This is a genomic window from Chitinophaga sp. RCC_12 (genome assembly GCF_041360695.1).
In the GTDB taxonomy this organism is placed as follows: Bacteria; Bacteroidota; Bacteroidia; order Chitinophagales; family Chitinophagaceae; genus Chitinophaga.
Window position 1 is genome coordinate 634,387 of sequence record NZ_JBFUPS010000004.1, and the last position, 57,671, is coordinate 692,057.

42 protein-coding genes (2 of these 42 only partly in view) are annotated in these 57,671 nt (G+C 47.2%); 24 read left to right on the forward strand and 18 right to left on the reverse strand.

Going from position 1 to position 57,671, the window contains the following annotated elements; genetic code table 11:
- Nucleotides 1–109: the end of a PKD domain-containing protein gene (locus AB6805_RS15660; protein ID WP_370910365.1), read on the forward strand. Its footprint begins 4,523 nt before the window's first position; only the last 109 of its 4,632 coding nucleotides appear in the window; its start codon lies off the left edge, out of view; its stop codon occupies nucleotides 107–109.
- On the opposite strand, the gene AB6805_RS15665 is transcribed toward AB6805_RS15660, so the two are convergent.
- Nucleotides 106–720 carry a DapH/DapD/GlmU-related protein gene (locus AB6805_RS15665; RefSeq protein ID WP_370910366.1) on the reverse strand — a complete coding sequence of 205 codons (615 nt, stop codon included), beginning with the start codon at nucleotides 718–720 and terminating at the stop codon, nucleotides 106–108. The genes AB6805_RS15660 and AB6805_RS15665 overlap by 4 nt on opposite strands.
- Before the next feature lie 2 nt (nucleotides 721–722).
- Nucleotides 723–1,928, reverse strand: coding sequence for a glycosyltransferase (locus AB6805_RS15670; protein WP_370910367.1), 1,206 nt, complete (start codon nucleotides 1,926–1,928; stop codon nucleotides 723–725).
- Nucleotides 1,929–2,102: 174 nt separating this feature from the next.
- On the opposite strand from AB6805_RS15670, the gene AB6805_RS15675 reads away from it, so the two are divergent.
- The 4 genes from AB6805_RS15675 (at nucleotide 2,103) to AB6805_RS15690 (ending at nucleotide 5,756) form a co-directional block, all read left to right on the forward strand.
- Nucleotides 2,103–3,626, forward strand: coding sequence for a GNAT family N-acetyltransferase (locus AB6805_RS15675; protein WP_370910368.1), 1,524 nt, complete (start codon nucleotides 2,103–2,105; stop codon nucleotides 3,624–3,626).
- A gap of 137 nt (nucleotides 3,627–3,763) precedes the next feature.
- Complete coding sequence (locus tag AB6805_RS15680) at nucleotides 3,764–4,561, forward strand: FkbM family methyltransferase (protein WP_370910369.1); 798 nt, start codon at nucleotides 3,764–3,766, stop codon at nucleotides 4,559–4,561.
- Between the two features lie 351 nt (nucleotides 4,562–4,912).
- The gene (locus AB6805_RS15685; RefSeq protein ID WP_370910370.1) at nucleotides 4,913–5,212 is read left to right on the forward strand and encodes an MTH1187 family thiamine-binding protein; all 300 of its coding nucleotides are present in this window, start codon (nucleotides 4,913–4,915) and stop codon (nucleotides 5,210–5,212) included.
- A 46-nt stretch (nucleotides 5,213–5,258) separates the two neighbouring features.
- Nucleotides 5,259–5,756, forward strand: coding sequence for a PH domain-containing protein (locus tag AB6805_RS15690; RefSeq protein WP_370910371.1), 498 nt, complete (start codon nucleotides 5,259–5,261; stop codon nucleotides 5,754–5,756).
- Nucleotides 5,757–5,822: 66 nt separating this feature from the next.
- Here AB6805_RS15690 and AB6805_RS15695 read toward each other — a convergent pair whose 3' ends face one another.
- Complete coding sequence (locus AB6805_RS15695; RefSeq protein ID WP_370910372.1) at nucleotides 5,823–7,055, reverse strand: nucleoside recognition domain-containing protein; 1,233 nt, start codon at nucleotides 7,053–7,055, stop codon at nucleotides 5,823–5,825.
- A 67-nt stretch (nucleotides 7,056–7,122) separates the two neighbouring features.
- On the opposite strand from AB6805_RS15695, the gene ychF reads away from it, so the two are divergent.
- The 4 genes from ychF (at nucleotide 7,123) to AB6805_RS15715 (ending at nucleotide 15,341) form a co-directional block, all read left to right on the forward strand.
- Entirely contained in the window at nucleotides 7,123–8,226 is a 1,104-nt protein-coding gene (gene ychF, locus AB6805_RS15700; protein WP_370910373.1) for a redox-regulated ATPase YchF, read from the forward strand.
- A 168-nt stretch (nucleotides 8,227–8,394) separates the two neighbouring features.
- Complete coding sequence (locus AB6805_RS15705; protein WP_370910374.1) at nucleotides 8,395–11,709, forward strand: HEAT repeat domain-containing protein; 3,315 nt, start codon at nucleotides 8,395–8,397, stop codon at nucleotides 11,707–11,709.
- A 14-nt stretch (nucleotides 11,710–11,723) separates the two neighbouring features.
- The gene (locus tag AB6805_RS15710; protein ID WP_370910375.1) at nucleotides 11,724–13,376 is read left to right on the forward strand and encodes an SWIM zinc finger family protein; all 1,653 of its coding nucleotides are present in this window, start codon (nucleotides 11,724–11,726) and stop codon (nucleotides 13,374–13,376) included.
- A 447-nt stretch (nucleotides 13,377–13,823) separates the two neighbouring features.
- Nucleotides 13,824–15,341 (forward strand): reverse transcriptase domain-containing protein, encoded by a 1,518-nt coding sequence (locus tag AB6805_RS15715; protein WP_370910376.1) that lies wholly within the window; start codon nucleotides 13,824–13,826, stop codon nucleotides 15,339–15,341.
- Between the two features lie 72 nt (nucleotides 15,342–15,413).
- On the opposite strand, the gene AB6805_RS15720 is transcribed toward AB6805_RS15715, so the two are convergent.
- Both AB6805_RS15720 and metX read right to left on the reverse strand, forming a co-directional pair.
- Complete coding sequence (locus tag AB6805_RS15720; protein WP_370910377.1) at nucleotides 15,414–18,275, reverse strand: TonB-dependent receptor domain-containing protein; 2,862 nt, start codon at nucleotides 18,273–18,275, stop codon at nucleotides 15,414–15,416.
- A gap of 158 nt (nucleotides 18,276–18,433) precedes the next feature.
- Nucleotides 18,434–19,471 carry a homoserine O-acetyltransferase gene (gene metX, locus AB6805_RS15725; RefSeq protein ID WP_370910378.1) on the reverse strand — a complete coding sequence of 346 codons (1,038 nt, stop codon included), beginning with the start codon at nucleotides 19,469–19,471 and terminating at the stop codon, nucleotides 18,434–18,436.
- Nucleotides 19,472–19,595: 124 nt separating this feature from the next.
- Here metX and AB6805_RS15730 point away from each other — a divergent pair, with 124 nt between their 5' ends.
- The 7 genes from AB6805_RS15730 to AB6805_RS15760 all read left to right on the forward strand — a co-directional run bounded on the left by AB6805_RS15730 (nucleotide 19,596) and on the right by AB6805_RS15760 (nucleotide 26,887).
- Complete coding sequence (locus tag AB6805_RS15730) at nucleotides 19,596–20,015, forward strand: OsmC family protein (RefSeq protein WP_370910379.1); 420 nt, start codon at nucleotides 19,596–19,598, stop codon at nucleotides 20,013–20,015.
- A gap of 20 nt (nucleotides 20,016–20,035) precedes the next feature.
- Complete coding sequence (locus tag AB6805_RS15735) at nucleotides 20,036–21,226, forward strand: O-succinylhomoserine sulfhydrylase (RefSeq protein ID WP_370910380.1); 1,191 nt, start codon at nucleotides 20,036–20,038, stop codon at nucleotides 21,224–21,226.
- Nucleotides 21,227–21,452: 226 nt separating this feature from the next.
- On the forward strand, nucleotides 21,453–22,094 hold the full coding sequence (locus AB6805_RS15740) for a hypothetical protein (RefSeq protein WP_370910381.1): 642 nt from the start codon (nucleotides 21,453–21,455) through the stop codon (nucleotides 22,092–22,094).
- Nucleotides 22,095–22,133: 39 nt separating this feature from the next.
- Nucleotides 22,134–22,487 carry a hypothetical protein gene (locus AB6805_RS15745; RefSeq protein WP_370910382.1) on the forward strand — a complete coding sequence of 118 codons (354 nt, stop codon included), beginning with the start codon at nucleotides 22,134–22,136 and terminating at the stop codon, nucleotides 22,485–22,487.
- An 80-nt stretch (nucleotides 22,488–22,567) separates the two neighbouring features.
- Nucleotides 22,568–25,087 carry a DUF5686 and carboxypeptidase regulatory-like domain-containing protein gene (locus tag AB6805_RS15750; RefSeq protein WP_370910383.1) on the forward strand — a complete coding sequence of 840 codons (2,520 nt, stop codon included), beginning with the start codon at nucleotides 22,568–22,570 and terminating at the stop codon, nucleotides 25,085–25,087.
- Between the two features lie 463 nt (nucleotides 25,088–25,550).
- Nucleotides 25,551–25,757 (forward strand): hypothetical protein, encoded by a 207-nt coding sequence (locus AB6805_RS15755; RefSeq protein WP_370910384.1) that lies wholly within the window; start codon nucleotides 25,551–25,553, stop codon nucleotides 25,755–25,757.
- 113 nt (nucleotides 25,758–25,870) lie between these two features.
- Nucleotides 25,871–26,887 carry a rhodanese-related sulfurtransferase gene (locus tag AB6805_RS15760; RefSeq protein WP_370910385.1) on the forward strand — a complete coding sequence of 339 codons (1,017 nt, stop codon included), beginning with the start codon at nucleotides 25,871–25,873 and terminating at the stop codon, nucleotides 26,885–26,887.
- Nucleotides 26,888–27,075: 188 nt separating this feature from the next.
- On the opposite strand, the gene AB6805_RS15765 is transcribed toward AB6805_RS15760, so the two are convergent.
- The 7 genes from AB6805_RS15765 to AB6805_RS15795 all read right to left on the reverse strand — a co-directional run bounded on the left by AB6805_RS15765 (nucleotide 27,076) and on the right by AB6805_RS15795 (nucleotide 38,056).
- Nucleotides 27,076–30,174 (reverse strand): efflux RND transporter permease subunit, encoded by a 3,099-nt coding sequence (locus AB6805_RS15765; protein WP_370910386.1) that lies wholly within the window; start codon nucleotides 30,172–30,174, stop codon nucleotides 27,076–27,078.
- Between the two features lie 12 nt (nucleotides 30,175–30,186).
- Entirely contained in the window at nucleotides 30,187–31,500 is a 1,314-nt protein-coding gene (locus tag AB6805_RS15770; protein ID WP_370910387.1) for a carbohydrate porin, read from the reverse strand.
- A 7-nt stretch (nucleotides 31,501–31,507) separates the two neighbouring features.
- Nucleotides 31,508–32,599 carry an efflux RND transporter periplasmic adaptor subunit gene (locus AB6805_RS15775; protein ID WP_370910388.1) on the reverse strand — a complete coding sequence of 364 codons (1,092 nt, stop codon included), beginning with the start codon at nucleotides 32,597–32,599 and terminating at the stop codon, nucleotides 31,508–31,510.
- A 4-nt stretch (nucleotides 32,600–32,603) separates the two neighbouring features.
- Entirely contained in the window at nucleotides 32,604–33,881 is a 1,278-nt protein-coding gene (locus tag AB6805_RS15780) for a TolC family protein (RefSeq protein ID WP_370910389.1), read from the reverse strand.
- A gap of 82 nt (nucleotides 33,882–33,963) precedes the next feature.
- Nucleotides 33,964–35,334: an ATP-binding protein gene (locus AB6805_RS15785; RefSeq protein WP_370910390.1), complete on the reverse strand. Its 1,371-nt coding sequence runs from the start codon at nucleotides 35,332–35,334 to the stop codon at nucleotides 33,964–33,966.
- Between the two features lie 8 nt (nucleotides 35,335–35,342).
- Nucleotides 35,343–36,029, reverse strand: a complete 687-nt coding sequence (locus tag AB6805_RS15790; RefSeq protein ID WP_370910391.1) for a response regulator — start codon at nucleotides 36,027–36,029, stop codon at nucleotides 35,343–35,345.
- Between the two features lie 59 nt (nucleotides 36,030–36,088).
- Nucleotides 36,089–38,056 carry an ABC-F family ATP-binding cassette domain-containing protein gene (locus tag AB6805_RS15795; RefSeq protein WP_370910392.1) on the reverse strand — a complete coding sequence of 656 codons (1,968 nt, stop codon included), beginning with the start codon at nucleotides 38,054–38,056 and terminating at the stop codon, nucleotides 36,089–36,091.
- Between the two features lie 129 nt (nucleotides 38,057–38,185).
- Here AB6805_RS15795 and AB6805_RS15800 point away from each other — a divergent pair, with 129 nt between their 5' ends.
- Both AB6805_RS15800 and AB6805_RS15805 read left to right on the forward strand, forming a co-directional pair.
- Nucleotides 38,186–38,776, forward strand: coding sequence for a DUF3347 domain-containing protein (locus tag AB6805_RS15800; protein WP_370910393.1), 591 nt, complete (start codon nucleotides 38,186–38,188; stop codon nucleotides 38,774–38,776).
- A gap of 108 nt (nucleotides 38,777–38,884) precedes the next feature.
- On the forward strand, nucleotides 38,885–41,209 hold the full coding sequence (locus AB6805_RS15805) for a TonB-dependent receptor domain-containing protein (protein WP_370910394.1): 2,325 nt from the start codon (nucleotides 38,885–38,887) through the stop codon (nucleotides 41,207–41,209).
- Nucleotides 41,210–41,286: 77 nt separating this feature from the next.
- Here the strand turns inward: AB6805_RS15805 and AB6805_RS15810 are convergent, their stop codons facing one another.
- Nucleotides 41,287–41,730 (reverse strand): hypothetical protein, encoded by a 444-nt coding sequence (locus AB6805_RS15810; RefSeq protein ID WP_370910395.1) that lies wholly within the window; start codon nucleotides 41,728–41,730, stop codon nucleotides 41,287–41,289.
- A 615-nt stretch (nucleotides 41,731–42,345) separates the two neighbouring features.
- On the opposite strand from AB6805_RS15810, the gene thrS reads away from it, so the two are divergent.
- On the forward strand, nucleotides 42,346–44,286 hold the full coding sequence (gene thrS / locus AB6805_RS15815; protein WP_370910396.1) for a threonine--tRNA ligase: 1,941 nt from the start codon (nucleotides 42,346–42,348) through the stop codon (nucleotides 44,284–44,286).
- A gap of 170 nt (nucleotides 44,287–44,456) precedes the next feature.
- Complete coding sequence (gene infC, locus AB6805_RS15820; protein WP_370910397.1) at nucleotides 44,457–45,164, forward strand: translation initiation factor IF-3; 708 nt, start codon at nucleotides 44,457–44,459, stop codon at nucleotides 45,162–45,164.
- A gap of 83 nt (nucleotides 45,165–45,247) precedes the next feature.
- On the opposite strand, the gene AB6805_RS15825 is transcribed toward infC, so the two are convergent.
- Nucleotides 45,248–45,763: a hypothetical protein gene (locus AB6805_RS15825; protein WP_370910398.1), complete on the reverse strand. Its 516-nt coding sequence runs from the start codon at nucleotides 45,761–45,763 to the stop codon at nucleotides 45,248–45,250.
- Nucleotides 45,764–45,788: 25 nt separating this feature from the next.
- A complete protein-coding gene (locus AB6805_RS15830; protein WP_370910399.1) occupies nucleotides 45,789–46,379 on the reverse strand; it encodes an HD domain-containing protein in 591 nt (196 codons plus the stop codon).
- Between the two features lie 182 nt (nucleotides 46,380–46,561).
- Here AB6805_RS15830 and AB6805_RS15835 point away from each other — a divergent pair, with 182 nt between their 5' ends.
- Complete coding sequence (locus AB6805_RS15835) at nucleotides 46,562–47,539, forward strand: cation diffusion facilitator family transporter (protein ID WP_370910400.1); 978 nt, start codon at nucleotides 46,562–46,564, stop codon at nucleotides 47,537–47,539.
- Between the two features lie 78 nt (nucleotides 47,540–47,617).
- Here AB6805_RS15835 and AB6805_RS15840 read toward each other — a convergent pair whose 3' ends face one another.
- Entirely contained in the window at nucleotides 47,618–48,829 is a 1,212-nt protein-coding gene (locus tag AB6805_RS15840; protein WP_370910401.1) for a serine hydrolase domain-containing protein, read from the reverse strand.
- A 315-nt stretch (nucleotides 48,830–49,144) separates the two neighbouring features.
- Here AB6805_RS15840 and serA point away from each other — a divergent pair, with 315 nt between their 5' ends.
- The 3 genes from serA (at nucleotide 49,145) to AB6805_RS15855 (ending at nucleotide 52,921) form a co-directional block, all read left to right on the forward strand.
- Nucleotides 49,145–50,380 (forward strand): phosphoglycerate dehydrogenase, encoded by a 1,236-nt coding sequence (serA, locus tag AB6805_RS15845; protein ID WP_370910402.1) that lies wholly within the window; start codon nucleotides 49,145–49,147, stop codon nucleotides 50,378–50,380.
- A 169-nt stretch (nucleotides 50,381–50,549) separates the two neighbouring features.
- Nucleotides 50,550–51,314: a hypothetical protein gene (locus AB6805_RS15850; protein ID WP_370910403.1), complete on the forward strand. Its 765-nt coding sequence runs from the start codon at nucleotides 50,550–50,552 to the stop codon at nucleotides 51,312–51,314.
- A gap of 32 nt (nucleotides 51,315–51,346) precedes the next feature.
- Complete coding sequence (locus tag AB6805_RS15855; RefSeq protein WP_370910404.1) at nucleotides 51,347–52,921, forward strand: S41 family peptidase; 1,575 nt, start codon at nucleotides 51,347–51,349, stop codon at nucleotides 52,919–52,921.
- A gap of 132 nt (nucleotides 52,922–53,053) precedes the next feature.
- On the opposite strand, the gene AB6805_RS15860 is transcribed toward AB6805_RS15855, so the two are convergent.
- Together AB6805_RS15860 and AB6805_RS15865 are read right to left on the reverse strand one after the other, a co-directional pair.
- Nucleotides 53,054–53,347: a phosphoribosylpyrophosphate synthetase gene (locus tag AB6805_RS15860; protein ID WP_370910405.1), complete on the reverse strand. Its 294-nt coding sequence runs from the start codon at nucleotides 53,345–53,347 to the stop codon at nucleotides 53,054–53,056.
- A gap of 138 nt (nucleotides 53,348–53,485) precedes the next feature.
- Nucleotides 53,486–57,671 carry part of the coding region annotated (locus tag AB6805_RS15865) for a gliding motility-associated C-terminal domain-containing protein (protein WP_370910406.1) on the reverse strand (this coding region is incomplete at its 5' end). 2,911 nt of the annotated region lie beyond the right edge of the window, so 4,186 of the 7,097 annotated nt are shown.

The following is a 57,671-nucleotide window of genomic DNA, read 5'->3' on the forward strand; positions in this document are numbered from 1 at the left end:
GACAGAAGTAAACATTAGCAATTTATCAAACGGACATTTCATTATAGATGTGAAGTCGGAAGACAGCAGCTACAATAAGAAAGGCCGTTTTATAAAAGTAAGCAACTAGATTTTTTCCCAGGTACCACTGGATAACTGATATTGACGGATAGGGCGGGCAGGGTTGCCCGCCACTATTGTAAAAGGAGGAACGTCTTTGGTAACCACACTGCCACCTGCCACTACAGAATGGCGGCCGATGGTTACGCCTGCGGTAATAACGCTGTTGGCGCCAATCCAGCAATCTGCTTCTACAACAATTTCTCCAACGGTGCAGGGCTGCAACGCAATAGGAACATCGGGATCTTTGTACCCATGATTCAAACCTGATAATACAATGTTTTGCGCCAGTATAACATTGTCGCCTATACGAACCGGGCCAATCAGCACATTGCCTATCCCGATCCTTACATGGTCGCCAATAATTACGGCGCCCATTCCATTATTTACGGTGGCAAAATCTTCTATGGTGGAATAGTTTCCGAGGGTAAAAGTATTAAATGGCAACACATCCATCCGTGTCCGCCTTCTTATCAGGGAGCCTTTTCCTTTTTTATGGAGAAAGGGATTGATAAACAGCCGTACCCACAGGCGTGGACGTGCCTGATGTTTTGGCATCAGCAGGTATAAAGCCAGTTTCTTCAGCCCCGGGTGTTGTTTCAGTTTGTCTTTTATACTCATAATCAATTACCGCTGGAATTTAAGATCGCCTGGTAAATGGCCGCAACGGAATTCTCCCAGGTATGTGTGCCCGCAAAGCGGATACGCTCAGCAGCCAACGCCGGATCTGCGTTATCTGATAAAGCTTTTTCAATCAATGGAACATAATCGTCCGGTGAAGGCGCCAGGTAAACATAATCCCTGAACAGTTCCATGGTTTTAGTGGCGGTTGCTACCACCGGCTTACCCATGGCAAGATATTCGTCGATTTTCAACGGGTAATTACCTGCCGTCACTTCATTAATAACTTGTGGATTAAGACACACATCAAAGGACTGCACATAGGCAGGAAGCTGCGATAAGTCCTTATGCCCCGTAAAATAAACGTTGGGTAGCTGATGAAGCGCTGACGCTTTGAAGTCATCATCTTCCGGGCCAACCAGCACCAGCTTCCATTCCGGCTGTTCGCTGGCTATCTTTACCAAAACGGAAATATCCAGTCGCAGTGATTTAAGCGCCCCCACATAACCAATAACCGGTCCCTGTCCTGTTGGCACATCATCCGGAACCGGATGTTTATCTGCCGCATTGAACAGCCGGAGGTCACATCCCTGTCCCACATAATAGCTGGAAGGGTTGTACTGCTGCAGCATTTCCTTGAGGTATAATGAATTGGCTACCGCGGCATCAGCCTTGGCAATATGCTGCGGTTCAAGCCGCAGCCCGTGCTTTTTCCAGTAAGGCACGCCCAGCAGGTAGTCCCTGCTATAATATACATAGCTGGAAGGCTGCAGCATTTCCTTGAGGTAGAAGCCGCGGAATATATCATTATCATTAAATAGAATGATGTCTTTGAAATTCATTTCCCTGACAGCCTCCATAATACTGTCTGCAAACTTTCTGTTATTCCGCTTGTTAAACCAGGAGAACAACGGCGTGAAAGGCAGCCAGTTAATAGACTCCAGGATGGCAGAAGGGTAGTAGTTCCAGAGGTTGTCGCTGATGGGAACAATGGCAGGTACCTTTTTCTGAATAGCATTCAGCTGGTATTGCACATGCGGATCTTCTTTTCCGGTCATAAGGGTATTCCTGTCCAGCGGTGCGTTAATATATAATACCCTGTTATGCCGGGCAAATTCCCGCGCAATATTTTTACAGTTGCTTCCAATAGTAGTGTACCATTGTTGCAGCCCTATTACAACGATATCTCTGTTTTGAATTAAAGGCACAGTAGCAAAAGTGTAGATGATGTATATCGGTTTATTGAATTAATATGTGCAGGTCTGCCGTTGGGGATGGTTAAATATTGAACTTCTTAGCTCTAAATGCAAAGTAAATAAAAAAAATCGATATTATTGGAGTATTAGAATAAGAATCGTTCTTTAAAAACAGAAAAAGAGGCTATGTCAGAAACAGTAGAAATAAGAACATTGACCGTTGAGGATTACCTGGATCTTAAAGAATCCATGGTGTCTGCCTATGCCGATATGGCCGGCAGTTATTGGCGGGAGCCAACCATACGGCGACTGATCACACTTTTCCCGGAAGGGCAGATCGCAGTGACGGTAAATGACAAGGTAGTGGGGTGCGCACTGGCCATTATAGTGGACTATGAGAAATTTGGTGATAGTCATACTTATGAACAGATCACCGGTTACTATACGTTTAATACGCATAATCCAAAAGGGGATACGCTTTATGGGATCGAGGTGTTCGTACATCCCGATTATCGCGGTAAGCGACTGGCCCGCCGCTTATATGACGCCCGTAAAAATCTCTGCGAACAACTGAACCTGCAGGGGATCGTGGCCGGCGGACGTATACCTAATTTTGAAAAGTTCTCCGACCGGATGTCGCCCAGGGAGTATATCGAGAAAGTGCAGGACCGGGAAATTTATGATCCCACCCTCACATTCCAGTTTTCAAATGATTTCACGGTAAAGAAGATCCTTAAAAACTACCTGCCTAACGATGAGGCATCGAAAGGCTTTGCGACCCTGCTGCAGTGGTTTAATATCTACTACGAAAAGGACCTGGATACCATCCGCTATAACAAATCAACGGTACGCATAGGACTGGTGCAGTGGCAGATGCGGGATTACGGCAGTCTGGAAGGTTTCCTGCAACAGGTAGAGTATTTTATTGATGCGGTAAGTGACTATGGATCCGACTTTGTTGTTTTCCCGGAACTCTTTAACTCTCCGTTGATGAAAGAGTTCAACCAGATGGACCCGGCGGGAGCTATCAGGGGAGTAGCCCAATACACGCAGCAGTTAAGGGAAATATTCCAGCAGCATGCGGTAGCTTATAATGTCAATATCATCTCAGGCAGTATGCCGATAGTGATTGATGAGGTACTGTATAATATCTCCTACCTCTGTCGCCGGGATGGTACCTACGAGCAGTATATTAAGATCCATCCCACACCCGGCGAAGTAGCTGCCTGGGGAATTAAGGGAGGAAGCGATATTAAAGTGTTTGATACAGATTGTGGTAAAATCGGCATCCAGATCTGCTATGACGTGGAATTCCCCGAACCATCCCGTATCCTGGCAGAACAGGGGATGCAGATCCTGTTTGTGCCTTTCATGACAGATACGCAGCATGCCTATAACCGGGTACGGTTCTGCGCGCAGGCAAGAGCCGTTGAAAACGAGTGCTATGTGGCCATCGCCGGCTGTATCGGGAATTTGCCGAAGGTAAATAATATGGACCTGCAATATGCGCAATCCTGTGTATTTACCCCATCAGATTTTGCTTTTCCGGTAACGGGCATCAAGGCAGAATCAACGCCAAACACCGAAATGGTGGTTATCGCGGATGTGGACCTGGTATTATTGAAAGAATTACATGCTTTTGGAAGCGTTCAAACTAAAAAAGATATCCGGCGGGATCTGTATGAAGTAAACTATAAAAAGAAGGGGTAATTGTACATATAGATAAGGAGGATTTTCGAATTATAAACAGATGTAATTTGATGCCTGAAAATAAATAGGGTAACGGCTTGCGGAGGCTTGCTGTTATCCTTTTTTAGTTTTAAATTCAGTGTAAATCCCCCAAAGTTATGAAAGATCAAGCCTATTATCCTTCCTGGAGGAATTTATCCAAGTACAGGCAGTATCTTGCCTATTTTAGTGAATATATCAGGTATAACGACTGGAAATCCCTGCAAGCTTCCCTTAAACTCGTTTTATTAAACAAACCCTCTCTGAACGAATGGAACGCAAAATCAGCCATGGGACTTTTCCGGATCCGCGGAGGCACAACCGACTTCCAGTTTATTAATTATGCATACGAGAAGCGGGTACGCGACTTCCTAAAGGAGCAGGTAGAAAACAGGAACATTGACGGTTTTATTGACATTGGCGCCTGTATCGGGGAATATGATGTGTGGCTGGGAGGAAAAGGAATCCCCTGTGTTGCTTTTGAACCCGTGAATTACAAAGCCGTGCAGGAAAATATCACCCTCAATCATGTGGAAGATAAAGTGAAACTTTACGCCTGCGGTCTTGGTAGCAGGCAGGAGAAGGTGAACTTCAATATTATGAGTACTGTTACCGGGTCAAGTTATATCGACCGGGATAACGATAAAGAAGGCAATATTCCTATTGAAAAACTGGATGACCTGATTCCTGAAATAGGATTTGACCTGCGCAGTAAAATCGTTATGAAGCTGGATGTGGAAGGAATGGAGACAGAAGTGCTGGAAGGTGCGCGTAATTTTATCGGCAAAGCCGATCATCTGCGTATCATTTTTGAACGCTATGAAGGTGACAATACTGTAAACGATAAGTTGAGCTCATTAGCTAATTTTACTTTCGACAGGATAGACCAGTTTAACTATCTCGCTACAAAAATATAATCCAGCTCTTTATGATGATAAAGGCAATACATGTTCATTTGTGTGTTGCCTTTCGTAGTTTTACCACCCAGCCGGCTGAATAAACCAGTCAAACGGATGGTTTTTATTTGTTATGTATAATGAAACATTCAGCGATTTTAAATAGTGGGAAATTATAAAATTATATTTTGGTTAGTAATTGATAATTAATAATTTGAGAGATTTAATTAAAGTGATGATATAAGATAAACAAGCTGTTTTCCATTATAAGGAACAAATTGGCTGCTAAAAATGATCATTTCATTTAAATCATTACTGTAAGCATTTTGTTTTAATAGGTTGATAACCATAAAATTAAAAATAAGCATAAAGATGAGCAATAAGATCAATTTAGCCCTTCAAATCATTCCTTCAGTGCCTTCAGAGCAGGTTTACGCGGTAGTAGACGAAGCAATTGCGGTGATTAAAGATTCCGGCGTAAAATACAGGGTATGCCCTTTTGAAACGGTGATGGAAGGCACCTACGAGGAGCTGATGGAAGTGGTACGTAAAACCCAGGAAGTATGTTTTAAGGCAGGTGCATCCCAGTTATTGGTATATATAAAAATGCAGATAAGAAAAGACGGGGATGTTACCATTGAAGAAAAAACAGGGAAGTATGATAGCATATAACCAATTTTTTTTATCTTACTCACCGAACTAAAGGAGAGCCATATATATGAGATACGCTGCCCCGTTGGATGATAACTCGAAGATTGTAACGAACCTGGTCATCATTATTACGCTTGTGTTTTTATGCAGACAGATGACGGATGTTTCGCATGATGCAGTTACCACTACCATGTTTTTGTTTATCCTGGTGCCAGCCATCCTGGTAGCCTGGTGTCTGAGCCCCCGGTATTACATTCTAACGGCTACGACTATACTTATCAAGCGCCCGCTGCATAGCATTACCATTCAGCTGGAAGATGTGGTAAGACTGAGAAGCATCACGGAAGAAGACCTGGGCACAAGCTCCCGCTTACTGGGATTAGGAGGCATTTTCGGGTACCTCGGTACCTACCGTTCCAGTGAAATAGGCAAGTACCAGCGCTGGTGTACCAGCCGGGAAAACCTGGTGCTGATAGAATCACTCAACAGGAAATGGCTGATCAGCCCCACCGGTGCAGATGATTTTGTGAAACGGGTGAATGCCACGATTAATGTACCAGCTTAATAGCTATAAATGAAAAAAGGAAGGCTGAATGCCTTCCTTTTTTCATTTATAGCATACTCCGGTGATTTAATGAAAGAAGAGATAGCCGAGTAATATTGCGCAGAGCATACCAAAGAAGTCGGCAATCAGTCCGGCTGCCAGGGCATACCGTGTGAGCTTGATATTCACCGAGCCAAAATACACCGCCAGCACGTAAAAGGTGGTTTCCGTGGTGCCCTGTATAATGCTGGCCAGTTTACCCACAAAAGAATCCGGTCCGTGCGTTTTCAGAATATCCACCATCAGGGCACGGGCGCCTCCGCCACTCAGCGGTTTCATAAAGGCCACCGGCAGGGCAGGAACAAAATCCGTATTGAACCCCATCGCCGCAAACAGGAGTCCGATGCCGTTGGTGATATAGTCGAGGCAACCGGTGGTCCGGAACACGCTGATCGCTACCAACATACCCACCAGGTAAGGAATAATTCTTACAGATACCTGGAAACCTTCTTTCGCCCCCTCAATAAAGGCATCGTATACGTTGATCTTTTTTATCATCCCTGCCACCAGGAAAATGATAACAATGCTGAAAATGATCGCGCCACCGAGGGAAGCTGTTTTCGGGCCTATCTCCGCAGGAGGTAAACTACGTACCCAAAACCATAAGGCAGCCATAATCCCGGCAAACAGGGTCAGGAATACCAGGACAGGGAGTTTAAAAAGGTTGATCTTCTGATAGATGGAAACCACAAACATCCCCATGATAAAGGCCATGAACGTGGATATCAGGGTAGGGATGAAGATATCCGCCGGGTTAGCCGCGCCTGCGGCCAGCCGTATGGCAATCACAGAAGTGGGGATCAGCACCACGCCGGCTGTATTCAACACCAGGAACATGATCTGCGGATTACTCGCTTCCTCCGGCCGGGGATTGATCTCCTGCAATTCCTTCATCGCCTTCAGCCCCATCGGCGTGGCGGCATTATCCAGTCCCAGCATGGTGGCAGAGAAGTTCATCATCATAGACCCCATGGCCGGATGCCCCTTCGGCACTTCCGGGAACAGCTTGGAAAAGAAAGGATTTACCAGCCTGGAAAACCGGTTGATCATACCGGCCACCTCGCCGATCCGCATGATGCCCAGCCATAAAGTCATGATGCCGGCCAGCCCCAGGGAGATCTCCGCACCGGTTTTGGCGCTGGCAAACATGCCGTTCATGATCTCCCCGAAAATAGACGCATCATGTAAAACTACTGACTTGAAAAGTGCTACAACAAATGCAATAAGAAAAAATCCCAGCCATACGTAGTTTAATGCCATTAGATTATTGGTTTATTCAATCAACAAATAAACTAAAATAAACCTATCTTTGCGCAAATTTTAAAAAATGGCTTTGCAAGTTGGAATTGTAGGATTGCCGAATGTAGGAAAATCGACTTTATTTAATGCGGTGAGCAACAGCGCTAAGGCGCAGGCCAGTAACTACCGCTTCTGTACTATAGAACCTAACGTTGGCCAGGTGGACGTACCGGACGAACGTATGCATAAACTGGCAGAGCTGGTAAAGCCTGACCGCGTGGTGCCTACTACCATCGAGTTTGTGGACATTGCCGGCCTGGTAAAAGGCGCCAGCAAAGGGGAAGGTCTGGGAAACAAGTTCCTGGCCAATATCCGTGAGGTAGATGCGATCGTTCACGTGATCCGCTGCTTTGAAGATGAAAACATCCTCCGCGAAGAAGGAGAGATCAACCCTGTCAGCGATAAGGAAATCATTGACACCGAATTACAGCTGAAAGACCTCGACAGCGTGGAGCGTAAAGTTGCCCGTACCGAGAAAATGGCTAAAACCGGTGGCGATCCAAAAGCAAAGATTGAATTCGAAATACTGAAAAGATGCCAGGAACACCTGGAGAAAGGCCGTAACATCCGTGAACTGGGTCTCAGTAAAGAAGAAAGGGTAGCCATTGCCGACCTGTTCCTGCTTACCGAAAAACCAGTACTGTACGTAGCCAACGTGGATGAAGCATCACTTCATACCGGTAACAAGTTTTCCGAGGCCCTCCAGGAATCTGTGAAAGCAGAAAATGCCCAGGTAATTATCATGAACAACTCCATCGAAGCCCAGATCTCCGAAATGGAAGAGCCGGCCGATAAAGAATTGTTCCTGGGAGAATATGGCCTGACTGAACCCGGCCTGAACCGCTTAATCCGTTCTGCCTATAACCTGTTGGAACTGATCACCTACTTCACTGCCGGCGTGCAGGAAGTACGTGCCTGGACCATCCATAAAGGCTGGAAAGCTCCCCAGGCTGCCAGCGTAATCCACACCGATTTTGAGAAAGGCTTCATTAAAGCAGAAGTAATTGCTTACGAAGATTACGTAAAATACGGATCTGAAGCAGCTGCCCGTGACAACGGCCGCCTCCGCATTGAAGGTAAAGAATACATCGTTGCCGACGGAGATGTTATGCACTTCCGCTTCAACGTTTAAAAATACTTCTGGATAAGATCCATGAAGGTTACAACAAAAAGACGGGCCGGCCATCCGGCCCGTTGCTATGTTACCCCTAACGTATATGCATATATTAATTATATACCCCCCATATGCCAAATTCAAAATTCTTTTATTAGCTTAGCCACCTATTTTTAATGTTAGCTCATGCGTATTGTCAGGAACGTAAAACTCTTTTTCCGGGAAGGAAACTCGGATAAGACCTATGAAATTGATCTTTGTGAGGTTGGCCCGGAACAGTATATTGTTAACTTCAGATATGGTAAACGCTTCGGTACCCTGAAAGACGGTACCAAAACTGTAAGCCCCGTAGCATTATCTGCCGCCACCACTATATTCGATGGTCTTGAAAAAGAAAAAAGAAGTAAAGGTTATCTGGGAGAACAGGAAGCTGTTCAGGATCTGTCGTTTACCCCGGTAGATACTACCCTCGTGGAAAACGTGAAACACCGCGCCATCCTGAAACGTTTACAGGATGCGGTAGAAGGGAAAAGCAGCTTTAAAACTGCCTGGAGCACTTCCCGCGTAATATGGCGGGCCGGTGAAGAAAAGATAAAGGAAGCCGTTCCTTACCTGATCAAGCTCGTGGAAAAAGGCGATGGACTGCAACGCTATGCAGCCCTCTGGGCGCTGGGCAAATCAGGCGACCCCGCCGCCATCCCGGTTCTCCGCTCTTATGCCGATAACAGCTCACGCCCCCTGAATATCAGGATGCTGGCCGCCAATGGCCTGCTACTGCTATTGCCACCGGAAGAACGTACCGCACATGTCCGTTCCTACCTCCAGCGGCTACCCGAAGTTTTCCAGCAGGCGGTTGCCAAAGGAAGTACAGAAGAATTGCTCACACTGTTGCAGCAACGGGTCATCACGCAACAGGAGCAAAGCTACCCGTTACTGGAAGACTTATACATCGTAGCTTTTGAGCATTCCGCCGTGAGAATTGCCATCGGCAACTTCCTCATGCACCTGCCTTTCAGGCCATCCTGGTTCCAGCATATCCGCCATATCTTCAAACAGGCGGAACTGCGCGGCGACCAGGGAATCGTAGCCATCCTGGCGGCACGCTTCGAAAGGGAAGCCCCTATGTTTAAGAACCCGGGTACAAGTATAGATTATAACGATAAGCCGTTTGTACCAAACACTTATATACCGGAACTGAAAGAATCTGTACAGGCAGATAAAGAACTGAAAAGGCCCACCAGTAAAGTAGCATTTTCAGACAGGACTCGCAATTACCTTCATTACCGCGTATTCCGTAACCTGCGCCAGTTTGGTGAACAAAATGACGATCATTATGTTCGCCTCGCCACCGCCCTGTTGCTGCAATACGAAGAAAGCAGGGACGCGGCCAAAGAATACCAGACCCGCGAACATACCTGGGTGAATGGCCGCTATGAAAGCTTCTACCGCCAGTTTCCGGCAAACTCAAAGCTGGTATACCTCAACTATATCCTCCGCGGAAACGCCGCTAACCTGCAATTAACGCCCGATCATAAGGAATGGGTTTTCAAAGATGAGGGAGCGCCTAACGCACAGGGACGAACGAAACTGACAGCAGGTAGCAACCCCGACGCCGCGAAAGACAAAGGCGGCCTGCTGAAAAAACTCTTCGGCTGGCTGGGTGGTGAAAAGAACACAATCGCATCGGCCGTACCGCCTGAATATAAAGCCTCACCGGCACAACCGGTGAGCGATGTGCCATTCCTGCACCTGTGGCAAAAGTTACCGCAGGCGTTCATCCAGCTGCTCATATCCGCACGCATGGAAGCGATCCACATCTTTGCCATGGAGCAACTGAAAGCCCACCCGGATTACAACGCCCTGAAAGATAAAATGGATGAAGGCGTGATTGCAGGGCTGCTCGCCAACGCATTTTCCATTCCATCCATGTTCGGGTTGGAACTGGCCAAAGAAAGATACGATCCCGCCAACCCGTCGTTGCGGTTATTATACATACTGGTGATGAGCCCACTGGATCTGGCCCGTTTACAGGGACTGCAGTGGATCAGCGAAAATGAGCCGGTTTGCTTTGCGGACATGGACTTCCTCATGCAGCTGATATTTTCGCCCTATAAGGAAGTGCGCGACTTTGCCCGTAAACAACTTAAACCGGCGTACCTGCCACTGGATAAGGCGAGGATACTCTGTGCAAAGGCAGTTACTTCGTTGCTGGCATTGAAAACATCCACGCCGGCAGGTAATGAAAACCTGAATGATGGCTGTAACATCCTGGAGCAACACTGCCGGGAGGCACTAACGGAAACCGGTATGCCGGATATAGAAGCGTTGCTGCAAAGCCCGGTGGCGGCTAATCAGGCATTCGCAGCACGCCTGCTGCTCCTGAAACAAGGAGCGTTTAACTTCAGCGAAGTATCCGACGCCATGTTGAAACAGCTGATCAGCAATGAATTCCAGCCGGTAAGAGCTGCCGGCGTGGAAGTGCTGGAAGCAATGGGCGTCGATGAATTATTGAAAAGACCAGAACTGGTACTCCATATATTATTAAGTACGTACACGGATGTACGTAATGCGGTACGCCCGCTAATCAGCCGGCTGGTACAGCAGGATAAACGCATGGCCGTTTACCTGGTAAATGAACTGGTGCCGCTGCTCATGCGCAAGGAAACCGGGGAAGGTATGCATGCCGATATTGAGGCTACCCTCAGCAACGAGCTGGTTGACTACCTACAGGATATCGACACAGCTACCGCTTTACGCCTGCTGTACGCCAATTACAGGTCGGCACAGCAATTCGGACTGCTGGTACTTGATAAATATATTCCTGCATCGGCGCTGTCCGTGAAACAGGTAATTGCTGCCGGTAATCATGAACTGCTGAAAGTAAGGGAGTGGAGCTGGCATTTTTACTATAACAACGTCGCGCGTATCCGTTTTGAAAGAGACGCCGCTATTGGCCTGCTCGATGCGAAATGGGACGACACCCGGCAGGAAGCCATGGAATTTTTCAGAACGCAGTTTACGGATAACGACTGGTCGCCGGAAACACTGGTGGCGGTGGCCGACAGCGTACGGCCCGATATCCAGGCCTTTGGCCGGGAATTGCTGCTGCGCTTCTTCCGTGAACAGGACGGACAAACCTACCTGCTGAAATTAAGCCAGCATCCAAGTGAAAGCATGCAGTTATTTGCAACTAACTACCTGCAACAATATGCTGCCGGCAACCTGGTGTTTCTGCAACAGCTGGAACATTATTTCCGGGTGGTACTGAGCAGGGTAAACAAAGCCCGCGCTGCCAAGGAACGGATCTTCGTATTCCTGGAAAAAGAAGCTATGAAGTCGGAAGAAGCAGCTGTTTATATCGGTTATATTATTGCGCATATATCCGCCACTGTAGCCATTGGCGACAAAGCCCGCTGCATTGCCATTATGCGTAGTATCCAGGAACGGTATGCAGTAGAACTACCCATTGAAATAGTGCCAACAGCGATTAGAGTATCTTAAAAAGTAATCCATTTATGTTATTCAATTACAGATACAGCGGAAACTCCAACGTGTTCAGCAATGCCACCGCTGCGGGCATTTCCTTTGCACCGGATACCCGCCGTGACCCTACCTTTTTTGTGGGTAAGCTGCATAAAAAAATAGCTTTCCGGGAAGCCATCTCCGCCCTGCATGATGTAGTGGTATCTGATCTGCGCTTTAAACCGAAAGATAAAACAGCCTATAAGGAATGGGCTGCCCAGCAGGAAACAGTGTGGCTGGCGGAGTTCATGAACGGCTATGATGCGCAGGCGGCCGATCAGCGGATAGACGCGCTGAGAGGGGAACTCAATGGTATTTACCAGGAGAAGGAAAAAGTGATGGCCCCTTTTTATAAAGCCCGTAAAAGTTATTTTGATTATTTATACCAGAAAGACCGCGACGCCTGGTTTGTACTGGACCCGGTGATCAGCGTACATCCGGATGAACTGTTCTTTGAATGTTTCAGCCAGGACGAATCCACCTACGGAAAGCTGAGTGCGAGTTATAATGTTTTCAAAGAAGTGAACGAGTTTGAATGCGGCACTACCAATATTGATTATTCCGCATCGCTTTATAACGAATTCCAGAAGATCCGTGATTATAAGGAAACAGATTTTAAGATTGATCCGGCAGGCTTCCAGGTGCAAACCTCGCAGGAGGAACTGTATCATGAAGTAAAGATCGATTTGCCCGATAGCTGGGTGAGGGGATTTCTGCAGGTTAGTTCTGCGATGACACTGCCCGCCGCAACGTTTGACCTGCATCCGATGGATGTATATAATTTCTGTTCCTGGCTGCGGCGCTTCAAAGAAAAACACGGTCCACGATCGATCCGTTTTATACTGGAACCCGGTAAACCAGTACGTGCAGTATTTGAGCCATGGAACCAGGAAATCGTATGTGCAAGATCGTTATACACCGGCCCGCAAAGCAGGGAGATCAGGATATGGGGGAGAAGACGGTTGCTGATCCTGGAAAGGCTGATTCCAATTGCGAAGAAGTTCACCGTGCATCTTACCGGCAACGGGCTGCCATCCTTTTATGTAGCGGATCTTGGCGATATGCAGTTTACGCTGGGGCTCAGCGGATGGACCGCCAACGACTGGTCGCGCGCCGGGCAGTTTGACCTTATGGCGCCAAGAGCAGACGTGAGCGACGTAGCAAAGCTCACCGTTTTTGAAGACCTGAAAACCAGGTGGATGGCTAAACCGGAAACGATTGTAGCCGCCACCGGCCTGGATAAGGCCACCGTATTGGGGGCACTGGGAATTTATACCCAGGCAGGCAAAGTAATTTACGATTTGCACACCGGCTTTTACCGCCTCCGCGAACTGAGTCGTGAGCCACTGCCACTGGACCAGCTGCGCTTTGCCAATCCGCAGGAAGGGGAAGCCACTAAACTGGTGCAGGCCGGAAAAGTGGAACTGACGGCTACCGATATCCCGGGAGTAGGCTTGCAGTTGAAAGGAAATGTAAAGGGTGTGCAACGTATATACCATCCCGTTATTACCATTGATGCGGATGAAAGATTAAGCAATGCACACTGCGACTGTAATTTTTATAGTACGAATAAATTATACAAGGGGCCGTGCGAACACATGCTGGCACTGCGTATAGCGCATTCGGAAAATAAAGCGGTAAAATAATTTAAGGAGGTGTTTTTATTTCCGGAGATTATTTTCTACCTTGCTGACTCGTTAATAACAAAGATCTTTGTAAAGAGGAATTGATTGCACTTGCGCCCGAAAAGGGACGAATGATGTTTCGTCATTCAGGTATTCTGACTATACATGCTTCACTAAATGCAATCTTTACTTTGGGAGGGGGCTACGGTACGCATATTTCCAGTAGAAGCCCCCTGGGCTGAAATATGCGTACCGTAGCCCCCTCCCTGGAGTTGATTGATTTAGTCAATGGTTTGCACGAAGGCCTTTTCCTCTTTACAGAATTTTGTTTCCCCCTTCTCAGCAGGGCTGTATCACCGCCCATTTTCCACCCTTTTACTGGTATTTTATTTTAGACGACCGGATTTTTATTACGGATAGGCTCCGTTGTCAAAGTCATGAAACAGCATAAATACAAACATATTTATCATGTCCTTAACCCGTCAACAACTGTACGATAAGATACGTGCATCCTCTAAAGAGGAATATATATTACAGGAAATGACACGCCTGGGTTTCTGGGCCGAAAATGTTGCGCAGCCTTCACCTGCGGCTACCCTCATCCAGAAGGAAAATGAGGTGCGCCGGCAGTTGAACGACCTGATGAACGAACGGCAGCGATACCGCAACAAGCGGGCAATGCTGGAAGATATGCGTAAGGCCCGCATGGCAAAAGCCAAACTGAAGAGGGAAGAAACAAAACAACGCCGCGAAACCGCAAGAAAAGAAAGAGCCGCCGCATGGGCCATCACCAAAGATCAGCAGATCGTATATCTTGGTGAGGAAGTATCTGCCGGCTTAAATAAAGTGGTGCCGGATGTAGCGCAACTCCAAAAGTTCGGACTGCCCGTATGGGCCGACGCTACAGCGTTAGCCAACGCTATGGGCATCACCATCGGAAAACTGAGGTATTTATCTTTTAACCGGAAAGTCGGGCATCATACCCACTATCAACGTTTTCAGATTCCTAAAAAATCCGGCGGCGCCCGCACCATTTCTGCGCCAATGCCACAGCTGAAGGCCGCACAACACTGGATCCTGGAGAATATTCTCTATAAAATAAAAAATGATGAATCGGCCCACGGCTTCGTACCAGGCAGATCTATCGTTACCAACGCAGCGCCACATACCGGTCAGGATATCGTGATCAACATTGATCTGCGCGACTTCTTCCCGTCTATTGAATACAAAAGGGTAAAAGGATTATTCTGTAAACTCGGATACGCTGAACAGGTGGCTACCATACTGGCGCTTATTTGTACAGAACCGGAAGTAGATGAAGTACTGCTCGATGGCCGCAAATACTATGTGGCTAAAACAGCCCGGCATCTCCCGCAGGGAGCCCCTACCAGCCCCGCTATTACCAACCTGATCTGTTATAAGCTGGACAGGCGTTTTGCAGGATTGGCGGCAAAATACGGATACGCCTATACGAGATATGCAGACGACATGACATTTTCTGCCAAAGGCCCGGCTGCAGATAAAGCAGGACAATTGCTGCGTGCCGTGAAAATGTTTGTAAAAGAAGAAGGTTTTACCATCCACCCGGATAAACTAAAGGTGATGCGTAAAGGAGATAAGCATGAAGTAACGGGCATCGTGGTAAATGAAAAGCTGAGCCTGGACCGTACCACCCTGCGTAAATTCCGCGCCTTGCTACACCAGGTAGAGAAAACCGGTTTAGCCAATAAAAGTTGGGGCAAAGGAAAAAATATTATCAGCAGCATGGAAGGTTACGCCAACTTTGTATACATGGTGAAACCGGAACTGGGTGCAAAGCTGAAAGCCACACTGGGCGCATTGCTGCAAAGGGAAGATATTAAAGCAGAAGCCCGCAGCCTGTGGATAGGAGAAAGCACGGCTAAAAAAATTACGCCACAGGTCAATGCCATACCACTCAACAATCCAACCACCTCGTCAGACAAACCCTGGTGGGACGTAGTATAACAATCGACAAACAAACATAAAAAGCCCCGGGTATTATTTTCTGACAAGAAAACAGTATCCGGGGCTTCTTCTTTATAAATTATAACCTATAGAAATATAGCCTTGTGTGCCGATAGTGGGGTTACCCCACGACTGTATATATTTCTTATTCAGGATATTGGCGGCGCCCAGTTTTACCGTGGTTTTGGCCTTCGGGAAAAACTTACTCACCATTGCATCCAATGTACCATAGGCCGGAATTTCGCTAAGACCGGCGGCATTTAAATTTGGTCCTACAAAAGACGATTGCCATATGAAGGAGTCCTGCCATTTCCATAATACGTTAAACGCAAAATTGGAATTGGCAATGTTGCGGTTACCGAAATTCAGGCTATAGCGCACCTTTGGTGTGTTGTACATCGTCATAAATGAACCCAGGTCCTTTTCATTGGTGAGTTCATTATAAGAGATGTTACCACCGGCGGTGAAATTGAGCGGCAGGCTGTAATCCAGTCCCAATGCCCATCCCCAGGAATGCACTACTTCAGTGGCGCTTACCGGTACAGAGAATATATTATTCTTTGCAGGATCTGCGGTTGGTTGCACCAGCACCTGCGTACCATTCATATTCTTGAAATCATTTTTATAGATATAGGCATCCACCAGCAATTGTTTTGCGATTACTGCTTTATAACCTATTTCATATGCCTGGATTCTTTCCGGCAGGAATTCACGGAAAACATACTGTTGGGGAGCACCCGCCTGTACCGACTGGAGAGAGAACACTGGTCCTTTATCCAGGCCATAACGTTCGCGGAGGAACGGCAAGCCGCCGATCAGGTGTGCCTGCGGCGTTACGAGATCGATATACTGATCCTGGTTGTGCGGAATACGGAAGCCTGTTTGATACGAAGCGCGGATATTGTGCGTGCCGAGGAACGTATATACTGCTGATAAACGTGGACTGAACTGGCCTTTAAAGTTCATGTTCTTATCATAGCGCAGGGAGCCGGTTAGTTTCACGTGGTCCTCTATGATCTTTTTCATGATCTGCACATAACCGCCATACTCATTGATACGGAATTCATCGCCGTTGTCGTCTACTGCAAACAGTGTTTTTTCGGAGTTCAGCGCATAGCGGCGGTAGTTGCCGCCTACCAGTATTTCAGCAAAGTGAATCAGGTTATGGAAGTTGTACATGAACTCTGCCTGATACAGGTTGGTTTTATCGGTGAACTTAGCGCCCACACCGGAAGCGTCGCCGGGGATGGGTTTGTTCTTCACTTTGTCTGCGGCAGCATCAAACTCCGGTGTGCCGGGAATCAGGCGGCCCTTGTCGGCATTGGTTCTGGCAGCGCCGATAAAGTTAGCCTGTTGTGATTGAACTGCGGCCTGGGCAGCAGCAAATGCAGCGGGTATACCTTGTCCGAGGTTATTGGTAAATGTTGTTTTAAACAGATTGCCTGCGGCCAGTCCATAGGTACCGAAGTATTCACTATACCACTGCTGACTGGTTTTCCAGGCTTCATTGATACCGGCAGCCAGGGTACCACCGGCGTAGCTGTCGCCCGCCCTTTCCTGTGTAGTGTATAATCTTACATAGAAGTCAGGGCTCTTCAATTCCACTTTATACTGGCCCATGTTGAAGTTTTTCAGGGAATAGCGGTCAGCTCCTGTGTACACGGTAGTACCGGAACCATAGCTGCCCTGTAAAATGGCTTCGAGATTGGTGGTGAGCCGGTAATGCAGTGCTGCATTCAGTTTGAGGTTTTTGGTAGTATAGTCTACTACATCCGCTTCGTTGTAACCGGTGCGGGTTACGTTCGACATATTCTGCGGAGGCAGGATTGCATTATATAACTGATCCGGTGTGAGGGCGCCTCCCAGTTGCTGCGACAATGCAACCATTTGCGGCATCAGGGCAGGTTTCAGGCCGGTGTACATATTTACGGTATTCTCATCTCCATATACATTCACGCCATTATAGCCTTCATTATTGGCGCGGGTGCCATTTTCGAGGGTATGACCGTTTGCCAGGCTCTGGTCGCGGTGATCATATGCCTGCCAATCCTTCGCCTGTAAATAGCCTACGTTCAGCTTAAAGGCAACCTTGTCACTAAAGGCATGTGCGTAACGTACAGACACATCGTAATACCCGGTAGTGGCGGTAGAGCGGCCTGCATCATTGAGGAAACCGGTTTTTACAAGGGCGCTGAGTCCCTGGTACTGGAAGGGGTTTTTGCTGTTCATCAGGAGGATACCGTTGAGGGCATTGGGGCCATACAATGCGGATGCCGCGCCTGGAATGAGTTCCATGTTGTCCAGGTCCACTTCCGGAATACCCACCATGTTGCCCACGGCGAAGTTCAGCCCGGGAGCCTGGTTGTCCATTCCATCATTCAGTTGCAGCACGCGGGTATTACCATTGCTGTTAAAGCCGCGGGTATTCACTGATTTGAACGTTAAGCTCTGAGTGCTCATTTCAACGCCTTTCAGGTTAGCCAGCGCATCATAATAAGAAGGTGCGGGGGAGGCCTTCAGGGCGCGGGCATCCAGTTTTTCGATGGACACCGGTGACTGAAGGATGCTTTCCTGTGTACGGCTGGCGGCCACTACTACTTCCTGGCCGAGAATTTCAGTGGAGCTGAGTTCTATTACCAGTTTGTCCGCCGCAGAGGAGACTTCCCGCTCTTCTGTTTTGAAGCCTACGTAGGAGAACACCAGTGTTAACGGGAACGCATGTGTGGTTCTGAGGGTAAAAGCGCCTCCGCTGCCGGTGATAGTCCCGGTATTGGAGCCTTTAACCGCTACGGTTACACCGGGCATGACGTTGCCGGAACCTTTTTCGCGTACAGTACCATTAAGGGAGACAGGGTTTTGGGCCGAAATTATCTGGGTCAGGGATAATAAAAGCACCAGGCAGCCGATGAAGGCTTTGATTAGAATGCTTCTCATACACGATGGATTTATAAAAGGTTTAGACTCGGTTTAAATAAATATAAAGAAAAAAAACCGCATATAGCCATCGGGAGTGCAGGGGATTAAAATAAAAATGCAACAGGGTCGTCCTGCTGCATCTATCTTGTTATAATACCTTAAAAATCAATGTGCTGTTATTGCATCCATTCCTGTAAAATGCTGCCGATCTTCTCAAATTCTATCAGGAAACCATCATGTCCGTACGAAGAATCTATTTCATGATAAGTAGCGTTCGGAAGATGTGCCGCTATAAACTGCTGTTCCTCCGGCGGGCATAAAATGTCACTGCTAATGCCTATGAGCAGGGTAGGCTGCTGAATATGAGAAAGGGTAGTGGTAATATCTTCATGACGGCCACGGGCAATATTATGGCTGTCCATTGCCTTGGTGAGCAGCCAGTACGACTGTGCATTAAAGCGTTTTACGAGTTTGTCGCCCTGGTAAATGATATAGGAAGAAGCCCTGAAATTATCGGTCTTCTCTTTATCTTCATCTGATTGCGCGCGAACGAAGGTGTGGTAGTTGCGATACGTAAGCATACCAATAGCCCTGGCGGCTTTCAGCCCTTTCGATCCTGCGCTGTGGTTGTTGTCCTGCCACGTATCATCCGCTTCAATGGCCAGTCGCTGCGCCGTATGAATGGCAATACCCCAGGCACTTTCCGCGGCTCCTGTGCACAGCAGGAACAGGCGGCCGGTAACAGCCGGCTCCAGCAAGGCCCATTCCAGTGCCTGGTAGCCGCCCATAGAACCGCCGATCAGCAGGTGGATACGGGGAATCTGCAGGTGCTGCCTCAGCAGGATATGGGCTTGTACCATATCCCGGATGGTAATGGTGGGAAACTGATGGTACCATGGATGGCCGGTTTCCGGGTTTATAGTATGCGGGCCGCTGCTGCCATAGCAGGATCCAATGATATTAGCACACACAATGAAATGCCTGGCAGGGTCGATCGCTTTACCGGGCCCGATTAAGCCGGTCCACCAGTCAGCCGCATCACTGTTAGCGGTTAAGGCATGACATACCCAAACCACGTTACTGCCATCTTCTTTCATCGTACCAAACGTATGATACGCGATATGTAATCCCGGTAATACTTCGCCGGATTCTAACCGGAATGCTGTTTGACTGTGAAATACCTTTGCCGACAATGCTTCTTCGAATTTGCGCAAAACTACAATATCAGAATTAAAAATTGCAAAATAGCACCGGTGATTTATGAATTAGGGAGGAATGACGGCCACTGCATAAATCCTGATGGTTTTATTTATCTTTGTTGAAGATAACCTAATAATCATGAAGATAGCATTACAAAGAGTAGATGACGGATTTAATATGGAGGCAGTAGATGAAGGCGGCCACAAAGTACTGATGGACTCATCTCTGGAAAATGGCGGTAAGAATAACGGGGTAAGGCCTATGCAAATGGTGATCATGGGCCTTGGTGGTTGTTCTGCCATTGATGTGATGATGATCCTGAAGAAACAACGCCAGGAAGTAACCGATTTCCGTATTGAAATTGACGCAGAAAGAGAAAAAGGAAAAGAACCTTCCCTCTGGGAAACGGCTCACCTGGTATTCCATCTCAAAGGTAATATTGATCCCGATAAAGCAGCACGCGCTGTGGAATTGTCTATGAACAAATATTGTTCTGTAGCGGAAACCCTGCGTCAGGGTAAAACCAAACTGACCTGGGAAGTGAAACTGAACGCTTAAATGCTGTAACTACCATATCCATGAGCAAAGAAAAAAATCAATACCAACCGGATACCAATGCGGTAAGAATGCAGACGCCTAAAACGGACCAGATGGAGCATTCTGTACCGATGTTCCTGACTTCCAGTTTTTGTTTTGATAACGCAGAAGAAATGCGTGCTACCTTCGCGGACGAAACAGACTTCAATATCTATAGCCGTTTCAGCAATCCCAATGTAGACGAATTTGTACAGAAGATGTGCGCCCTTGAAGGGGGAGAAGCCGGCTATGCTACCGCCTCCGGTATGAGCGCAATTTTTGCCAGCTTCATGGCCCTGCTCAAAACCGGCGACCACCTGCTGTCTGCCCGCTCTATCTTCGGATCCACCCACACCGTGATCACGAAGTTCCTGCCAAAATGGGGCATTGAAACTTCCTATTTCGATATGACCGATCCCGCCGGTATTGAAGCCATGATAAAGCCCAATACCCGGATGATCTTCGTGGAAACGCCGTCTAATCCAGGTCTTGAGATCATAGACCTGGAACTGCTGGCCGGCATTGCCAATAAGCATAATATCATTTTAAACGTCGACAACTGCTTTGCAACGCCTGTATTGCAACGCCCTATTGAATACGGCGCCCACCTGGTTACCCATTCGGCTACCAAATGGATCGACGGACAAGGACGTGTACTCGGCGGAGTAGTAGTAGGAAAGGCGGAACTGATCAAGGAAATCCATACTTTTTGCAGAAGTACCGGCCCGGCCATGTCGCCATTCAATGCATGGGTGCTCAGCAAAAGCCTGGAAACCCTGTATGTGAGAATGGAACGTCATTCGGCCAGCGCATTGAAACTCGCAGAGCGCCTGGTAAATAACCCGCACCTGCTGTCAGTGAAATATCCCTTGCTGACCAGCCACCCGCAATACAACATCGCCAAAAAACAAATGAATGGCGGCGGCGGCATCGTATGCTTTGAACTGAAAGGCGGCCTGCAACAGGGTGTCCGTTTCCTGGATGCCTTACAGCTCCTTTCACTCACCGCTAACCTGGGCGACAGCCGCAGCATTGCTTCGCATCCTGCCAGCACCACCCACGCAAAGCTCTCTGAAGAAGAACGCGCCATTGCCGGTATCACGCCAGGACTGATACGGATTTCCGTAGGCCTGGAAAACATTAAGGATATCGTGGAAGACATAGAGCAGGCACTGAATGCGAGTGCCCTGTAGCGGATGTTGTCTTACTCAGGATTACGCTGATTTTACTGATTTTACTTTTTGGATTTTATTAAGATTATAAAGATTTAAGAAAGACCGAAGCGATTTTATTGTTTGTTCTTTTTTTTAAATGAAAATCATAAGAATCCAAAGAATCCAAAAAGTAAAATCAGTAAAATCAGCGTAATCCTGAGTAAGACAAAATTCGCGTTAATTATTGTTTGATAAAAATCCCCCTATGAGAAAGATATTAATGCTGCTTTTATTGACAGGCGCCACTCCGCTACCTATAACAGCACAAACCAACTACGATCACAAGGTGATTGCCGTGCTGCCATGCAGGACCAAGTTTACCGAGTACAAAAACATTTCCGATAGTAATATGCAGGCATTCCGTACACTGGAAGTAAAATACGGAATACAGCTGCAGGAAGCGTTGTATAATACGATTACTGCAGACACCAACCGGTTGCTGGTAGAAGTGCAACCCTGGCAAACAACTGACTCCATTTTGAGAAATGCCGGGTTGGATCTGCGGAAAGTGCCTTTCCTGGATATATCCGCCATTGCAAAAAGATTGAAAGTGGATGCCTGTATTGTAACTACTGCGACCTATGGCGGCGGTAATGTAGGGAACATGCGAGGATCAACCTCTATGGCAGGGTTGATTGCGGACGCGGCAGCTTCCCAGCTTAACAAGGCAATTTACCGAAACAACAAAATATTTACCTTCCGGTTAATAGACGGGAAGTCCGGTGATGAAGTATGGAACTATTCACAGGAAATGACAGTAGGCGACATCACCCTGGTCAAGGACCAACTCGTATTTTCCAAGAGGATCTTTAAAAGGTTTAGAAAACAATTCCCCTATTGCGACTAAGCTTCCCCATTTTTGAACTTTTCTACTTATATTAGAATCATGAAATCCTTTGCCCATTTTCTCCTGATCCTTCTCCTGTCTTATGTAGCAGGTATGGTGCTGCCCTGGTGGAGCGTAGCGCTCGTGGCTTTCCTCGTAACGCTGCTTATGCCGCTGTCACCGGGTAAATCATTCTTCAGCGCGTTCATGGGCGTGTTTGTGTTATGGATGATCTTGGCTTTTTATATGGATGTAAGAAATGATCACCTGCTCGCCAACCGTATGAGTGAAATGATATTGAAGGTGCGGAGTGCACCGCTTATGGGTGTAGTCAGTTCCTTTATCGGCGGACTCGTTGCCGGCTTCGCCGCCAGCTCTGCTGCGTTTGTCCGTGCTGCAAAAAAGCCCGCCTGATTACTTATCCAGGGTGTTAAAATTCTGATAAAACAGCTTATTCAAATAACCTGTAAGCTGTTCGCCGTTACATTTGGAATATGAAGAACTACCTGTCTGCCCTGTTTTGCATTTTCATTTCCAGTTATTGCCAGGCTATTACGGTGAAAGGCCGCGTTACGGATGATAAAGATCAGCCGCTCCCATTTGCTACCGTATTCATCAAAGGAACTACCACCGGCACCACTACCAATGCTGCCGGTCAATACCAGCTTGATCTCCCTGCCGGTCAATATACGGTGGTATGCCAGTATATCGGTTTTAAAAGAACGGAACTGCCGCTTAACGTAAACGCCTCAACGCAGGTACTCGACTTTCATTTGCAGCCCGTTAACATGCAGATAAAAGAAGTGGTAGTAAAAGCCAACGGAGAAGATCCTGCCTATGCTATCATCCGGCAAGCTATTAAGAAACGGCATTTCTACCAGCAACAGGTGAAAGAATATACCTGCATGTCCTATATCAAAGGGACTATCGGGATGAAAAATGTGCCAGGAAGATTCATGGGACAGAAAATAGATAAGAACGACATGGGAGTGGACAGCACCGGGAAAGGGATGATATTCCTGTCGGAGTCGGTGACTAAAATATCTGCAAGGCAGCCGGATAAAATAAAGCTGGAAGTCATTTCTTCCCGCAAAAGTGGCGGCGGCTTTGGCTTAAGCTTCCCTGCCATCATCAGCTTCTATGATAATAATGTCTCCGCCGTTATCACACAAATGGGCCCCAGGGGTTATATTTCTCCCATTGCAGAAAATGCACTGGCCTACTATAAATACCGCCTGGAAGGCACCTTTACGGAAGAAGGCAAAACCGTTAATAAAATACAGGTGATTCCCCGCCGTAAACAGGAGCCACTGTTTTCAGGATATATCTTTATTACAGATGACGACTGGCGCATTCACAGCACAGACCTGATCCTTACTGGTGAATACCAGCTGGAACTGATGGACACGCTGGAGATCCGCCAAACCCACGTACCCGTTACCGCCGACATCTGGCGCGTAAAAGACCAGGTAATGCACATCTCATTTAATAAGTTTGGCTTCCGCATGGGTGGCAGCTTCGTCAATGTATACACCGATTACAACGTACATCCGGAATTTCCGCCTAAGTTTTTTGATAACACCTTCCTCAAATATGATTCTGCCTTTGATAAACAAGGACATACTTATTGGGACAGCATCCGGCCGGTTCCGCTGGAAACCGCTGAGGTAAAGGATTATCACGAAAAAGACAGCATCGCCAAAGCGGCGCGCGACTCCTCCTTTTCCCGCTATCACCTCGATTCCCTGCAACGGAAACAGAAACCGGTAAAAGTAACGGATGTGCTCTGGAACGGTGTAAAACATAAGTACTATTTCCGCCGAGACAGCTCCATACAATATCATTCCCTCGGTGTAAAAGGACTGCTGAAATCACTGAAGTATAACACCGTGGAAGGGTTGGTCATTGCAGTGGAGCCAGAGCTGAACATCTATACCGGAGAAGAAAGCAGCCTGCGGATAACACCTTTCCTCCGGTACGGATTGAGCAATACTCACTTCAATGCCTATACGCAAATTGATTTCAGCAACAGGAGTAAAGTACAGAAGCGCTACGGCCGCAACGACTGGTCACTGGCAGGAGGGAAGCGCATCTCCCAGTTTAACCAGGACAATCCCATCGATAATATCGCCAATGAGTTTTATACCCTGTTCCTGAAGGAAAACTATATGAAGCTTTATGAAAACTGGTTTGGCAAACTGCGCTACGCGCGTACGTTCCAGACAAATGACCAGTTATCGTTCGCCGCTACTTATGAAAGCAGGAACCCGGTAGAAAATACCACCGACTTTGTAATCTTTAAAAACGACCGTAAGCAGTTTACGCCCAACCATCCTTATGAGCCGGCCAATGTGCCCTTTGAAAAGCACCAGGCGTTAATACTGGATGTGGATTTTACCTTCCAGTCCGGTCAACAGTTTGTGGAATTGCCCGACCGGAAAATCCCTTTTGGCTCCAAATACCCGACGTTTAAAGTAGGCTATAGCAAGGGGATACCCAATGTGGCAAACAGTATTGTTGATTTCGACAAATGGAGTTTCTCCGTTCAGGATAATATGAACTTTAAGTTGCTGGGGGAATTCCGCTACCGTATCGGCGCGGGCGGATTCCTGAACGACCGGAACGTGCAAATACCCGATTACCAGCACTTCAATGGTAACCAGACTTTCTATAACATGAAATACCTGAACAGCTTCCAGCTGGCGCCGTATTATCAGTACAGTACTACCGCTCCGTTTTATGCTACCGCCAATGTGGAACACCACTTCAATGGCCTACTCACCAATAAAATTCCATTGTTCAATCGTCTGAAATGGAACCTGGTGGCTGGCGCCAACGCATTCTATGTAAACAGCGATAATAACTATGTAGAAGTTTTTGGAGGTATTGAAAATATTCTGAAGATGATCAGGGTAGATGTGGTAACGGGTTATCAGAGTAAGGAAGATACCCGTATAGGCGTCCGGGTTGGTTTTGGAGGTATCCTGGGGAATATGGTGAAGTTTAAGAACTAAGAACTGACAGTGATTCCGGGGACCTGTTACCACCTGTTATTGCTTGCCAGGTAACAAAATCCCCGTATCTCATCATTCACAAAACCGGTTCTAAAATTTCTTCCTGCTCTTTATCTCTTTCTTTTCATCAAAGAAATATGCCAGTAACCTGTAGATCCAGATACCAACAACTGCATAAATAAAGTAGGTAATGTAAATACTCATAAAATAACATTTTCGGGTTAAACAATATTGCTTCTCTTAATCAATTTTCAAAAAGGGTGCCAATCGGGGTTGTAACTTATCTGCAAAGTTATATACAATAATTATCAAATAGTTATAAAAAAATAAATATTTTTTAGATCTCCGGTGAACCTTTGGTGGCCTTAATTCGTTAGTAAGGTAAGTATATTTGGACAAGCGCTGTGCACATTTTACTCACACGTTGGTGCCAAAATGAACCGTCATCCTTTGAATCACCGGTATGAGAAAGATCGCCCTCATCGCGCTGTTGTCGGGAATTATCCTGGCCGCAGCCGCCTACATTACGGAAACAAATGACCTGCCCGGCGCAGCAGAACTGAGAACCCCCGGCTTTGTCGGTTATATCTTCATTATCAGCGCAATAGCCTGGTTTTCCTTACACGTCCTTTACCAGTGGGCGAAGAAATCAGACCCTTCTCATTCTTGATATTCAATGAATTTTGCTACCTTTGCGCCCTAAATCAATTGTTCTTTTACGATTAAAGAGAGTTGATTGGAGTTTTGTTCGCGACGCAGGCGTCCTTAAAATTTCAAGCAATTATGGCATTACACAATAGAGTATCTGCCGCCGAACTGAAGGTCCGGCTGGCCAATGAAACGTTTAAACGCGTCACTGTTTCTTTCTACCAGTACGCAAAAATCCCCGATCCACAGGCATTCCGTGATCAGTTGTACGAATCCCTTTTCCAACTCGGTACTTTCGGACGTATTTATGTAGCCCATGAAGGCATTAATGCACAGGTGAGCGTTCCTGAGCATCACTTTGAGGCATTTAAGCAACAGTTGTACTCGATCGACTTTCTACATGGCATCCGGCTGAATATCGCCGTGGATGATGACGGCAAATCCTTTTTTGTATTGAAAATCAAGGTCCGCGATAAAATTGTGGCCGACGGAATTGAGGACCCCACCTTCGATATGGCCAACCGTGGCCGTTATGTGGATGCCAGCACCTTCAATGAACTTACTGCCGATCCGGATACCGTGATCGTGGACATGAGAAACCATTACGAATATGAAGTAGGTCATTTTGAAGGCGCCATAGAAGTACCTTCAGATACTTTCCGCGATCAGCTGCCGATGGCAGTAGATATGCTCGCAGATAAAAAAGACAAGAATATCATCATGTACTGCACCGGTGGAATCCGTTGTGAAAAAGCATCGGCTTACATGCTGCACAATGGGTTTAAAAACGTATTCCACCTGGAAGGCGGTATCATTGAATACACCAACAAAGCCCGGCAACAGGGACTTCCCATTAAGTTCAAAGGTAAAAACTTTGTATTCGACGACCGGCTCGGGGAACGCATCAGCGACGATATTATCAGTCATTGCCACCAGTGCGGAGCGCCCTGTGATACACATACCAACTGCCTTAACGATGGCTGCCACCTCCTGTTTATCCAGTGCGAATCCTGCGCGAAAAAATATGATGGCTGCTGCAGTGAATCCTGCCAAACTACCCACGCATTACCACCGGAGCAACAGGCAGAGCTGCGAAAGGGAGTGGAAAAAGGACTTATGTTCAATAAATCCCGGCGAAGAAAAGTAGAATAAAAAATCCGCCCCGCGTTGTTTCTTCTCGGCAGGGCGGAGTAGTTGACCATAAAATTGAATCGGCCGGATCACTCCGGCCTTTTCTTTTTTACGACCATTCTATCAACCTATATGCGAACTAAAAATATAAGCGTATAGTCCACCACGTTATAACAAACTAAATGAAAGGACTACACGCAATTTCATCATCACATCTGATCTTTCTTATTTTTATAGGCGCCATAGAAAATGATCGGGAACACCAGCAGGGTTAATACTGTTGCGGTAATAAGCCCGCCAATTACCACGATCGCCAGCGGTTTCTGTGTTTCAGATCCTATACCATGTGATATGGCCGCCGGAATCAAACCGATGGCCGCCATCATGGCGGTCATTACCACCGGCCGTATGCGGCTTTGCACACCTAACCTGATCGATTCATTCAGCGATAATCTCGCTTCGAGGTTCTTATGGAATACAGAAATGAGAATCACCCCATTCTGAATACAGATACCAAACAATGCAATAAAACCTACCCCCGCAGAGATACCAAAGTTCATATTGGTAACATGCAATGCCAGGATACCGCCTATCAACGCAAACGGCACGTTCATTAACACCAGCCCCGCATCCTTTACACTGCCCAGCATAATAAACAACACCATAAAAATGGCAATGATACTGATAGGCACTACCTGTCCCAGTCGTTGCGTAGCCCGCACCTGGTTTTCAAATTCACCCGTCCAGCCAATGCTATAGCCTTTCGGCAATTTCACTACCCGGTTGATCTTCGCCTGCGCTTCTGCAATAGTGCTGCCGAGGTCGCGGTCACGAACAGAGAACTTCACGCCGATAAAACGTTTGTTACTATCGCGGTAAATGAAAGCCGGCCCTGTAATGGTTTTGATCTCTGCGATCTCTTTCAGTGGTATTTTATTGTTGTTGATAGTAGGCACCATCAGGTTCGCCAGGTCATCTTCTGTTTTACGATAGTTCTCATCATAACGGATACGGATATCGAATTTTTTCTCGCCTTCATACAGCTGGGTAGCCGTTTTACCGCCAATGGCCATTTCAATAACCGCCTGTGCATCACCGGTGGCTACACCATACTGGGCCATTTTGTTATCATCGAGATTGATGCTCATTTCAGGCTGACCAATATTCCGGATCACGCCAAGATCCTTGATACCCTGCACTGTTTTCAATTGCGCTACTACCTGTTGCGACAGCGATTCCAGCTTCACGAGGTCATCGCCGAAAATCTTTACGCCGTTGGCAGCCTTAAACCCGGCTACTGCTTCAGAAACGTTGTCGCTGATAGGTTGCGAGAAGTTCAGGATGATGCCAGGATATTTCTTCAGCCGTTGCTCCATCTGGGAAATCAGCTCGTCCTGCGTGATCTTCCTTTTCCATTCTTCTTTCGGCGCCAGGTCTACCTGGTATTGTATAAAGTAAAAACCGTTGGGATCTGTACCATCATTGGAGCGGCCCACCTGCGATAACACCCTTTTTACTTCGGGGAAACCGCCGAGGTCCTGCCGGATATCATGCGCCATTTTAGTGCTTTCCGTGAGCGACATACTCATGGGCAACTCCGTGGTTACCCACAGGGAGCCTTCATTCAGCTGTGGAAGGAACTCTGTTCCCAGGAATTTGGCAGAAATAAACGTAAGTACCATGAAAGCCAGTGCCAGCGTAATGCTCAGGCGTTTATTCCGGTAGGTCCATCCAAACCCTCTCATTACAAAACGGTCAAAGAAGTTCACCAGTGGATTATTCTTCTCTTTCACATTTTTATTGAGCAGGATAGAACACAGTACCGGTACCAGTGTTAAGGTAAAGAGCAGTGCGCCCAGTAACGCAAATCCCAGCGTCCAGGCCAGTGGCGAAAACATTTTACCTTCTACTTTCTGGAAAGAAAATATAGGGATCAGGGAGATGATGATAATGAGTTTAGAAAAGAAGATCGCTTTGGCCAGTTCTCCACCGGTTTGCTTGATCCAGCCCAGCTTCGCCATTTTGTTGAACCGCTCCATGCCGAATTTGTGGGCTTTATGGTCCAGCATCACGAAGATGCCTTCTACCATCACCACGGCGCCGTCTATGATGATACCGAAGTCAATCGCCCCCATCGACAGCAGGTTGGCGCTCATGCCCTTCATGCGCAGGCACATAAAGGCAAACAGCAGTGCCAGCGGAATGATGATGGATACAATCACGGTAGTGCGCCAGTCGGCCATGAACAGGAATACGATCACCGTTACAAAAATGATCCCTTCCGCGAGGTTGTGCATCACCGTGTGGGTACAGAACTCCATGAGGTTATCGCGGTCATAAAAGGTTTCCATTTTGATATCATCCGGCAAAATGGTTTCATTCAGCTCCTTCAGCTTCTCTTTCAGGCGGGCGAGTACTTCTGTGGGATTTTCACCTTTGCGCATCACCACAATGCCTTCCACCAGGTCGTCGTTGCTGCCTATGCCCACCTGGCCCACACGCGGGGCAGAGGCTTCATGTACATTTGCGAGGTCTTTTACCAGCAAAGGCACGCCATTGATATTCTGAACAATGATGTTGTTGATATCGGGGATGCTGTTCAGCAGCCCGATACCACGCACCACGTATGCCTGCCCGTTCTTTTCAATCACATCACCGCCTACGTTTACATTACTTTTGGTCACTGCCTGGTATAATTCCAGCGGCGTAATATCGTATTTAGCCAATCGTACCGGGTCAGCGGAGATCTCGTAGATCTTTTCCTGTCCGCCGAAGGCAACTACATCGGCTACACCGGGCACGCTCCGGATCTGCCGGTCTATCACCCAGTTCTGCCAGGTGAGCAGGTCGCGGGAATCGCGTTTGCTGCTTTTCAGGTAGTACCGGAATATTTCACCGGTAGGACCGTAGGGCGGCTGTACTTCGGGTTCGGCGCCTTCCGGCAAACTGATACTCTGCAGCATGTTGTTGACCTGCTGCCGCGCAAAGAAATCTTCCACGTCATCGTCGAACATGATCTTCACTACAGATAATCCGAACATGGTAACCGAGCGCACGCTGGTTTTCTTCTGCACCGCATTCATGGATACTTCTATGGGCAGCGTTACAAAGCGTTCCACTTCCTGCGCGCTGCGGCCATTCCACTTGGTTACAATCACAATCTGTGTGTTGGTAACGTCGGGGAAGGCTTCAATGGGCGTATGCAAAAAGGAAAACACGCCTGCTGCGATCAAAGTAGCTACGCTGATAAAAACAAACAGTTTGTTCCTCAGCGAAAAAGCGACAATATTTCTAATGAATTTATTCATAAGTCCTGTTCTTTAGAATGCCACTCTGGTCCTTAATCCGATGATATTTACCGGTCCGCGGTCCCTGTTGTAGGCAGGGTGCATCACAAACTGGTAATCAGGGCTTAGGGCTATATGTAGCCTGGTAATGTTACATTGATAGAAAACTTCGGCGATCATTTCCGGTGCGTAGTTCAACTGGCCGTCGCCGATCATGAAACCGGTGCCACCGGCAGCAAGGTAGTTGCGGTGCGCTTCTGATAATCCGTTCACCACCAGCGCCACACCGGCGTTGTCCTGGCTGCGGTGCCAGCACTGGCCATTTTGCAGCCATCCGGCGCTGACGGAACGGTCTATTTCCGTATAGGCCCAGGTTTCATTGCGGCCATCATTCCACGATGCTTTCAGGAAAGCGCCGCCGCTGCTGGTCAGCTCCTGGTCTATATTGATACCAAATCCGTATTTGGTATGTCCGTCCCTTCTTACCGAACTGATGTCCGGGGTATCTTTTGCGGCACTCACCGCTTCGTTATAATTGCCCATAGGAGCCTGGTTAATAAAAGCCATTAACCGGACATTCCCTTCATGTTTATTCAGTGTATGCGTATGCGTTACTTCTATTACCTCACCGTTGGATTTACCGTAGTGGTAATTCAACTTTGGTCCGTTGGCTTCTTCCGGCTCCAGGGAAGTCGCAGCCTGTAGCAGCCAGTTATCTTTCCGGTACTGAACGGTCAGCGCCATGGTATAGCCGCGTACATCTGCGGGGTAGTCCCATGCTGCATTGCTCATCAGCGACCAGTTCAGGAACTGGGTGCGGGGATCGTGACTATACGTATTCTGATCAAAGAAATCCGCGAGGCAGTATTTACCGCCAATGAAACGGAGATAGTGGGTAGGCGTGGTGCCACCTACCTGGTTCAGGTCATCACCATTCGCCTCTGTGTTGGGCGTTAACGGTAATGTATACACGCCATAAGCCCGGGCCAGGTAAATTTTCGGTTTGGGATCACCCACGCGAAAGGTTTCTCCGTTCGGGAAACCCGCAATGCCGGTGGCATGGCTGAGACCTTCACCACCGGCGAGTTCCGGGTTCACATATAATTCAAGGTCCTTCCACGGACGGATACCGGCATAAACAGTACTGGTAATAGATGTAGCCCCTTTTTCATGGGTACGGAAACTGTTGGCGCCTGAGTACTTCGCGGAGAAATCAGGATGCCATTGCGTTACCAGCGTTTGCTGAAAATGGAAAGTATAGGGGATAATACTATCCGTCTTCTTTTCCTGTGCCAGCAGGCGGGTAGTGCCCAGTGCCAGTATTCCTATGGAGAACAGCTGCTTCATGGCCCGTTTAATCTTTAAGTGCATCGTAGATGAGCAATTGATTTTTGGAAATCACTTTCTCTTCTGCGGCCAGTCCGGAGGAGACATAAGTAATGTCACCGGATGTTTTAGCCACTTCTACCTCGCGTACGGCTATATTAAATTTGTCTTTAAATACCAGCACATAATTTTTGCTGTTATCAAAGATGACAGCGGCGGAAGGGACCGCTATCTTCTGGTCGTTATCCTGGTATTTCACGTATACGGTAGCAAACATTTCCGGCTTCAGCAGCATATTTTTATTATCGATGCTGATCCTTACCTGCATGGTTTTGGTGGCGGGGTCCAGGAAATTGTAGATCTTATCGATTTTGCCATGGAAGGGCTCATCAGGGTAACTTACCGTTACCACATCTGCTTCATAGCCTTCTTTGATACGCGCGATATCTGTTTCAAAAACATTGGCCATCACCCACACATCATCCAGTTCGGAGATGGTGAAAATGTTGGAACTGTTATCGGTACGTATCTCCATGTTATTATTGATATTCTTCTCAATAATATAACCGGAAATAGGGGCGGTTACCAGGTAGGTAGCGCCTTTGCCCTTGCGGTATATGGTAAACAGATCGTTGAGCCGGTTAATTTCCGCATCAGATTTTTGTACTTCTCCCTTGGCGTTTACTACGTCTTTATCTGTATTCAAACGGCTGTCGAACAGGTCCTGGGCTACTTTAAGGTTTTTGTCTGCCACGTTGCGGTCAGACTTTGCCTGTGCCAGCTGCTTTTCATAATCAGCAATTTCAGCACTGTGTATGACGGCCAGTACCTGGCCTTTCTGTACATAGTCGCCCAGCTGTACTTTGATATCTTCCACATACCCGCTCACCAGTGGGTATACTTTCAATACCTTACCGCCATTAGGGGTAACCTTACCGGATAAACGAACTTCGTTCACCACCGGCTGCAGGTGTGCCGTATCGATACGGATATTTTTCAGCATGGTATCGCTGAGAACGAAGGTGGTTTTCTCCTGATCTTCTGCCTGGCTGTGTTTACAACCACTCCACAGAATAGTTGCCAGCAGCGAAAAGCCAATAAAAAGGAAAGGCTGTTTCATGCGCTTAATTTTTAAATAATTCTTGTCCTGTTGCATAGTTGAGTTCTTCGTAGGCATTTACCCGGTTGGATAAAAACTTGTTGATATTTTTCGCGTTATCGCTATAACTATTGAAATAATCGATGAACTGAAGAAGGGAGATATTTCCTTTGCTGAAATTCTTGGCTACTTCAGCAATCAGGGTATCAAATTCTCCCTGGAACCGGTGCAGGTCAAATCCTTTGTAACGCTTTTCCAGCGCTAATATGCGCTGATAAGCATTCAATACTTCTGATTGTGCGATGGATTGTTGTTGCAGTAGCTGTTGCTGTTCTGCGCCGATTTGAAGTTGTGCGGCACGGATATTTCCCTGGTTGCGGTTCCAGGTGGGTAAATCAATTCCCAGCGTCAGGCCAACGAAATTAGGCGTGTAACTGCCTTGTTTATCGTAAGTGGCGCCTACATGAAGGTCCGGTACTGCCATTGATTTCTGGAGGCGGTAGTTGAGCTGTGCGGTCTGGAACTGCATGTCGGCCATCCGTACATCCGGCCTGTTCTGCGCTACGCTGTCGAGTAATGATTGCAGCTGGATCTTATCCAGGTTATATGAAGCCAGGTCTGCGGGTTGCAGCCGGGCCTCATAAAAAACGCTGGTATGTAACAACTGTTGTAGGTTTTTCTGTGATTCCAATTCCTGTTGTTTCAGATCGGCAAAGTCGTTTTCAATGCCTACCTGTAATGCCTGCAGCCTGACGAGATCCGCATGGGCCACGCTTCCTTTTTTATCCGCTGTTACATATGCATCTACAATTTTCTGCAGGTTATCCAGCTGTTCTTTTAACACGGTTTCAATCTGTTGCTGGTAGTATACATTGTAGAAGTTTTCCCGGAGTTGTAAGCGGAGAGTGCGCACCAGTTCATCGAAGTTAGCCTCGCTCATTTTGGCGGCAGCTGCGGCCAGTTGTATGGTTTTATTCCGTTTGCCTGCCAGCTGAATGAGCTGATCAAGGTTATATTGTGTTTCGCCGCCGGCGCCCACATTAAACGGTTTAAAGTTATTGGTGCTGCCAAAGCCCAGTACAGTGCTGAAGGAAGGATTGTCCCACATCTTCGCCTGCCGTATCAGCGCTTTGGAAGCGTCTACCTGGTAGCGTTGCGCCAGTAATAAATAGTTTTTTGTAAGAAATGAATCTTCAACTGCCTGCAGTGTTACAGGTTGAGAAGTGATTTGCGCCTGTGCATGTTGAATAAAGCCCAGGCAGTAAATACACGCTGTTAGGAACAGCATCCTGATAGTTCGCATAATGCCAGATTTCATGGCACAAAGCTCACAAAGGGGAATTAAAGCGGCCTTTAAGGAAGATTAAAAAAAACTTAAAAGAAATTTATACGTGTGGCAGGATCACGGAGAAGGTAGTACCTCCTTCAGGATTGGAGGTAACGGTAATATGCCCGCCATGGATCTGCACAATTTTCTTGCAGATAGATAAACCCAGGCCATGGCCGCGGATTTGAAGCACATTTTGCCCACGATAAAAGGGCTCAAATATTTTGTTAATGTCGTCCGGTGGAATGCCAATGCCGGAATCTTTTATCTGTATAAGAATATTTTTCGTAAAAAAATCTATCGACACATGCGCGGTATTATTTTCTGAAAATTTACACGCATTATCGATCAGGTTCAGGAAAAGCACCTTCAACAGGCTCTCGTTTCCATAGCAGGTCACGAGCAAATCATTATCAGGTACCTTTATGAAATGGATCTCTACTTTACTGGAGGTTTTTTGTTTCAGCCGGATCAGGGTGGTCATCTCCATCAGTAACTCATCTATCCTTACATTCGTCAATACAAATTCCTGTTGCCGCATTTCCGACTGTGCCAGTTGCAACAGGCCGTTGGAAAGATCGGAGAGGTTTTCTGCATCTTCCAGTACAGAAGTAAGTAGTGCCAGGTATTCTTCTTTGCTCCGGTCTTTGGATAATGCCACCTGTAACTGGCTGATAATAGCCGCCAGGGGAGTACGCAGCTCATGGGAAGCATTGCTCACAAAGCTTTTTTGCAGGTGAAACGACTCGCTGAGACGCTGCAGCATGGTGTTGAAGTTGGCGCCCAGCTTGGCTATTTCATCTTTTCCTTTCACGGCTACCTGCGTATCCTGCATGTTGTTGGCATTGATACTATCTACCTGCTGTACCAGCTGATCGATAGGCTGTACCATTTTACGTGCAAAAAAGTAACCTACGCCCACCAGTACTATCACGGCAGTAATGAGCTCCAGCAGCAGGATCTGGCTGAGGTTCTGGAGGTTTTGAAAACCATATTTATCAAAGGAAGATACAATGACAATGACGGACACGTTACCTTCTGTATAATACACGCCCACTACTTCGCCAACGCCTTTGTCGTAGCTGTACAGTTTATTTTCCTTGATATAGTCGAGTAAACTGGGATGTGTGCGGATGGTAGTATCTTTCAGGTTGCTGTACAGCAGGTCGTAATTAGGATTGTATACCAGGATGGTTTCTTTGTAAAGATCCTGGAAGGTGGTCCGGTCCAGCTTCCGCAGCAGGTCCACCTTTACGTTGCCATCTTCAATGATTACGTTGGCAATAGAACGGGCGCGATATTCCAGTCGTTCCAGGTATTCCGCCTTCCGCGACTTGGCAGAGAAATAATAGGCCAGCACGGCAAATGCAACAAGCATCAGCGTAGCCGACAGGGTATAATAAAGCGCTATTTTATATTTGATTTTCAACCGGTGTGTTATTCTTCAGAAAGATAATAACCCATACCTGTTTTTGTGTGCAGGAGTTTCTGATCAAAATCCTTGTCTATTTTTTTGCGGAGGAAGTTCATATACACTTCAATCACGTTGGTACCGGTGTCGAAGTCGATATCCCATACCTTTTCAGCGATGGTGATTTTGGAGATAACCTTGCCTTTGTGCATGGCCAGGAATTCCAGCAGCTGGTATTCTTTGGCGGTGAGGGCAATCTTTTTACCGCCACGGGTTACATCTTTTTTCTCGCGGTCTATTTCGAGGTCGGCGATCGTGATTTTGTACTGGGTGCCATGCGTGGCATCGGAGCCGGCTCTTTTCAGGAATACCCGGATGCGCGCCAGCAGTTCGCGGAAGTCGAAGGGCTTTACCAGGTAATCGTCGGCGCCCAGCTCAAAGGCCTGCATTTTGTCTTCCACGCCACCGAGAGCGGTGAGCATGATCACGGGAACGCGGTTGTTTTTGTGGCGGATCACTTCACACAGCTCATAGCCGTTGTTGTGCGGCAGGTTCAGGTCCAGGATCACCAGGTCGTAATCGTTACTGGTAGCTAATCCTTTGCCCATACGGCCGTCGTAGGCCACATCCACATCAAAACCGTTTTCCTCCAGTCCTTTCTTAACGGCATTGGCTACTTTAACTTCGTCTTCAACAACCAGTATCTTTTGCATAGAAAGGGTTTAAGTGTTGTTATACAGGCATCCTGAAAGATACCTGTATAACAAAATAACTAACTGATAAGGTTCGCTTCCAGCTGCATTATTTTCTCAAATAACTGCTCATATTGCTGATTGGCCCTGTCCAGGTACTTCTGAACATCCTGGTATTCACTTTCTACCTGGGCAAATTTAGCTTTATCATTGTAGATTTCTGGGGAACCCAGGCTGGCTTCCAGGCCGGCCTTACGTTCTTTCAGGCTGGCCACCTGGCCTTCTACCTGTGAAAACTGTTTTTGTTGTTTTTGCAGTTCACGCTGTACGTCTTTGTTGATAGCGCCTTTACCTACATCTGCAACCTGGGCTGCTGCCTGCTGGCGGCTTTCTTTTTTCGTATCTGCGTTATTGTTAGTGGTTTTGGCGTTGCCGTTTTGTTGCTGGGCAGCCATTCTCTTTTTCCACTCTTCGTATTCGTTGTAAGTGCCTTTAAACTCCTTGATTTCGCCGTCTACGATTTCCCAGATCTTATTGGCTGTCTGGCTTACGAAGTAACGGTCGTGCGATACCAGTACCAGGCTGCCATCATATTTGTTCAGGGCGTCTATCAGCATCTGCACGGAGTTCATGTCCAGGTGGTTCGTAGGCTCATCCAGCATCAGGAAGTTCGCCTGGCTGATGATAGTTTTTGCCAATGCCACACGGGCTTTTTCACCTCCTGACAGGATCTTGATCTTCTTAAATACATCATCGCCGGTAAAGAGGAAGCAGCCTAACAGCTGGCGTAATTCCAGCTCTGTGCGGCCACTGCCGAAGTTCTTCAGCTCGTCCAGTATTTCGCTGTTCATATCCAGTGATTCCAGCTGGTGCTGTGCATAGAAGCTGGTTACCACGTTATGACCGGGTACGCGTTCACCTTCCATCGGCTCCATACCAAAGATGATACGCAGCAGGGTAGACTTACCCTTACCATTGGCGCCGATTAAGGCTATTTTATCACCACGGTTGATTTCAGCGCTGGTGTTTTTTAAGATCTCTATCTTGCCGAAGCTTTTACTGATGTTATTCAGTGTACATAGGATCTTACCAGGTGTTTTATCTACTGTGAAGTTTATTTTGATTTTAGAAGGACCGTTATCGGTTTGTTCCACCCGCTCCAGTTTATCGAGCCTTTTGGCGATACTCTGTGCCTGGGCGGCTTTAGACGCTTTGGCTTTAAAGCGTTCAATAAAGCGTTCCTGCTGACGGATATAATCCTGCTGGTTTTCGTAAGCGCGTTGCTGCATTTCCCGGCGAAGTTCCTTTTCCACTTCATAGTCGGCGTAAGAGCCGGCGTAGTGGTGCAGTTGCTGCTGGTATACTTCCACAATCTTGTTCACCATACGGTCGAGGAAGAAACGGTCATGCGATACAATAATCACGGCGCCGTTGTAACCTACCAGGTATCTTTCCAGCCATTCGATAGAGGGAAGATCCAGGTGGTTCGTGGGCTCATCGAGCATCAGCACGTCCGGCTGCTGCAGGATAAGACGTGCCAGGAGCACACGCATGCGCCATCCACCGGAAAACTGGCTGTATGGCCGCTCCAGGTCGGAGGTGGTAAAGCCGAGGCCTTCCAGCACCTGCGCCGTTTTATGTTTCATGTTGTAGCCGTCGAGCGCTTCAAATTCATGCAGCTTGTCGCTGAATTCGTGCAACAGTTCTTCGGTCTGGCTGTCTTCCAGCTCCCGGGTAATACGTTCAATATCTTTCTCCAGCTCCAGTGCTTTGCCAAAGGCCATCATGCCTACGGTAAGAATAGATTCATCGGTTTCAAAGCTGAGCAGGTCCTGGTTAAAGAAGCCAATCGTCAGACTTTTACTTTTATTAATACTTCCCTTGGAAATGGAATATTCCCCATTGATAATGCGTAACAGGGTAGATTTGCCGGTACCATTCAACCCGATAAGCCCTACACGGTCTCCCGGTTCTATATGCCACGAGGAATTTTCCAGAATAACCCTGGACCCAAACTCAAACGTAATGTCCTGTAATGCGATCAACATAAAAAATAAAAAAATTGGATAAAAAACGTGCAAAGTTAAGGAAAAATGCGGACTTTAACCTATTCAAATTCAGTACTCCAAAGAAACAATCCGCTCATTTTATTTAGTTTTGTTACAAAGTGTAAGATTATGAATTTTAAAGTATGCGTTCCGGTTGGCTTACTGATGCTGGGTATGGCCCTGTTTGCCTGCAACCAGCAGGCCGCTCCGAAGCAGGAAGAAGCGGCAGCAGGGGCTTCCGCCGCGTTACAGGCGCCCTATAGCCAGGTGTTTTACGACTCACTCGGCGCCGTCCTGCAATCGTATTACCAGCTTTCCGATGCGCTGGTACAGGCCGATAGCACCGCCACCAATACCGCTGCAGCGATCCTTAAAGGGCATGTGGACAGCCTCCCGGTAAACCTTTTACAGATGGATAGCAGTCACCTGGCCAACATTACAGGTATCACCGGCAGCGTAAGCGCTGAATTAACCGGGCTGGCAGGGGAAACAGGGCTGGAAGGTAAAAGAGCCGCTTTCCAGATGGTATCCGATATGCTGTTCGACCTTGTGAAGAACACCGGCCTGAAAGGTCATACTATTTATCACCAGTACTGCCCGATGGCATTTGATGATAAAGGCGCATACTGGCTTAGCGACAAAGCAGCGATACAGAATCCTTACTTTGGCCATAAGATGCTCACCTGCGGTGAAACCAAAGATAGCCTGAGCTATAAATAATAAGTAATCGTTGGATCGTGCGCAGTAAATCGTAAATTACTTTCGCTTTGCTGCTCATGATTTAATGGTATGTTCACACGATATAGTCCCCTTTTATTGTTCTTCTTTTTGCTATGTTTCTTGAATGAAGCAGCGGGGCAGCAATATACCGTAAGCGGTTTTATTAAAGACAGTACCAATGGCGAATCGTTGCCCGGCGCCACCGTGCAGGTGCTGCATTCCACCAACGGTGTACATACCAACAACTACGGATTTTATTCTATCACATTGCCGGCAGGCAATTACATCCTCCTGTATTCATTTCTCGGCTACGAATCCAAAGCAGTGGCGTTGACGCTGGATGCCAATACCACCCAGCACCTGCAACTATACCCACGTTCTTACCAGGCAAAGGAAGTAGTGATCACCGACAAAAGAAAGGATGCCAATGTGAAAAATACCGAGATGGGAAAGGCGGAGCTGACCGCAGTACAGATAAAGAAATTGCCGGCACTGATGGGGGAGGTGGATGTGCTCAAAGCCCTGCAGCTGATGCCGGGCGTACAGGCCGCCGGTGAAGGCAACGCCGGTTTTTATGTGCGTGGCGGCGGGGCCGATCAGAATCTTATCCTATTAGATGAAGCGCCGGTGTACAATACAGGCCACCTCTTTGGCTTTTTCTCTGTATTTAATGCAGATGCCATCCGGAGCACCACGCTCATCAAAGGCGGTATGCCAGCCAATTACGGGGGCCGGTTGTCGTCTGTGGCGGATATTGCCATGAAGGAGGGGAATAATAAAAATTTCCAGGGAGAAGGGGGAATCGGGCTGATCTCTTCCCGGTTATCTTTCCAGGGACCTTTGAAAAAAGATAAAGCCTCTTTTATCGTGAGCGGCCGTCGCACTTATATCGACCTGGTCACAAAGCCATTTATCAATAATACTTCGTATAAGGGTTCGGGTTATTATTTCTATGACCTGAATGTAAAGATGAACTACGCCATTTCAGACAGGGACCGTATTTACCTGAGCGGTTATCTTGGAAAAGATGTGTTCAGCTTTAATAACCAGGACCGTTCCTTTGATGTAAAGATTCCCTGGGGCAATACCACGGCTACTTTGCGCTGGAATCACGTGTTCAGCCAGAAGTTATTTGCCAACACCTCTCTCATCTACAACGATTATAAATTTCAGTTCAGCGCCCTGCAAAATAATTTCGATATCCGGTTGTCTTCCGGCATCAGTGATATGAACCTGAAAACAGATTTCGACTATTACGCGCATGTAAAGCATCATATCCGTTTTGGCGGCAATTATATCTATCACACGTTTACGCCGTCTACTATCAGCGGGGAGCAGGATTCCACCAGGTTTTCCCCCGAGAATGTGTTTAAGAAATATGCCCATGAGGTGGCGTTGTACCTGATGGACGACTGGGAAATATCTCCCAGATTGCAATTGAACGTGGGTGTGCGTTACAGCGGGTTTATGCAGATCGGACCTTATACCCGCTACTCCCGTGATGCAGGGGGGAACAAAACAGATAGTACGGTGTACCGGCGCTGGCAGCCGATATCCCGTCATGGTGGCTTTGAGCCGCGGGTCATCCTGCGATGGTCCTGGAACGACGTGAGCTCCATAAAAGCCTCCGTAACCCGAAACTACCAGTTTATTCATCTTGTATCCAACGCGGGAACTACTTTGCCTACAGATGTATGGGTGCCGAGTACTTACCTGGTGCAGCCCCAGATTTCCTGGCAATATTCTGCCGGGTACTTCCGTAATTTCAGCAACAACATGTATGAGGCATCTGCCGAGGTGTATTATAAAAGCCTGCAAAACCAGATTGAATACAGGGAAGGATACACTCCATCGTTGAATGATCCGGAGCAGGACTTTGTTTTCGGAAAGGGGGAGGCCTATGGCATGGAATTATTTGTAAACAAAAAGAAAGGGCGGTTTACCGGCTGGCTGGGCTATACACTGGCCTGGACGTGGCGGCAATTTCCCGCGTTGAATGATGGCAACCGTTATCCCGCGAAGTACGATCGTCGCCATGATCTGGCCCTGGTAGGCACTTACGACCTGAGTAAGCGCTGGACGGTGTCAGGTGTGTTTATTTATGGCACCGGTAATACCACTACACTACCGGAAAAGTTCTATTTTATAGAAGGCACGCTGGTGCAGGGTTACGGGAGCATCAACTCGTACAGGCTGGATGCGTATCACCGGCTCGACCTGTCCGCTATATATACCCCGGTACCTAAACGGCCCAATAAGCGTGTTAAAGGCAGTTGGACATTTTCTGTGTACAACGTTTACAGCAGGAAGAATCCTTATTTCATTTACTTTGACCAGCAGGGGAGCGCCGTAGATGGCACGTTGAAGGTGAGTGCGAAGCAGGTGTCGTTGTTTCCGGTATTGCCGTCGGTGACGTATAATTTCAAGTTCTAACCAGGAATTCAAAAGGGGTGATAGTACGTGAATTCAAACAAGATGATAGTACATACAAATGGGGTGATAGCAGGGGATTACCTCATGAAGCAGTACCTGATAATTCCTACCAAAGCAGCCACTATAGCAATGAATTGCGCAATGGCGACATGGTGTACCGATTTGATCAGTTCTGCTTTAACATCCTGGATAGTGCCCAACAGCTCTGATTTAACCTTTTGGATATCCGTTGTCAACTCTGATTTAACCTTTTGAATATCCAGCGTTAACCCGTTTTTTACAACTGACAGCTCTTCCTTGGTGGCCATCAGATCCATACGGGTGGCAAGCGTGTGAATTTCTTGCTTGAGCTCATTTTTAACTGCCCACAACTCGGTTTTAGTCGCCAGTTGTTCAATTTTTGCGGATAATCTCCTTTCATAATGATCGTCCAGCGCGTTTACAACTTCCAGCGCTTTGTCGTCCGGCAAATGCAGATCTTTCCGGAAGATGTCGTACAGTTTTAAGTTTCCGATTGTCATATGTAATGGTTTTATATTACAGGGTTGAAATTAATTTATTCTTTATTTGAATATCGTAATTATTACAGATATTTCTTTTAAACATATCAAATGCGCTTTCCTTGTATCATTAGTAAATACGGAATCAGAAAGTGAAACACAAAAAGCAAAAAAAGCATCCAGAGTATCGGTTGGGTGTAATAGATAGAATTGCGTTTGATATGACTTAGCAGCCGCGCTTTGAACGTTTTTGTATTTCTGTGTGTGAGTTTATAAATATTTTCAGGAGATGACAATAACATAGTGCGTTCTTTATCCAGGATCTGCGTTCCGGAACTTTCATAAACCGCCCGGATGGTTTCTTTTGCCTTATCTTCCGGTAGGTGGAATTCTTTTACGAGCGAGTCATACAAATGAAGGTACTTTTCGATCATTTTATAATAATTTATGATTATAAATGTAAATTTAAACCATTTTTCAACTGTGTTCACACCGCTGTATAAATATTTATTTTTAAAATCCTTAAGTTCAACGACATGGTTATCTAAAAGCTAACAAACTATTTCTTAACTTCGCAAACATTTTATAAAGGAAATATAGCCCATATGAAAAAGTATGGTGCTAACAGCAAAACGTATGATAAATATCACTTTTCCGGATGGCGCAGTTCGTCAGTATGAATCAGGAGTAACTGCATTGGACATTGCCAAATCCATCAGCGAAGGATTGGCACGCAAAGTATTGGCAGCAAATGTTAACGGGCAGGTAGTGGATGCTACACGCCCGATTTTGACGGATAGCACGCTGCAGCTACTGACGTGGGTGGATAAGGATGGTAAGGCAACAATGTGGCATTCCTCGGCGCATCTGATGGCCGAAGCACTGGAAGCCCTGTACCCCGGCGTAAAGCTCGGCTATGGCCCTTCAATTGAAAATGGATTCTATTACGATATTGATTTGGGCGACCGCACGATTTCTGAAGAAGATCTGAAAGCGATCGAAGCAAAAATGGTGGAGTTGTCTAAACACAACAGCGAATACATTCGCAAAGAAGTAAGCAAGGCAGATGCACTGACTTATTTTACTGAAAAAGGCGATCCGTATAAAATAGAAACGATCAATGAATTACCTGATGGAAGCATTACTTTCTATACCCAGGGCGGATTCACAGATCTTTGCCGCGGACCGCATATTCCGAATACCGGCTTTATCAAATCCATCAAGCTGACCAGCATTGCAGGCGCTTACTGGCGCGGCAGTGAAAAAAATAAGATGCTTACCCGCATCTATGGCATCACTTTCCCTAACCAGAAAGAGCTGGACGAATACCTGGCCCTGATAGAAGAAGCAAAGAAACGTGATCACCGCAAACTGGGTAAGGAACTGGAACTGTTTGCCTTCTCTGAAAAAGTAGGTTTGGGTTTACCTATGTGGCTGCCTAAAGGCGCCATGCTGCGTGAACGCCTGCAGCGCTTCCTCCAGGAAGCCCAGCTGGCCAGTGGTTACCTGCCGGTAGTAACACCGCATATCGGGAATAAAAATCTGTATGTGACTTCCGGTCACTACGAAAAATACGGAAAAGACAGTTTTCAGCCGATCCATACGCCGGAAGAAGGCGAGGAGTTTATGCTGAAACCTATGAACTGCCCGCATCACTGCGAGCTGTACAAGGTATCGCCAAAGTCGTACAAGGATTTACCCGTGCGCTTTGCCGAATTCGGTACCGTGTACCGTTACGAGCAGCATGGTGAACTCCATGGTCTTACCCGCGTAAGAGGATTTACCCAGGATGATGCGCACCTGTTCTGCCGTCCTGACCAGGTAAAGGAAGAGTTCCAGAAAGTGATAGACCTGGTGATGTATGTATTCAACAGTTTGAGTTTTACCGAGTATACTGCACAGATTTCACTGCGTCATAAAACGGACCGCAGTAAATACATGGGTACCGAAGAGAACTGGGAACTTGCAGAAAAAGCAATTATCGAGTCTGCCGCCGAAAAAGGGCTGAACACCGTGGTGGAATACGACGAAGCGGCGTTCTATGGTCCTAAACTCGACTTCATGGTGAAGGATGCGCTGGGCCGTAAATGGCAGCTGGGTACCATCCAGGTGGATTACAATCTGCCGGAACGCTTTGAACTGGAGTACATCGGGGCCGATAACCAGAAACACCGCCCGGTGATGATCCACCGTGCGCCATTTGGTTCACTGGAACGCTTTATCGCTGTGCTGATTGAACATTGCGCCGGTAAATTCCCGTTGTGGTTAGCGCCAACACAGGTGAAGATCCTGCCTATCAGTGATAAAAGCCAGGCCTACGCAGAAAAAGTAGCAGAATTGCTAAAAAAAGCAGAAATTCGCGCTGAGATAGATGATAGAAGCGAAAAGATAGGTAAGAAGATCCGGGAAGCAGAGCTGGCAAAGATTCCGTACATGCTCGTACTCGGTGAAAAAGAAGCAGCCGACAATGTAGTAGCCGTTCGTCGTCAATCAAAAGGTGATTTGGGAACTATGCAACTCGAACAGTTTACCACCATGATAAACGAAGAGGTAGCAAACCGGAAGCCAATTGAGTAACATCGCATAAATGTGGAAAAAAGGTATATAAAACAATGAACATTACTCGATTGAGGTATGTTAATTGCTGTAATTTTCCCCGTATTTTTGTAAAGATTGTTTTTGGTCCATGGACGATATATGGACCATGGACTAAAAGGACAATTAATTAATTAATTTTATTTTTCTTAATGCAACAAAGACCCAGACCAAGCAGTTTTGGCGGCAACAACCGGGGAAGAAACCCCAACTTCCGCAGGGAACAACAACAAGAACATCGCACCAACAGGATGATACGCGTTCCTGAGGTACGACTTGTAGGTGAAAATATTGAGGTAGGTGTCTACAAAACAGAGGATGCATTGCGTATGGCTGAGGAACAGGGTTTAGACCTGGTAGAGATTTCCCCGAATGCTGTGCCTCCCGTTTGTCGTATCATCGACTACAACAAATTCCTCTACGAAAAGAAAAAGAAGGAAAAGGAAATGAAGGCGAAGGCGCACAAAAGTGAAGTGAAAGAAATTCGCTTTACGCCTAACACCGATGACCATGACTTCGATTTCAAAGCGAAACATGCTGAAAGCTTCCTGAAAGACGGTAACAAGGTGAAAACCTATGTACAGTTTAAAGGACGTGCCATCATGTTTAAGGAACGTGGTGAATTGATCCTCCTGAAGTTTGCTGAAAGGCTGGCAGAAGTAGGTGGCCTGGAAAGTATGCCTACCATGGAAGGTAAGCGTATGATCGCCATCTTTGCCCCTAAAGCAGCGAAAAAGAAGGAAAAAGAACCTAAGGAACCGAGAGAACCCAAGGAACCGAGGGAGCCAAGAGAACCGAAAGAAGCAAAGGCGCCCGTTACGCCTCCAGCCGCTGATGCAGCAGGAGATGCCAACGCATAGCCGATGGTTATATCACATTAAAAAAGCAGCACAGCAGGGTATTATACCTTGTTGCGCTGCTTTTTCTTTTAGCGTGTAACCTGTTATTGTATTGCTTTTAGTACTTTCCGCGCCCTGGAACGGATAGCCGGTGTGGGATTGTTTTCCAGCTCCGCTGCTATCAGCAGCCGGATCTCGTTTTTGATGTCAGGGTAATCTTTTGCCAGGTTAGCCAGTACCGTCATGGAAAAGGCTTTCACCGCCACTGCTTCCAGCGGATCTTCCAGGAACGCAAAACAACTGTTCATCACCGGCCCTTGCAGGGATTCCGGGACTGGCAGGTATTGCAATATCCTCAATACATTTCTCTTTACTGCCACCGGCATACCCGGTTCCTCCATCCTGGCTACCATAGCCGGCAGGTGAGGAGCAAGCAACGCCGGGTACTTTTTTGCCACAAAGCTCACAATCCATGCGGCCCGCTGCACTACACGATATTCGTCGTGCAGGAACAAGTGTATCAACGCGGCAAACCGTTCCGCATCGGGACCTATCCAGGCCGCAATGCGGAGCGACTGGGCACGGGAATTTTCCGATAAAATTTCAGTACGCAGATCCATAGACCCGCAATTTAATACACACGAGTTAATTATTGGCGGAAGTACTGTTTGACAGTAGGTAGGCAAGCGTTTTTTCACGCATCCGCGCTACGTCTTCAGGCTTTACCGGCATATCCGTTTCCTTGCCCATATCGTCCCAGATGCGGATCTGGATGTATTGATGGAATAAAGGATCATTGCGGAATGCCAGTGCCTCTTCTTCATTCATAGGCCCACCCTGGTATTCCAGGGTTTGTTTGCTGGCTTCGGAGAGGGTATCGTAATAGGCGCTGTCGGACCAGGTAAGATAGCGTTTCGCGGCCACATGACTGCCCACCAGCTGCGCCATGCGCTCCGGGAAGCCGCACTCCAGCAGGAAGGCGCTGCCCAGGTCGTCGTGTGCGCGGGTACCAAGACCACCCATCTGGGGTGCACTTTCAAAAAAATGACCAATGTCGTGCAGGAATGCAGCAACGATCATTTCATCATCAAAGCCTGTGCTTTCTGCTATCAGGGCGGCCTGCATCATATGCATCAGCATGGTTACCTGCTCACCATATTCCTGGTGGCCGTAAGTATCATACAGGTCGAAGATTTTGTTGACTACTGATTGGGCATGTAATTCACTACCGGTCATTTTCGTACGTTTATAAGGGTTAGTACAGTTTTTTCATAGTATGCCGTGGCATTATCGCAAATGTAATAGCTGCAACTGCTTTATCAGCATGCCTCATGTTATGTTTTTATTAATACCCGGAGTGGTTTTCAAACGCCAATAATCCTTTACCTTTGCCCTTTACATTACACAAAACTGAACCATTGCTAAAAAAAGAACTGCGCGTCATACTGGTGTCGCTGATCGTTAGTTTTATACTAACTGTGGCGAAATTTTCGGCGTACTTTATGACCCATTCGGTGGCAATCCTTTCTGATGCCCTGGAATCCATTATCAATGTGGTGGCGGGCGGTTTTGCCTGCTATAGTATTTACCTTGCCAGTCAGCCGAAAGATGCCAACCATCCGTACGGACATGGCAAAGTAGAGTTCTTTTCGATCGGTTTTGAAGGCGCCATGATCTTTATCGCCGGCGTGTTGATCCTTGTGAAAACGGCGCAGTATTTTATCCTGCCGCGTGAACTGCACCAGATTGAAAACGGTTTATGGGTATTGGGCGCAACTACTGTCGCCAACCTGTTGCTGGGCCTGTACCTGGTACGTTCCGGTAAGCAGCTTTCTTCCATCACTATTTCGGGGAATGGCCAGCATATCATGACCGATGTATACAGCAGTGCGGGGTTGATTGCTGCGTTGATTGTCATTCATTTCACCGGCTGGACCTGGCTGGATCCCGCGGTATCGCTGGTGATGGGCGGATTGATCCTGAGCAAAGGATATCAACTGATGCGCCGGTCTATTTCCGGGTTAATGGATGAAACGGATATGAAAATAGTGGACAAGGTGATCACTATTTTATCAGTTCATCGCAGGCAGAACTGGATTGATATGCATAATATGCGTGTGCAGCAATATGGTAACAACTATCACATTGATTGCCATGTAACGATGCCTTACTACCTGGAGCTGAATGATGCGCATGATGAAATGAAGAAGATTGAGAAGCTTGTGAATGAAGGGTTTGCTGGCAGCGAGGTAGAGTTTTTTATTCATATGGACCCCTGTATTCCTTCCTGTTGCCACTACTGTTTAAAAGAAGCCTGCCCGGTCCGGAGCCATGCATTTACCGGCGAAATAATATGGACCCGCGATAACGTGCTACCCAACAGAAAACATGGATAGTAATACATCTTGCTATAAAAAAACCAGCATAACTTATACAAGCTATGCTGGTTTTTTTATAGTCAGATGTTTAACTGTTTATTCTTCTCCCGCTTCTTCACCATCACCATGGCCGATGATATCACGAATAGGTTTTACTGCCTGGTAAATACCCCGGTTGTATTTGTTTCCTAAGATAACAAGGGTGGTAGAATCCTGTATGAAACGATAGAATACGGTATTGTTACCATGCCACCAGCCGTTGTGATAAATAATATTTTTTGTACTGTCTGGATATACCATGAGCCGCCATCCCAGTCCGTAATTGCGGACGCCGGGCTTCTCATTGCTGTAAGGCGTGTAGGCAGCCTTTAAGGTAGCCGCATTCAGGAACTGGCCTGAATAAAGGGCCTGATCCCACTTCAGCATATCCTGTGCGCTGCTGTAAATACCTTTATCGCCCATTACGCCGTCGAAGTAAGTATCCGGTTCAAACTGCCCGTTATATTTATGGCTCTGGGTTTGGTGCACGCGCACGGCAGAGGAGGGGTCGTATACAAAAGTGCTGGTCATATGCAGCGGTCCGAAAATGGTTTGCTGCATGAAGTCGGCATATTTCTGTCCGCTTACCTTTTCAATAATAGAAGCAAGGAGCAGGTAATTAGTGTTGCAGTACTGGAAGTGCGTACCTGGCAAATGTTGCATGGCAGGCTTATGCGCTTCCATTAATTTGATGACTTCGCCGTTGGTAATAAAGTTGGCTTCCTCTTTCCATAAACTGTCGCAGAAATAAAGGTAATTAGGCAGGCCGCTCCGGTGGTTCAGGAGCATGCGTACATTGATTCCTTTATAAGGAAATTCGGGAAAGAATTTTTGCAGGGAATCTTCCAGGCTCAGTTTCTCATTTTGTACCAGCCACATTACTGCTGCGCCGGTAAAGGTTTTTGTAACAGAAGCCAGCTGAAAGGAAGAACTGTCCATCACCGGTGTTTTGGTCCGGGAATTTTCATAGCCATGATATTTTTCAAAGATAATCACCCCTTTCCGGGCCACTATGATGGCGCCGTTGAAACCGGTACGCAGGAGCTTTCCGTTATAGAATGCTTCCAGTTCCTGTTGCATTTGTTTAGTACGCGGTGATTTAAGGATGGCTTCTTTTTCCGCGGCCGATAGTCCTGTTGTAAAGCGTGCCGAATCTGCTGCTGCTTTCCTTTTACTTTCTTCCCTTCTTGCTGCATTGCTCTGGCAGCTGGAGATAATTGCAATTCCCGATATAGTTAAGATAATACTTATTGCTTTCAATCGCTTCATTAGAGGAGTTGTGACTACTTTCTTAATTCAATTTTCGACCCATAAAATACAAAGCGCTCAATTTAGACTCAAAGTAAAAGACTGCCAAATAAAAACAGTGATTTCGGATGCTTTTAATTGATTTTTAAGCAAAAAAGTGAGAAAAACTTTAAAAATCATCCCCGATTTCCGTCTTTTTTTGATAAAATCGAATTTGATTCCCCTGCTATTTGAATATTCCTCAACTTCGAGTAGGTTTGTGCCCTGTTTCCCCGCTATCAGCAATTATTAAGCCAATTGCAACACAGAGATACACATATAACTTAGTATAATATTATGGACCAGCAAAAGTCGACAAGTTATCCGAAAGAGAAGATCAGCATTTTATTATTAGAGAACATTAGCGATGCTGCGGTGGCAGAATTTACCACGGCAGGATACCATGTGCGCAAGCTTACCGGTGCGCTCAGCGAAGACGATCTTATCAATGAAATCAAGGACGTTCATTTACTGGGCATCCGATCCAAAACCAAAGTTACCCGTAAGGTACTGGAATCGGCCAGGAAACTGCAGGCTATTGGTTGTTTCTGTATCGGTACCAACCAGGTTGACCTGAAAGCTGCTACAGAACACGGTGTAACCGTTTTCAACGCGCCTTATTCCAATACCCGTTCCGTGGCTGAGCTGGTAATAGGCTTGTCTATTATCCTCATCCGCCGCATCGTGGATAAAAACAATGCAGCGCATAACGGCATCTGGCTTAAAGAAGCCACCGGCAGCTATGAGCTAAGGGGTAAAACACTTGGAATAGTAGGTTATGGTAACATCGGTAGCCAGGTGAGCGTATTGGCGGAAGGAATGGGCATGAACGTAATTTATTACGACGCCGAAACCAAATTGCCGCTGGGTAATGCAGAACAACAGCGCACGTTGAAGGAACTCTTCAACAAAGCGGATATCGTTTCGCTGCACGTGCCTTCCAGCAAAACCACTACGAATATGATCACTGCAGAAGTGCTCGCAGATGCTAAACCCGGGGCTATTTTTATTAACTATGCCCGTGGTGAAGTAGTAGACCTGGAAGCGCTGAAAGATGCACTGGAAAGCGGACGTTTGTCCGGCGCCGCCATAGATGTATTCCCGGTAGAACCGGAAAAGAATGGCGCCGCATTCAGCACACCACTGCAAAAATTATCCAATGTAATCCTCACGCCGCATATCGGCGGAAGCACGGAAGAAGCGCAGCACAACATCGGACTGGACGTGAGCAGTAAAATGCTCAACTACCTGGAAAAGGGCGCCAGCTTCGGTTCCCATACGGTACCTGCTATCAGCGTACCGCCTATTGAAAACACACACCGCATCCTGCATATCCACCGGAACGTGCCGGGCGTGTTGTCTGCCATCAATACTGCTTTATCTGCCAACAAAATCAACATCCTGGGGCAGTACCTGAAAACCAACGACCAGATCGGTTACGTGGTACTGGACGTGGATACGAGGTTATCGCAAGAGGCGCTGGCTTTGCTGAAGGAAGTAGAGCATACAATTAAAACAAGATTACTGTATTAGTAAAAGCAACAATGGATTTGCGGGCGAACGGTTTTAGTTCCCCGCAAATCCGTGATGCTCACCCACCATATCTCCCCGTTCACCGACTCTTTTTACTCATATACGTTTTTTCTTCCCGTATTTTCAAAATTCTTTGTTAACCTTGTAGTGCAACTGAAAAAATTAGCACATGAATATGAACAGGGTACTGACAGCAGGAGCAGGGGTAATAGCCGGTCTTTTGTTGTATGTAAATGCTTTCGCACAAGATAGTGAACCAAATAAATGGGCGCCAGCAAATATCAAAATCGACGGACAGGCTACTGAATGGCCCAAACCCCTGCAGTTTTATAACAACGTTACCAAGTTATTTTACACAATAGCCAACGACCAGGAGAATTTATACGTAATCGTTAGTGTTCCTGATCCGCAGAGCCAGATGAAAATTATGCGTTCCGGCCTCACTGTTTCCATCAACCCTACCGGGAAGAAAAAAGGGGGCGCGGGAATTACTTTTCCGCTCACCTATAATGTAAACACCGGTGCGCCCGATGTCCCGGAAGAATCCCGGGCACTCATTGCAGGTGAATTGAAAAAACAACTCCTGGCGAACGTAAAGGACATCAAAGTAGAAGGATTTGACAGCATCCCGGATGGCAATATTCCGGTGAAGAATACGTTTGGTATTCAAACCACCTCCTCATATGATGCCGCCGGTAACCTGGTTTGTGAACTGGGTATCCCGCTGAAGGTGCTGGGTATCCCGGCCGGAAGTGATAAGCCCATCGCTTATCATTTTAAGGTAAACGCCATGAAAAGGGAGGACAAAAAGGAACTGGAGGCCAAACGGGCCAAAGGAGAAAAACCCCCGATGCCAGGTGAATATGCGGACCAATTCGCCTTGTATTATTCAGCCGACTTCTGGACACGTCAAACGCTGGCCACCCAAAAGTAGGCAAACAGACTACCATCGTCTTAACTGTTTTTATGTATAGAAAACTGTTTTCTGCGGGAACTACCACCATACTGGCGGGAGCCTTGTGCACAGGCACTTTTATGTCCTGCCACAAAGATAAACCAGCCCCTCCGCCTGTTGACATTACAGACGCCCTGAAGAAGGACTCCCTGAAGTACCTGATGTACCAGATCATGCAGGTAACTTACGGCGATGGCGGACGAACGGTCAGCAAAGGATTGCCTACTTACTACTGGTATTCCAGTGTACCGCAGCTGGATCCCCTGGCCGGCAAGTACGCGGATGCAAACGCCCTGCTGACAGAGATGAAAGGCTATGCCATCAACCTGGCCACCAATGCCGCATACGATCATTACAGCTTCCTCGATGAAGATGGTACCATCACCAACCAGCTGATGAATGGCGTATCGGAACAGAATGCCGCCGCCAATCCCTCAAAACTGGGATTTGACATCGGTTTTGCTGCCGGAGCAGATGCCAGTAAAGTAAGACTATTTGTAAAGTATGCAGATAAGAACAGCCCCGCCGGTAAGGCAGGCGTTTTAAGAGGGTGGGAGATTATTTCCGTAAACGGTAATACCAATTTTTCCAGTGCCTCTTCTGCTATCAACTCGCTTTATAATACGATTTCAACGGCATCCACCATCACCCTGGGATTTAAAAAACAGGATCAGACTTCGGTTACCCTTACTATCAATTCCGCTACATACAACATAAACCCGGTGCTGTTCGATACCATTTACACCGTTAAGAATACCGCCAACATAAATATAAAGGTGGGCTATTTCGCGATGTATACCTTTTCCAGTGTAACCAACGACGCCGGAAATGCCACCGCTACCAAAGCGGCTTTGGATCAAACGATCGCCAAATTCAAGGCGCAGGGCATCAAACAACTGATCGTGGATTTCCGGTACAACGGCGGCGGAGCCACCTCTACAGCGGAATACCTGGATAATGCTTTTGCTCCTTCGGCTGCCGGCGGTAAAGTGATGTATACCTACAAGTATAACGACAAGATCATGCAGAACCTCGCCGCTACCAAACTGGATGCGCAGGTGAACTTTGCTGCTGCTACAGGCGGTATGTCACTGGACAATATATTTTTTATTGTATCCGGGGAAACTGCTTCTGCCAGCGAATTAACACTGAACAACCTTAAACCGTACATGAATGTAAGGCTCATCGGGAAGAAGACATACGGAAAACCGGTTGGCTTTATTGATTTTAATATCACGATGTATGATAATGATCATAAACCGGTATACCTCGCTGACCTGTACGCCATCAACTTCGAAACCATGAACGCCAACGGAAACGGCGGCTATTATACCGGCATCCCGGTAGATGCGGAAGCGGCTGACTATGTAAACGTTGCCTGGGGTAACACTACATCGGATCAGAACCTGCAGCAGGCCCTGAACTATGTTTCAACAGGCACTTACCTGGATCTTCGTACCAGCGCCAGGATCAGCGCAGCTGCCAGCAATGATTTGCGCGCGGCTATTCCTGGTATTACGCCTGCCAGAGGGTTTAACGGAATGGTTGATTTCAGGTTAAGCAAGAAAGTAGCAGGACTTCAATAACATATATCCTTTAACGTTAGCCGGCCAATTCAAGCCGCGTTGATCGCAAGATCAACGCGGCTTTTACTTTAGGGACAATAAAAAAGTCCGGATACGTATATCCGGACCAGTTAGCTGATGGAAGAAGAAGTATCAGCGGTGACCCAGTTTCCGGATCATATCTTCAGACATATCCTCTGAATAAACACCATACCCATACATCAATACGCCTTTGAGACCTGATTTGGTTTCAATGGCATACACTACTGCCTCATCGCCGGGATCCGTATCTCCTTCAAAGCGATAGGTTTCTGTAATGTCAAAATCCTCCGGCCGCACATTCCCGCTGTTACACTGAATACTGTCGAAAACAAGGTTGAAATCGGTGGTGTATCCGCGTTTGCGCAGATCTTCTATGGCCGCTGTTACGGTGTCGTACACTTTCATATAAAAACAATTTCCGGTTTGCAAATGAAACGGCACTAAGTTAATAAATCGCCCGGGATTTGATGAGTTGGATATAAAAACAAAAAGCATAAAGCCGGTTGGCCTTATGCTTTTTGTTTTATGATCGCGTATCCGTTATCAGCGGATCACGGTAACTTCTCCTTTCAGTACGTTGGAGGATCCGCCGGCTACTTTCTTGTAAGAAAGCCACCATACGTATGTACCAACATCCACCGGAACTCCCTTGTATCTGCCATCCCATCCTTTATGATTGTCGGACGACATGAAGATCAGCTCACCCCAGCGGTTAAAGATCCGCAGTTCGTAGTCGAACATTTGTCCCCTCACTACTGGTCTGAACACATCGTTACGTCCGTCGCCGTTTGGTGAGAAGGCGTTTGGTAAGGTTGGTTTAGGTTCACATTCTATAAAGCCTACGGTGATATCGTCGGTAGCAGATCCGCAATCGTTGAATACGGTTACGGTATAGGTACCTCCGTTAGTCACGGTGAGGGATGGTCCGCCGGAACCGTTATCCCAGCGTACACCGGTAATCCCGCCACCTTCAGCACGCAGTATCAGCGTTTCACCTTTACAAAGAGTGGTATCTCTTCCCAGGTTGATAACCGGTAAGCCGGTGATATTTACTTTCACGCTGTCGAGGAACACACGTTGACAGTATTTATCCATCACAGCTAATTTATAGCTACCTGCCTGAGAGATCTGTTTAACCGGGTTAGGATCACCATCGTTCCAGAGGTAAGAAATGGCATCCGGATTGGTTCCGTCCAGGGTAATGGTGCCACCAGGGCAGATATTCCTGTCGGGGCCCAGCTCCATGGTGAGCGATGGTTTCATTCTTACATTCACGGTATCTCTTACCACGCAGTTATCCCTGCTTACCGCTACCCAGTATCCGCCTGGTTTGTTTACCACGATAGAGTTGCTGGTTTCACCTGTCTGCCATTTGATACGGCCGCCGTTGGAATTAACGGTGAGCATAATGGACTGGTCAGGACAGATAGACGTGTCGCGGCTCAGGCTGATGTCTGGTGGAGGATTCACACTCACTTTCACGGTATCAATGGTGATACATCCCGACTTCATCACTTTCACCCAGAATTGTTCCTGTGTTCCTACCAGGATGGAAGGTTCTGTAGAACCGTTACTCCATAGATAGGAGCCACCATTTACATAAGCATCCAGTTTCACGGTTTGGCCGCGGCAGATGGTTGTATCAGGGATATCAACCAGTGGCGTTGGTACCAGACCTACATGGATGGTATCGGTAGTGGCGCATTCGCCGTTGCTTACATTTACCCAGTAGGTGCCTGCCTGGTTAATATTGATCCGTTGCGTGGTTGCGCCGGTAGACCATTTAATCTGGTAGGCGAAATTAGCAGGACCTGCATCCAGTACCAGGTTGTTGCCACCACAGATCGTGGTATCATTGCCCAGGTTCACCATTGGTTTCTGGATGTAACTCAGATTGTAAGTCACGGTGTCGGAAGAACAACCCGTTCTGCCATCCGTAATGATGAAGGAAGCAGAAGTAGCCCCGTTCAGGTTAAACACGTTGTTGCTTTGTGTTCTTGGCAATCCTGTTACCGCATTGGCCGGCGTAACTGCTACCAGTGTATAGGAAGGCAGGTATACGTTGCCAACTTTGCGTAAAGCGATCCTGCCGTTGTCTGAACAGTTGGAAGGCAGGGTAGCTTCCAGTTGCGGTTTATCGCAAGGCTTAATAACTACACGTTGGATAACGTCGTTGGCTTTATTGCCGCAGGCATCCATGATGGTCCATCTTCTTACAATCGTATATCCGTTACAGATATCTTCCACATATGGATCTTCTGTATAGATAGCTCTTTTCGGGAAGCTGTTATCACAGTTGTCTGTTGCGGTTAACACCGGTGCAGCAGGGATCTTATCCTGGCAGTAGATTTCCACATCTGCAGGGGCAGGCATGATCACTGGTCTGGTGGTATCTTTTACATTTACTACCTGTGTGATGGTAGTGGTATTACCACAGGCATCTTTAGCAATCCAGGTTCTGATGATGCGGTAGTTACCGGCACATTCTCCTGGTATTCTTTCTGTAGTGATCCTGCGGGATACGGTAAGACCATTTCCGATGCTGCTGCAATTATCAGACACCTGTACATCAGTAGCAGGAGCAGGGATGTTATCACAGCTCACTGTTGTGTCGGCAGGAGGCTTCACGGTGAATACCGGTTTAGTGGTGTCCTGAACGGTGATGATCTGCTGCATTACGGTTTTGTTGCCGCATTCGTCGGTAGCGGTCCAGGTTCTTGTTTCCCGGAAGTTAGCAGCGCAGTTACCTGGTAATTTCACGGTTTTGGTACTGGTGAATACCTGGATGCTGCCGCTGCAATTATCGGTAGCGGTGATGGCAGGCCATGCCGGTACCTTATCGCAATCCACCACGGTATCTCTTGGAGCAGGCATGCTGAATACCGGTCTGGTGGTGTCCTGTACCTTAATGATCTGTTGTACTGCACGGGCATTACCACATTCATCAAAAGCGGTCCACTTACGGTAGATCACGTAGTTGTTATTACAGTTGTTCGGGTTGTGGGCAGCAGAATCTTTCGGCACTACTGTAATTACGCCTGGCGTACAGTTATCAGTTGCCGTGAGATTAAATCCGGCCGGGATCTTATCGCAATCCACTGTGGTATCAGCAGGTGTTGCCATATTGAATACCGGGGCGGTCATGTCTTTCACGGTGATCACCTGTTTCAGGGTCACGCCGGTGTTACATTCGTCTTTCGCAGTCCAGGTGCGGATCAGCAGGTAATTGTTGGTACAGTTGCCTGGCAGATCCTGGCGAACTTCCACTACAGGGATAATGATTTCCCCGGTGCAGTCGTCGTTTGCTTTCAGGTTTATTGCTGCAGGGACTTTATCACAATTTACGGTGGTATCGGCAGGCGCTGGCGTGGTGAATACCGGTGCTTTGGTATCCTTCACCGTAATGGTTTGTGAAGCGCTTACTGAAAGGCCGCATCTGTCTGTCGCTGTCCAGGTACGGGTAATGGTACTGAGGCAAGGCGAAGTAACCACGGTGACGTCATTATAAGTAATGGTCAGTGGCTCGTTGTTGTAAGGCGCGTGACTGAACGCCGGATCTCCGAAGAGCGTGGTGTAGTCTTTACCTTTTTCACATTCCGTTGTAATGGCCGGAGGAGTGAAGGTAACAATCGGGCTGATAGTGATGGCCGTGATTTTCACCACGTTGCTGATGTTGTTGATACAAGCTCCGGAAGCTACCACTCTTCTGTACCAGGTGTTGGCTGCAAGCAAACCAGGCTGGTAAGTATCGCTGGTGGCGCCGGCGATGTTGGTGAATGGTCCGTTTGCACTGGCAGTGCTTTGTTGCCACTGGTAGGTGTAGGTGCCATTACCGCCGGTCAGTGCATTGCTGCGTATAGCCTTTGGCGTTTCTGTTACGCAAACCGTTTGATCATCCTGGATGGTGTTACCGAGTATCGGTTTACGGTTAATCAGGGTGACACTGGAACTGGAAGCGTCACATACGCCGTTGCTTACTACCCATGTTAATTGGGCTGTTTCGCCGGCAGGAACGGTGATGGTAGCATCTTTCCGGTTAATATCACTGATGTTGATCAGTGCCGCGTTGTTGCTGGTTACAATCCAGGTGCCTTTTGCACCTGCTACACCAGGATCGCTGGCGCTCATTTTAAAGGTGGCATCATCGCAATGTTCCTGATCAATACCTGCGTTGGCAGGTACCGGTAATCTGTAGTTGATGAGTGTTACGTCATCCCAGGTAGCGCTACATACGCCGTTGGTTACAGTCCAGCGTAAAGTAACCGTATCACCTGCGTTGATGTTCACATTGGAAGTAGGACTGTTGATAGACCTGATCGCAGCATTTCCTTTAATAACAGACCAGAAGCCTTTTGCACTTGGTACAGATACCGGATCTGCTGCCAGGGTGAAGTCGCCGGTGTTATTACACATTTCAATATCTGCTCCTGCGTTTGCAGCTGCCGCTGTTTTGTAGTTGATCAGTGTAACTGTGCTGCTGGTGCTCATACAGCTACCATTTGTTACGGTCCATTTCAGGATCACGGTATCGCCAACCGGAATGGTTACTGCGGTATTCGGGTCATTTACCGATTTGATAATGGCGTTACCCGGAACGCGGCTTACATCAGTCCAGGTGCCTTTTGCACTGGGGGATCCGGGTTGACTCGCCTTCATGATGAAGTCGGCCGTAGTATTACATTTTTCCTGGTTAAGGCCGGCATTTGCCGTGATGGCAGCTTTGTAGTTG

Coding starts and splice junctions, on each gene's coding strand:
- AB6805_RS15665 (WP_370910366.1), bottom strand. CDS start 720: ATGAGTATAAAAGACAAACTGAAACAACACCCGGGGCTGAAGAAACTG.
- AB6805_RS15675 (WP_370910368.1), top strand. CDS start 2,103: ATGTCAGAAACAGTAGAAATAAGAACATTGACCGTTGAGGATTACCTG.
- AB6805_RS15680 (WP_370910369.1), top strand. CDS start 3,764: ATGAAAGATCAAGCCTATTATCCTTCCTGGAGGAATTTATCCAAGTAC.
- AB6805_RS15685 (WP_370910370.1), top strand. CDS start 4,913: ATGAGCAATAAGATCAATTTAGCCCTTCAAATCATTCCTTCAGTGCCT.
- AB6805_RS15690 (WP_370910371.1), top strand. CDS start 5,259: ATGAGATACGCTGCCCCGTTGGATGATAACTCGAAGATTGTAACGAAC.
- AB6805_RS15695 (WP_370910372.1), bottom strand. CDS start 7,055: ATGGCATTAAACTACGTATGGCTGGGATTTTTTCTTATTGCATTTGTT.
- ychF (WP_370910373.1), top strand. CDS start 7,123: ATGGCTTTGCAAGTTGGAATTGTAGGATTGCCGAATGTAGGAAAATCG.
- AB6805_RS15705 (WP_370910374.1), top strand. CDS start 8,395: ATGCGTATTGTCAGGAACGTAAAACTCTTTTTCCGGGAAGGAAACTCG.
- AB6805_RS15710 (WP_370910375.1), top strand. CDS start 11,724: ATGTTATTCAATTACAGATACAGCGGAAACTCCAACGTGTTCAGCAAT.
- AB6805_RS15715 (WP_370910376.1), top strand. CDS start 13,824: ATGTCCTTAACCCGTCAACAACTGTACGATAAGATACGTGCATCCTCT.
- AB6805_RS15720 (WP_370910377.1), bottom strand. CDS start 18,275: ATGAGAAGCATTCTAATCAAAGCCTTCATCGGCTGCCTGGTGCTTTTA.
- AB6805_RS15730 (WP_370910379.1), top strand. CDS start 19,596: ATGAAGATAGCATTACAAAGAGTAGATGACGGATTTAATATGGAGGCA.
- AB6805_RS15735 (WP_370910380.1), top strand. CDS start 20,036: ATGAGCAAAGAAAAAAATCAATACCAACCGGATACCAATGCGGTAAGA.
- AB6805_RS15740 (WP_370910381.1), top strand. CDS start 21,453: ATGAGAAAGATATTAATGCTGCTTTTATTGACAGGCGCCACTCCGCTA.
- AB6805_RS15745 (WP_370910382.1), top strand. CDS start 22,134: ATGAAATCCTTTGCCCATTTTCTCCTGATCCTTCTCCTGTCTTATGTA.
- AB6805_RS15750 (WP_370910383.1), top strand. CDS start 22,568: ATGAAGAACTACCTGTCTGCCCTGTTTTGCATTTTCATTTCCAGTTAT.
- AB6805_RS15755 (WP_370910384.1), top strand. CDS start 25,551: ATGAGAAAGATCGCCCTCATCGCGCTGTTGTCGGGAATTATCCTGGCC.
- AB6805_RS15760 (WP_370910385.1), top strand. CDS start 25,871: ATGGCATTACACAATAGAGTATCTGCCGCCGAACTGAAGGTCCGGCTG.
- AB6805_RS15765 (WP_370910386.1), bottom strand. CDS start 30,174: ATGAATAAATTCATTAGAAATATTGTCGCTTTTTCGCTGAGGAACAAA.
- AB6805_RS15770 (WP_370910387.1), bottom strand. CDS start 31,500: ATGAAGCAGCTGTTCTCCATAGGAATACTGGCACTGGGCACTACCCGC.
- AB6805_RS15775 (WP_370910388.1), bottom strand. CDS start 32,599: ATGAAACAGCCTTTCCTTTTTATTGGCTTTTCGCTGCTGGCAACTATT.
- AB6805_RS15780 (WP_370910389.1), bottom strand. CDS start 33,881: ATGCGAACTATCAGGATGCTGTTCCTAACAGCGTGTATTTACTGCCTG.
- AB6805_RS15790 (WP_370910391.1), bottom strand. CDS start 36,029: ATGCAAAAGATACTGGTTGTTGAAGACGAAGTTAAAGTAGCCAATGCC.
- AB6805_RS15795 (WP_370910392.1), bottom strand. CDS start 38,056: ATGTTGATCGCATTACAGGACATTACGTTTGAGTTTGGGTCCAGGGTT.
- AB6805_RS15800 (WP_370910393.1), top strand. CDS start 38,186: ATGAATTTTAAAGTATGCGTTCCGGTTGGCTTACTGATGCTGGGTATG.
- AB6805_RS15810 (WP_370910395.1), bottom strand. CDS start 41,730: ATGACAATCGGAAACTTAAAACTGTACGACATCTTCCGGAAAGATCTG.
- thrS (WP_370910396.1), top strand. CDS start 42,346: ATGATAAATATCACTTTTCCGGATGGCGCAGTTCGTCAGTATGAATCA.
- infC (WP_370910397.1), top strand. CDS start 44,457: ATGCAACAAAGACCCAGACCAAGCAGTTTTGGCGGCAACAACCGGGGA.
- AB6805_RS15825 (WP_370910398.1), bottom strand. CDS start 45,763: ATGGATCTGCGTACTGAAATTTTATCGGAAAATTCCCGTGCCCAGTCG.
- AB6805_RS15830 (WP_370910399.1), bottom strand. CDS start 46,379: ATGACCGGTAGTGAATTACATGCCCAATCAGTAGTCAACAAAATCTTC.
- AB6805_RS15840 (WP_370910401.1), bottom strand. CDS start 48,829: ATGAAGCGATTGAAAGCAATAAGTATTATCTTAACTATATCGGGAATT.
- serA (WP_370910402.1), top strand. CDS start 49,145: ATGGACCAGCAAAAGTCGACAAGTTATCCGAAAGAGAAGATCAGCATT.
- AB6805_RS15850 (WP_370910403.1), top strand. CDS start 50,550: ATGAATATGAACAGGGTACTGACAGCAGGAGCAGGGGTAATAGCCGGT.
- AB6805_RS15855 (WP_370910404.1), top strand. CDS start 51,347: ATGTATAGAAAACTGTTTTCTGCGGGAACTACCACCATACTGGCGGGA.
- AB6805_RS15860 (WP_370910405.1), bottom strand. CDS start 53,347: ATGAAAGTGTACGACACCGTAACAGCGGCCATAGAAGATCTGCGCAAA.